The organism is Curtobacterium sp. MCBA15_016, assembly GCF_001865105.1.
Taxonomy (GTDB): Bacteria; Actinomycetota; Actinomycetes; order Actinomycetales; family Microbacteriaceae; genus Curtobacterium.
In genome coordinates, this window is the sequence record NZ_MJGR01000034.1 from 324,813 (window position 1) to 368,670 (window position 43,858).

Consider the following 43,858-nt stretch of genomic DNA (forward strand, 5'->3'; position numbering starts at 1 on the left):
GCGTCGCGACGGCCACCGCGGCGGCGCTGTTCGGCATGGACTGCGTCGTCTACATGGGCGCCGTCGACACCGAGCGCCAGGCGCTGAACGTCGCCCGGATGCGGCTGCTCGGTGCCGAGGTGATCCCGGTCGAGACCGGCTCCCGCACGCTGAAGGACGCCATCAACGACGCCCTGCGCGACTGGGTCGCCAACGTCGACTCCACGCACTACCTGCTCGGCACCGTCGCCGGCCCGCACCCGTTCCCCGAGATGGTGCGCGAGTTCCACAAGGTCATCGGCGAAGAGGCCCGCCAGCAGGTCCTCGACCGGGTCGGACGCCTGCCCGACGCGGTCGCCGCGTGCGTCGGCGGCGGCTCGAACGCCATGGGCATCTTCGAGGCCTTCCTCGACGACGAGTCCGTCGCGCTGCACGGCTTCGAGGCCGGTGGCGACGGCGTCGAGACCGGTCGGCACGCCGCGAGCATCACGCTCGGTCGCGAGGGCGTCCTCCAGGGCACGAAGTCCTACCTCATGCAGGACGAGGACGGCCAGACGATCGAGAGCCACAGCATCTCCGCCGGGCTCGACTACCCGAGCGTCGGGCCGGAGCACGCCTACCTCGCCTCGATCGGGCGTGCGAAGTACGAGCCGATCACCGACGACGAGGCGATGGAGGCCTTCCGCCTGCTGAGCCGCACCGAGGGCATCCTGCCGGCGATCGAGTCGTCGCACGCCCTCGCCGGGGCGATCAAGCTCGGCAAGGAGCTCGGTCCAGAGGGCGTCATCCTCGTGAACCTGTCCGGCCGGGGTGACAAGGACGTCGCGTCCGCCAGTCGCTACTTCGGCATCCTCGACGAGAACGCGGTGCAGCTGTGACCACGAACCAGACGGTCGCGACGACGATCGACACCGCCAACGCCGAGCGCGCGGGGGCCGTCGTCGGCTACCTGCCCGCCGGCTACCCCGACGTGCAGACGAGCGTCGACGCGGCCGTGGCCCTGGCCGAGAACGGCGTCGACGTCATCGAGCTCGGCCTGCCGTACTCCGACCCGGTGATGGACGGCCCGGTCATCCAGCGGGCGGCAGAGGAGAGCCTGGCGAACGGCTTCCGCGTCGCGCAGGTCTTCGACGCCGTGCACCAGATCACCGAGCGGGCGAACGTGCCCGTGCTCGTGATGACCTACTGGAACCCGGTGCTCCGGTACGGCGTCGAGCGGTTCGCCGACGACCTCGTCGCCGCGGGTGCCGCCGGGCTCATCACGCCGGACCTCATCCCCGACGAGGGCGCCGAGTGGATCCGCGAGTCGGAGCGCACCGGCCTGGACCGGGTGTTCCTCGCGGCCCCGTCCTCGTCGGACACGCGCATGCAGCAGGCGGTCCGGTCCAGCCGCGGGTTCGTCTACGCCGTCTCCACGATGGGCGTCACCGGCGCGCGCGAGGGCGTCGACGTCGCAGCCCGCACCGTCGTGTCGCGGCTCCGCGACGCCGGGGTCGAGCGCACGTGCGTCGGTCTCGGCATCTCGACGGCGGAGCAGGTCGGCGAGGTCCTCGAGTACGCCGACGGCGCGATCATCGGCTCCGCCTTCGTCCGGGCCCTCGCGGACCTCGGCGTGCAGGGCGTGGCGGACCGGGCAGCCGACCTCACCTCGGGCGCGCAGCGCCGCTGACGTCCAGGAGGCGCGGTGCCGGCGACCCCGTCGGCCCACCTGCACCGCGGTGCGGTTGAGCGACGCGTCCCGCCCGCACCGCGCCTGGCGTCGGTCACAGTTTCCACAGGACCGGGCCCTCGGTTCCTGACGCACGCACCTCCCGCGCTACAGTGAGCGGGGCCGACGGCACGTCGGCACCGCGCCCAGCCAGCACCGAAAGGCGACAGCACCTCCATGCCCCTCCTGAGCATCCCGAGCCCGAGCACCGCGTGGCAGTACTTCGACCTGACCGCCTGGCTGCGCGACGCGTTCGGTTGGTCGCTGCCGCTCGACTTCCGCATCCACGCCTACGCGATCTGCATCCTGCTCGGGATCGTCGCCGCCGTCATCCTCGCGAACCGCCGGCTCAACGCGCGCGGCGTCGAGCGCTGGATCATCATCGACATCGCGATCTGGGCCGTCCCCGCCGGGATCATCGGCGGTCGCCTGTTCCACGTGTTCACCCACGTCAGCGACTACTTCGGTCCCGGGCGCGACCCGCTGTCCTTCCTCTACATCTGGGAGGGCGGCCTCGCCATCTTCGGCGCGCTCATCCTCGGTTCGGTCGGCGCCTACATCGGCTGCCGCCAGGTCGGCCTGCGGTTCACCGCGTTCATCGACGCCGTCGTGCCGGGCGTGCTGCTCGCCCAGGCGTTCGGTCGCCTCGGCAACTACTTCAACCACGAGCTCTTCGGCATGCCGACCAGCCTGCCGTGGGGCCTGCAGATCGAGTCGTCGAACGCGGCGTTCCCGAAGGGCCTGCCCGAGGGCACGCTGTTCCACCCGACGTTCCTCTACGAGATCATCTGGAACGTCGTCGGCGTCGTCGTGATCCTGCTGCTCGACAAGAAGTTCCGCCTGCAGTGGGGCAAGGTCCTGTCGCTCTACCTGATCTGGTACGGCATCGGTCGCTCGGTCCTCGAGTCCATCCGCGTCGACACGAGCGAGACGTTCTTCGGCATCCGGACGAACGTGTGGATGTCCTTCGCGGCGATCCTGCTCGGCATCATCATCTTCCTCGTCCAGTCCAAGCGGCACCTCGGCAAGGAGCCGAGCCCGTACCTGCCCGGTCGCGAGCCTCGCTCGAAGTCCGGGGTAGACTCGGACGACACCTGGTCAGAGTCCGACGACGACGCTCCGGCGACCGTCACCGACTCCGATCCGGTCACCAGCAGCACCGCTGGCCGCGCGTAGGAAGCACCCCTCCTGCGTGACCGATCCCGATCGGTCACGAGTGTCAGCAGCACCTCCCGGACCCACCACAAGCGGGTCCGACACCTCGCACGCCGCCAGGGCAACTCACTGACGGCGGGCACGGGCACCAGTCCCGCCCATCTGGGCGGAACGCACCACCGGGCCACCGCTGTCCCTGTTCCACTTCCTCGTGAGGACGGTTCCCCATGGCGCTCCAGCCACCCCAGTCCCCGGCGGCACTCGTGCCGCCGCACCGTCGGTTCTCCGCGATCCCGGACGCCACCGGCATGTACGACCCGGCGAACGAGAAGGACGCGTGCGGCCTGGCGATGGTCGCGACGCTCCGCGGCACGGCCGGGCACGACATCGTCGACGCCGCCCTCGGTGCGCTGCGCAACCTCGAACACCGGGGCGCGGTCGGTTCGGACGCCGGGACTGGCGACGGTGCGGGCATCCTCTGCCAGGTGCCCGACGAGTTCTTCCGCGCCGAGGTGTCCTTCGACCTTCCAGCAGCGGGGGAGTACGCGGTCGGTACCGCGTACCTGCCCGTCGACGAGGACGACCGCCACGCGGTGAAGGGCGCCGTCGAGCGACTCGCGCGTGAAGAGGGCCTGCGGGTCCTCGGCTGGCGCGAGGTCCCCGTCCGACCCGAGGTCCTCGGCACCCTGGCCCGCGCGGCGATGCCCGCGTTCGAGCAGCTCTTCGTCGCCTCGATCCGGCACGACGTGCACGGCGCGTCGTGGAGCGGCGTCGCGCTCGACCGCCAGGCCTTCCGCCTCCGGAAGCGTGCCGAGCACGACACCGAGGTCTACTTCATGTCGCTGTCGAGCCGGACCATGGTCTACAAGGGCATGGTCACGACGCTCCAGCTCGAGCCGTTCTACCCGGACCTCAGCGACGAGCGCTTCGCGTCGAAGCTCGCGATCGTGCACTCCCGCTACTCCACGAACACGTTCCCCTCGTGGCCGCTCGCGCAGCCGTTCCGCACGCTCGCGCACAACGGTGAGATCAACACCGTCCGTGGCAACCGCAACTGGATGCGGGCCCGGCAGTCGCAGCTGCAGAGCGAACTGCTCGGCGACATGGCGCCCCTGCTGCCGATCGTCAGCCCGGGCGCCAGCGACTCGGCGTCCTTCGACGAGGTGCTCGAGCTCCTGACGCTCACCGGCCGGTCGCTGCCGCACGCGGTGTCGATGATGGTCCCTGAAGCGTGGGAGAACCAGGTCGGGATGGACCCCGAGCTCCGGGCGTTCTACGAGTACCACTCGATGCTCATGGAGCCGTGGGACGGCCCGGCAGCCATCACGTTCACCGACGGCACGCTCGTCGGCGCCACCCTCGACCGCAACGGCCTGCGCCCCGGGCGCTTCCTCGTGACCGACGACGGCCTGATCGTCATGGGCTCCGAGACGGGCGTCATCGACGTGCCGGCCGACAAGGTCGTGCGCAAGGGCCGGCTCCGTCCCGGACGGATGTTCCTCGTCGACACCGAGGCCGGTCGCATCATCGAGGACGACGAGGTCAAGCGCGAGCTGGCCACGTCCGGCCCGTGGGGCGAGTGGCTCGACGGCGGCCGGATCAACCTCGGTGACCTGCCGGACCGCGAGCACATCGTGCACACGCCCGCTTCGGTGACCCGTCGGCAGCGCGCCTTCGGCTACACCGAGGAAGAGGTCCGCATCCTGCTGCGTCCGATGGCGCAGACCGGAGCGGAGCCGCTCGGGGCGATGGGCTCGGACACGCCGATCGCGGTGCTGTCCCAGCGTCCCCGGCTGCTCTTCGACTACTTCACCCAGCAGTTCGCCCAGGTGACGAACCCGCCGCTCGACTCGATCCGCGAGCAGGTCATCACCTCGATGGGCATGGGTCTCGGGCCGGAGCGCAACCTCCTGAGCGCCGGTCCCGAGCACGCGAAGCAGATCACGCTCGACTTCCCCGTGATCGACAACGACGAGCTCGCCAAGATCCAGCACTTCGAGACCGAGTCCGGTCGCCACCTGACCGTGACGATCAAGGGCCTGTACCGCGTCGACGCCGGCAAGAAGGCCATGCAGAAGCGCATCGCCGCGGTCTGCGACGAGGTCGACGCGGCGATCGAGGCCGGCAAGCAGTTCATCGTGCTGTCCGACCGCGACGGCAACGCCGAACAGGCACCGGTGCCCAGCCTGCTGCTGCTCGCCGCCGTGCACCACCACCTGATCCGCACCGAGCAGCGCATGAAGGTCGGGCTCATCGTCGAGGCCGGTGACGTGCGCGAGGTCCACCACGTCGCGACCCTCATCGGCTACGGCGCCTCGGCCATCAACCCGTACCTCGCGATGGAGACCTGCGAGATCCTCGTCCGCCAGGGCATGATCAGCGGCATCACGCCGGAGCAGGCCGTCAAGAACGTGATCAAGGCGCTCGGCAAGGGCGTGCTGAAGATCATGTCGAAGATGGGCATCTCGACGGTGTCGAGCTACGCCGGCGCGCAGGCGTTCGAGGCCGTCGGGCTCAGCCAGGAGTTCGTCGACCGGTACTTCACCGGGACCTCGTCGATCCTCGGCGGCGTCGGCATCGAGGTCATCGCGAAGGAGAACGCCGAGCGGCACGCCCAGGCGTACCCGCAGGACGGCGCGGTCCTCTCGCACGAGCGCCTGCAGACCGGCGGCGAGTACCAGTGGCGTCGCGAAGGCCCGCCGCACCTCTTCAACCCGGACACCGTGTTCCGGCTGCAGCACGCGACGCGCTCCCGTCGCTACGACATCTTCCGCGAGTACTCGCAGGCGGTCGACGACCAGTCCGAGCAGCTGATGACGCTCCGCGGCCTCTTCCGCTTCGCGCAGGGTGCCCGCAAGCCGGTCCCGCTGGACGAGGTCGAGCCGATCGAGTCGATCGTCAAGCGGTTCAACACCGGTGCGATGTCCTACGGTTCCATCTCGAAGGAAGCCCACGAGACGCTCGCGATCGCGATGAACCGTCTCGGCGGCCGGTCGAACACGGGCGAGGGCGGCGAGGACGTCGACCGCCTGCTCGACCCCGAGCGTCGGAGCGCGATCAAGCAGGTCGCGTCCGGGCGGTTCGGCGTCACGAGCATGTACCTGACGCACGCGACCGACATCCAGCTGAAGATGGCGCAGGGTGCGAAGCCGGGCGAGGGCGGGCAGCTGCCCCCGACGAAGGTGTACCCGTGGGTGGCCCGCACCCGGCACGCGACCGCGGGTGTCGGCCTGATCTCGCCGCCGCCGCACCACGACATCTACTCGATCGAGGACCTCAAGCAGCTGATCTTCGACGTCAAGCGGGCGAACCCGTCCGCACGCGTCCACGTGAAGCTCGTGAGCCAGTCGGGCATCGGGGCCGTGGCCGCCGGTGTGACGAAGGCCCTCGCCGACGTCGTCCTGGTCTCCGGGCACGATGGCGGGACCGGTGCGTCGCCGCTGAACTCGCTCAAGCACGCGGGCACCCCGTGGGAGATCGGCCTCGCCGAGACGCAGCAGACGCTCATGCTCAACGGCATGCGCGACCGCGTCGTCGTGCAGGTCGACGGGCAGATGAAGACCGGCCGTGACGTCGTCGTGGCCGCGCTGCTCGGCGCCGAGGAGTACGGCTTCGCGACCGCGCCGCTCGTGGTCGAGGGCTGCATCCTCATGCGGGTGTGCCACCTCGACACGTGCCCGGTCGGCGTCGCGACCCAGAACCCCGAGCTCCGCAAGCGATTCAGCGGCAAGCCGGAGTTCGTCGTGAACTTCTTCGAGTTCATCGCGCAAGAGGTCCGCGAGCTCCTCGCCGAGCTCGGCTTCCGGTCCCTCGAAGAGGCGATCGGCCACGCCGACGCCCTCGACGTCGACCGCGCGGTCGAGCACTGGAAGGCGTCCGGCCTCGACCTCGAGCCCGTGCTCAAGGGACCGCGGTTCGACGCCGACGAGCCCCGCCGGCACCAGCGCGACCAGGACCACGAGCTGGAGCAGCACTTCGACGTGCAGCTCATCCAGCAGACGGCCGACGTCCTCGAGCACGGCGGGACGATCGCGCTCGACCTGCCGATCCGGAACACGGAGCGCGCTGTCGGCACGATGCTCGGCCACGAGGTGACGCTCCGCCACGGCGAGAACGGCCTGCCGTCGGGGTCGATCGACGTGACGTTGCGCGGTTCCGCCGGGCAGTCGCTCGGTGCGTTCCTGCCGGCGGGCATCACGCTCCGCCTGGTCGGGGACAGCAACGACTACGTCGGCAAGGGGCTGTCCGGCGGCGAGATCGTCGTGCGGCCCGACGCGGGCAGCGGCTTCGACCCCGCGCAGAACGTCATCGCCGGCAACGTCATCGGCTACGGCGCGACCCAGGGCAGCATGTTCATCCGCGGCATCGTGGGCGAACGCTTCCTGGTGCGCAACTCCGGTGCGACCGCCGTCGTCGAGGGCGTGGGGGACCACGCGCTCGAGTACATGACCGGTGGGCTCGCCCTGATCCTCGGCGAGACGGGTCGGAACCTCGGCGCCGGCATGTCCGGCGGGACCGCGTACGTCCGCGGCCTGCGGGAAGAGCACGTGAACACCGACTCGCTCGCGTCCGGTGAACTCCGGCTCGAGCCGCTCGACAGCGCCGACGTCGAGATCGTGAACGACCTGCTCGCGCGGCACGCTGCCGAGACCGGGTCGACCCTCGCGAGCGAACTGCTCGAGTCCGGTGACCTGAGCGACTTCGTCAAGGTGCTGCCGCGGGACTACGCGGCCGTGCTCGAGACCCGACAGCAGGCCGTCGACGAGGGCCTCGACCCGGACGGCGACGTCGTCTGGAACCGCATTCTGGAGGTGACCGGTGGCTGACCCCAAGGGATTCCTGAAGGTCCAGGAGCGCGAGCTCCCGGCCCGACGACCCGTGCCCGTGCGGCTCATGGACTGGAAAGAGGTCTACGAGCAGCAGGAGTCCGGCGCGCTCAAGCGACAGGCCGGACGCTGCATGGACTGCGGCGTCCCGTTCTGCCACCAGGGGTGCCCGCTCGGCAACCTCATCCCCGAGTGGAACGACCTCACCTGGCGCGGCGAGGGCCGGCAGGCGATCGAGCGGCTCCACGCGACGAACAACTTCCCGGAGTTCACGGGTCGGCTGTGCCCGGCACCGTGCGAGGCGTCCTGCGTGCTGGGCATCAACCAGCCGCCGGTGACGATCAAGCAGGTCGAGGTCTCGATCATCGACGAGGCGTTCCAGAACGGCTGGGTCACGCCCCACCCGCCGGAGCGCCTGACCGGCAAGACCGTCGCGGTCGTCGGGTCCGGTCCCGCCGGGCTCGCCGCCGCACAGCAGCTGACCCGCGCCGGCCACACCGTCGCGGTGTACGAGCGCGACGACCGCATCGGTGGTCTGCTCCGCTACGGCATCCCGGACTTCAAGATGGAGAAGCGTCAGATCGACGCGCGGCTCGCCCAGATGCAGGCGGAGGGCACCCGCTTCCGTGCGGGCGTCGAGATCGGGCGCGACATCACCTGGGACGACCTGAAGTCCCGGTACGACGCGGTCGTCGTCGCCACCGGCGCCACGGTCCCGCGCGACCTGCCGATCCCGGGGCGCGACCTCGCCGGCGTGCACTTCGCGATGGACTACCTCGTGCAGCAGAACAAGGCGAACGCCGGCACGACCGTCGACAACCAGGTCACGGCCGAGGGCAAGCACGTCGTCGTCATCGGCGGCGGCGACACCGGTGCGGACTGCATCGGGACCGCCCACCGGCAGGGTGCGCTCAGCGTGACGAACCTCGCGATCGGCAAGCAGCCGCCGCTGGAGCGTCCGTCCGAGCAGCCGTGGCCGATGTTCCCGACCGTGTTCGAGGTCACGAGCGCCCATGAAGAGGGCGGCGAACGCCACTACCTCGCGTCCACCGTCGAGTTCCTCGCGAACGAGGCCGGCGAGGTCCGGGCGCTCCGCGTCGCCGAGACCGAGTACCTCGACGGCCGCCGGGTCCCGAAGGCCGGCACCGAGCGCGAGATCCCCGCGGACCTCGTCCTCGTCGCCATGGGCTTCACCGGTCCCGAGACCGACACGCTGGCGCCGCAGCTCGGACTGCCCGTGACGGTCTCCGGTGCCGTCGCCCGCCAGGCCGACTACACGACCAACGAGCCGGGCGTCTTCGTCGCGGGCGACGCCGGTCGTGGGCAGTCGCTCATCGTGTGGGCGATCGCCGAGGGTCGGGCCGCCGCCGCGAAGGTCGACGAGTACCTCGAGGGCTCGACGATCCTCCCGGCTCCGGTCAAGGCGACCGACCGGGCGATCTCGGTCTGACGATGGACGTCCACCCGATGCCCACCCAGCAGTGAGCGACAGGCCACCGGCACTCGATAGGGTGCTGGTGGCCTCGCTTCGTTCCGCGCGGCCCCACAGCGCGGAAACCCAAGCACCATCCACCACCACGAAGGAATCCATTGAGACGCGCAAAGATCGTTTCGACGCTCGGACCGGCAACGTCGGAGTACGAGACCGTCAAGGAGATCATCGAGGCAGGCGTCGACGTCGCCCGCCTCAACCTCAGCCACGGTGACTACAGCGTCCACGAGGCCAACTACGAGAACGTCCGTCGCGCCGCCGAGGAGCTCGGCAAGCCCGTCGCGATCCTCGTCGACCTGCAGGGTCCGAAGATCCGCCTCGCGAAGTTCGCCGACGGCCCGCACGACCTCGCGGTCGGCGACGTGTTCACCATCACCACCGAGGACGTCCCCGGCTCGAAGGAGATCTGCGGCACGACCTTCAAGGGCCTCCCGCAGGACGTCAAGCCCGGTGACCCGCTGCTCATCGACGACGGCCGGGTCCGCCTCCGCGTGCTCGACACCGACGGCGTGCGCGTCCGCACCGAGGTCGTCGTCGGCGGCACCGTGTCCAACAACAAGGGCATCAACCTGCCCGGCGTCGCCGTGAACGTCCCCGCGCTCAGCGAGAAGGACGAGGCGGACCTCCGCTGGGGCATCCGCCAGGGTGCCGACCTCATCGCGCTGTCGTTCGTGCGAAACGCCGCCGACGTCGAGCGTGCCCACGAGATCATGGACGAAGAGGGCAAGCGCCTCCCGGTGATCGCAAAGATCGAGAAGCCGCAGGCCGTCGACGCGCTCGAGGAGATCATCGACGCGTTCGACAGCATCATGGTCGCCCGCGGTGACCTCGGTGTGGAGCTCCCGCTCGAGGCCGTCCCGATCGTGCAGAAGCGCGCCGTCGAGCTCGCCCGCCGCATGGCGAAGCCGGTCATCGTCGCGACCCAGATGCTCGAGTCGATGATCTCGTCGCCGATCCCGACCCGCGCCGAGACCTCCGACGTCGCGAACGCCGTGCTCGACGGCGCGGACGCGGTCATGCTCTCGGGCGAGACCAGCGTCGGCGAGTACCCGGTGCAGACGGTCCGCACGATGGCCCGCATCGTCGAGTCCACCGAGGACCACGGCCTCGAGCGCATCGCGCCGCTCGGCACCAAGCCGCGCACCCTCGGCGGGGCGATCACGCTCGCCGCGGTCGAGATCGCGGAGTTCACCGAGGCCTCGTACCTCTGCGTGTTCACCGAGTCCGGCGACTCGGCCCGCCGCATGTCGCGTCTGCGCCACGGCCTGCCGATCATCGCGTTCACCCCGAACGAGGCGACGCGTCGCCGCATGGCCCTCACGTGGGGTGTCCGCTCGTTCCTCGTCGAGCGCAAGACCCACACCGACGAGCTCTTCTCGCAGGTGGACGACGTCCTCCTCGAGAACGGCCTCGCCGCCCCCGGGGACCGCGTCATCGTGACGGCCGGTTCCCCTCCCGGCATCGAGGGGTCGACGAACGACCTGCGCGTGCACCGCGTGGGCGACGCCCACGCCGAGGCCGCTCCGGCCTACGTGCGCGACTGACGTCGCGTCGCGTCGCGTCCCGACAGGGCGCGGACGGGAGGCACGGCGCGGCAACGCGTGCAGCCTCCGGTCCGCGCCCTGTCGCGTTCCGCCCCGCGGCCGCGTGACCACGCGGTCGCGCGAGCGGGCAGGATGGCCGGTGTGAGCCTCCAGTCCCGACCCACCGCCCAGCGCACCGACGTCCGGCGCTGGCGCCGCTACCTGGCGGACGAACGGGCGGAAGCCGCCGTCTACCGGAACCTCGCCGCCCGGCGACACGGTGAGGAACGCGAGATCCTGTCCGCCCTGGCCGAGGCCGAGGGGCGGCACGAACAGCACTGGCTCGACCTGCTCGGCGACGACGTCGGGCGGCCGCAGCGCGGGAGCCTCCGCACCCGGGTGCTCGCGTCGCTGGCGAAGCGGTTCGGGTCGGTGTTCGTCCTCGCGCTCATGCAGCGCGCCGAGGACCGCTCGCCCTACGCCGACGACGCCGACGCGACCGCGAGCATGGCGGCCGACGAACGGATCCACGGCGAGGTCGTCCGGGGGCTCGCCAACCGCGGGCGGATGCGTCTGTCCGGCACCTTCCGTGCCGCGGTGTTCGGCGCGAACGACGGCCTCGTGTCGAACCTGGCGCTCATCATCGGCGTCAGCGCGTCCGGGGCGGACCGGCACTTCGTCCTCCTGAGCGGCATCGCGGGACTCCTCGCCGGCGCGCTGTCGATGGGGGCGGGGGAGTACGTCTCGGTGCGGTCGCAGCGCGAGCTCCTCACGGCATCGGCGCCGCACCCCGAAGCCGGCCGGGCCGTCGCGGACCTCGACGTGGACGCGAACGAGCTCGCCCTCGTGTACCGCGCTCGGGGCATGTCCGAGGCCGAGGCCCAGCAGCACGCCGACGACGTCCTCGGCGGAGCCGCGGTGACGGGCACGGCGCCGGTGGACGACCACGAGGCCATCGGCAACGGCATGAGCGCGGCGGTCTCGAGCTTCTGCTTCTTCGCGTCGGGGGCGATCATCCCGGTGCTCCCGTACCTGTTCGGCCTCGAGGGGTGGGCGGCGATCGCGGTCGCGGCGCTCCTCGTCGGGATCGCCCTGCTCGGCACGGGTGCGGTGGTCGGCGTGCTGAGCGGTGCGTCGCCCCTGCGTCGGGCGCTCCGGCAGCTCGCGATCGGGTTCGGTGCGGCAGCGGTCACCTACGGGCTCGGGCTGCTGTTCGGGACGGGCAGCGCCTAGCCCTCCGACGACCGACGAGGCCGCGTCCGGCCCTCCCGCGCTAGCGACGTACGGCCGCCCGGGGCGGGAGCAGCAGCAGGGCCGCGGCGCCGACGACGATGAGCGCGATGCCCGAGAAGACCATGAACACGGTCAGTGCGAGCCCGGGCGCCACCAGCACGACCACGCCCCCGAGGATCGAGAGCACCCCGCTCACGATCGACGGGACCCGCGACGACCCCGGGTGTCCCACGAAGCCGCCGATCAACGACGCGATCCCCTCGATGATGAAGCCGACGCCGGCGAGCACCGCGTAGACGACGAGCGGTACGGCGGGGTCCAGCAGCGTCACGAGTCCGGCGACCCCGACCAGGCCACCGACGACGCCGGAGGTCCAGCGCCACACCGGCGGCGTGCCGTGGCCCCGCACCGCGGCGAACACCCGCAGTGCGCCGGCCACGACGAGGTACACGCCGAACAGCAGCGCGACGACGACGAGCGACGGCCGCGGCCAGACGATCGCGACGATGCCGAGCGCGATGGCGACGACCGCGGTGACGATGACGAACACGCGGAACGTGCGGACGGCACGAGAGTCCACGAGCACTCCTCCCTGTCAGGTCTGCTCGCTCCGACGCTACCTCGGCCGGCAGCGGTCGGTTCGTCGCGCGGAGGGCGAAGCGCCGCGGAGCGGTGCAACCGGATGCAACCTGCGCCGCCGTAGCGTTCGGGCAGGCGCGGACCCAGCGCCCCGACAGAGTCGTCGAAAGGTGTCCACCATGACCATCGCACCGTCACCATCCACCTACGCCGCACCCGGCGAGGAGGGGTCCCTCGTCTCGTACCGCTCCCGGTACGACCACTACATCGGCGGCGCGTACGTCCCGCCGGCCGGGGGACAGTACTTCGAGAACCCCACACCCGTCACCGGCAAGGTGTTCACCGAGATCGCCCGCGGCGACTCCACCGACGTCGACCGTGCGGTCGAGGCCGCGTGGAAGGCGTTCCCGGCCTGGGGTCGGACGAGCGTCGCCGAACGCGCCGGCATCCTCAACAGGATCGCGGACCGGATGGAGCAGAACCTCGAGGCCCTGGCGGTCGCGGAGACATGGGAGAACGGCAAGCCCATCCGCGAGACCATCGGCGCGGACATCCCGCTGGCGATCGACCACTTCCGCTACTTCGCCGGGGCGATCCGCGCGCAGGAGGGCTCGACGGGGGAGATCGACCACGACACCGTGGCCTACCACTTCCACGAACCGCTCGGCGTCGTCGGGCAGATCATCCCGTGGAACTTCCCCATCCTGATGGCGGTGTGGAAGCTCGCTCCGGCGCTGGCGGCGGGCAACTGCGTCGTCCTGAAGCCGGCCGAGCAGACGCCGGCGTCCATCCACGTGCTCATCGACCTGATCGGGGACCTGCTCCCGGCCGGTGTCCTCAACGTCGTGAACGGCTTCGGCATCGAGGTCGGTGCACCGCTCGCGCAGCACCCGGACATCCGCAAGGTCGCCTTCACGGGGGAGACGACCACGGGCCGGCTCATCATGCAGTACGCGTCGCAGAACCTCATCCCCGTGACGCTCGAACTCGGCGGCAAGAGCCCGAACGTCTTCTTCGCCGACGTCGCCCAGCAGCAGGACGCCTTCTACGACAAGGCACTCGAGGGCTTCGCCTTCTTCAACCTCAACCAGGGCGAGGTCTGCACCTGCCCGTCGCGGGCACTCGTGGCGAGGGAGATCTACGACGGCTTCGTCGCGGACGGCCTCGACCGGGTGCGTGCCGTCAAGCAGGGGCACCCGCTCGACCTGTCGACGATGATCGGCGCGCAGGCGTCGAACGACCAGCTCGAGAAGATCCTGAGCTACATCGACATCGGGAAGCAGGAGGGCGCGAAGCTCCTCACCGGTGGCGAGCGGGCGGACCTCGGCGGGGAGCTGTCCGGCGGGTACTACGTCACGCCGACGGTGTTCGAGGGGGACAACTCGATGCGGATCTTCCAGGAGGAGATCTTCGGCCCGGTCCTCGCGCTGACGAGCTTCAGCGGCTACGACGACGCGATCTCGATCGCCAACGACACGCTGTACGGCCTCGGCGCCGGGGTGTGGAGCCGCGAGGCCACCACGCTCTACCGCGCCGGCCGTGACATCCAGGCCGGGCGCGTGTGGGAGAACACCTACCACCAGTACCCCGCCGGAGCGGCGTTCGGCGGCTACAAGCAGTCCGGCATCGGACGGGAGAACCACAAGATGATGCTGGAGCACTACCAGCAGACGAAGAACCTGCTGGTGTCCTACGCCGAGGGCCCGATGGGCTTCTTCTGATGCCCGACACCGACGACGGGCCGGCCACCGACGACCGGCCCGCCACCGCCCGCGTGGCGGTGACGCCGGCGGCGGCGGAGCTCCTGCGCTCCCTCGCCGCCCGGCACGGCCCGCTCATGTTCCACCAGTCGGGCGGGTGCTGCGACGGCTCCAGCCCGATGTGCTACCCCGTCGGCATGTTCATGACCGGCTCGGGCGACGTGCTCCTCGGCGCGCTCGAGGTCGACGGCATCGCGCCCGTCGAGGTGTACATGTCGCGGTCGCAGTTCGAGTACTGGAAGTACACCCACCTCACGATCGACGTCGTGGACGGTCGTGGCGCGGGCTTCTCCCTCGAGGTGCCGGAGGGCAAGCGGTTCCTCACCCGCTCCCGGATGCTGGACGATGCCGAGCTCGCGGATCTCGGCCTGGTCAGCGCCGGCCCTGGCCCGAGCGGGGTGCCGGACGTAGGCTGACCGCACCGCTCGCGACGACGCGACGGGGACCGGACAGGAGGGCGTATGCGCGAACCGTCCGGTCTCCGCCCGCTCGTCGCTGCGTCCTGGCGTCGCTCCGCCCGCGTCGACCCCGAGACCGTGCCGACGCCCTCGATCGGCGAGGACGAACTCGACTCCCTGCGCCGCGCCGGTCCGCTCGGCACGGCGCTGCCGGTCGTCCGACGACTGCTGCTCGACGACGTCCGGTCGGCGGGGTGCGTCGTCGCCCTCGCGGACGCATCGGGTCGGCTCGTCTGGGTGGACGGCGCACGATCCGCCCGGCGCGCCGCGGAGGGCATGGGGTTCGTCCCCGGTGCCGACTGGGCGGAGGAACGCGCCGGGACGAGTGCTCCGGGGACCGCGCTCCGGCTCGGGCGCGCCGTGCAGATCCACGCCGAGGAGCACTACGCGACGGCCGTGAAGGGGTTCTCCTGCACGGCGGTCCCGCTCCGCGACGCCGCGGGCACGGTGGTCGGCGCGCTCGACATCACGGGCGACGACCGCGCCGTCGAACGCCACACGCTGCCGCTCCTGACGGCGACGGCCGCGGCGGCCGAGGCCGAACTCGCGCTGGCGGCGCTCTCGGCCCGGAGCGCACACCGTCCGGCTGCGGCCCCGTCCGCCGAGCTCACCCTGCTCGGGTCCGACACCGCGACGCTGCACGCCGGGTCGCGGTCGGTCGCGTTGTCGGAGCGGCACTCGGAGATCCTCGCGGTGCTCGCCGCGAACCCGCAGGGACTGGCCGCCGCGGACCTCGCGGTCGCCGTGTACGGCGACCCGCGCGCCGTCCAGACGCTGCGGGCCGAGGTGGTGCGGCTCCGCCGTGTCCTCGCCCACCACGCGCTCGACGCGCGCCTGACGTCCAGGCCGTACCGCCTGGAGGGGATCCGGACCGACGTCGAGACGGTCCTCTCCGCGCTCGACCGCGGGGCGCGCCTCCAGGCCGTCGACCGGTACACCGGACCGGTCCTGCCGGGGTCCGCGTCGCCCGGGGTCGACGACCTGCGTGACCGCGTCCGGTCCCGATTCCGTGAGTCGCTCCTCCAGGACGGCGGGGTGGACGCGCTGCAGGCGTGGGCACGCACCGCGGACGGTGCGGCGGACGAGCAGGTGCTGCGGGCGCTGCTCGCGGCGTTGCCGCGTCGGTCGCCGCGGCGGGCGGGCGTGGTGGCGGCGATCGAGGCGATCGAGCGTCCCTGAGCGGACGGCTCCGCCGGCTCGGGAGGCACGGCACACGTCGGTCCGTCGGCCGACGGCGCGCGCCTCCCGCGGCGGGTGCGGGGTGGTCAGGACCCGGTCGTCGGCTCCGGTGTCGAGGTGGCGCCCGCGTCGGGTGCGGCCGGCGGGGTCGGTGCCTCGCCGTCCTTCGGCGGGGTCGGAACCTTCCCGTCCTTCGGCGGCTTCGGTGCCGTTCCGTCCTTCGGCGGGGTGGGTGCCGTGCCGTCCTTCGGGGGCTTGGGTGCCTTCCCGTCCTTCGGCGGGGTCGGAGCCGTGCCGTCCTTCGGCGGGGTCGGCGCCTTCCCGTCGGCGAGCGGGCCGGCGACGCAGCCGGGGGTGGTGCCGGTGTCGCCCTTCCCGGCGGGCCCGGCGGCGGGTCCGTCCGTGGGCGCGCCGGTCGGTGCGCCGCTCGGTGCTCCGGACGGGGTTCCGGTCGCCGCTGCGCTCGGCGTGGCGGGGGCCGCCACTGCTGCGCTCACCCCGATCCCGCCGAGGACCAGCACGGCCGCCGCTGCGGATCCGATCCCGACCGCGCGGAGGGTCCGGCGACGCTTCGTGCCCTGTTCGTTCTCCATGGTGTTCTCCTGTTCGTCCGTCGGTCGACCGGGTCGGTCCGCCGACGAGGACGACGCTCGGGTTCGAATCTGAAGCAGGACTGAAGCATTCGTGGCGCACAGGGTTTCTCCAGGCCGTTCCATGCTCCGTGCTGGCGGAGCAGACCTACGGTGTCCGCCGTGACCGCACCCGCCCGCATCCTGGTCGTCGAGGACGACGACTCCCTCCGCACCGCCGTCGTGACGACCCTCCGCGCCGAGGGGTTCTCCGTCGCCGAGGTCGCGGACGGCCGTTCCATCGCCGCCGACCTCGACCGCACCGCCCCGGACCTCGTCCTGCTCGACTGGATGCTCCCCGGGCCGAGCGGGATCCTGCTCGCCGCCCGCATCCGGGCCCGGTCGGACGCCGCTGTCGTGATGACCACCGCGCGGGACGAGCTCGACGACCGTCTGCGCGGGTTCGCCGAGGGGGCGGACGACTACGTCGTGAAGCCGTTCGCGATGGCCGAACTCGTCGCCCGGGTGACGGCGGTGCTCCGGCGCCGAGGACGGGTGCCGTCCGTGATCGAGGTGGGCGACCTCGTGCTCGACCCCGACGGCTCCACGGTCCGCCGCGCCGGCGTGCTGCTCGACCTGACCGCGACCGAGTTCCGACTCCTCCGGTTCCTCGCCGAGAGCCGCGGACGGACGGTGTCGAAGGGGCAGATCACGACCCAGGTCTGGGGCTACGAGGACATTGCACCCAACCTGGTCGAGGTGCACCTCAGCGCACTGCGGCGGAAGATGGAGGCGCACGGGCCGCGGCTCGTGCACACCGTCCGGGGCCTCGGGTACCGGCTCGCGGTGGACCGGGGTGCGGCGTGATGCGCGACGGACGCCTGCGGACCACCTCGCTCCGGCTGCGGACCGTGGTCGCGATCCTCGTGCTCCTCGCGGTCCTGCTGACGGCCCTCGTCGTCGCGGTCGAGGCCGTCCTCGGCGCCCGACTGACCGCGCAGGTCGAGGACCGCCTGCGTGACCGGGCGTCCGCTGCGGCCGCGCTCGTCGGGGTGCTCGACGCGAGCGACCTCGCCGACCGGTTGTCGGCGCAGGGGCTCTCCGTGCGGATCGTCGAACCCGACGGCGCCGCGGTCGAGGCCGGCCCCAGCCCCGAGCAGTTGCGGAAGGGGCCACCCGACCCGACGGGCCTGCCCGGACCGGCGGCCCGGTCCTCGGCGGCTCCGTCGACCACCGGCTCGTCCGAAAGTACCGGCGCCACCATCACGTCGTCGTCGGTGCACGAGGACGACGGCGTGCTGACCCTCCGCTCGGACCTCGAGGACGGCACCCGCATCACGCTGACCGCCGGCACGCGCGACGTGCAGGAGACCCTGGCGCAGCTCGGCTGGGTGATGGGCGGTGCGTCCGCCGCCTTCCTCGGCGTCGCCGTCGTGGGTGTCGTGCTCGTCGTCCGACGCTCGCTGCGCCCGCTCGACGAGATGACCGCCGCCGCCCGGTCCATCACCGCGGGGGACCGCGGACGCCGACTCCGGCCGTCCCGCACCGACACGGAGATCGGCCGGGTGGCGCTCGCCCTCGACGAGATGCTCGACGCGGTCGAGGGCGCGGAAGCGCAGGCCGTCGCCGCCGAGGAACGTGTCCGCGCGTTCCTGTCGGACGCCGCCCACGAGCTGCGGACCCCGGTCGCCGGTGTCCGGGCCGCGGCGGACACCCTCGTGCGCAACGGTCCGGACGACCCGGAGACGAACGAGCTGCTCGCGGTGCACGTCGTGCGGCAGGCCGACCGGGCGGCTCGGCTCGTCGACGACATGCTGACGATGGCGCGGCTGGACCGGGGGATCGCCCTCGACCGGCGCCGGACGGACCTCGTCGACTGGCTCCCTGCCGAGGCCGAGCGGCTCCGCATCCGGCTGCCCGGTGTGGACGTCCGCATCGAGGTCCCCGAGCACCCGGTCGACGCCGATGTGGACCCGGACCGGCTCGCCCAGGTGCTCGGCAACCTGGTCGACAACGCCGCGAGGGCCACCGGGGGCACCGGCACGGTCCGGCTCGCGCTCAGCAACGGACCGGGCGGCATGCTGCTCCGTGTCGAGGACGACGGCCCCGGGATCCCGGCAGCCGACCGCGAGCGCGTGTTCGACCGACTCGTCCGGCTCGAGGACGCTCGGGACACCCGCTCCGGCGGCGCCGGCCTCGGGCTGCCGATCGCGCGCGGCATCGCCGTCGCGCACGGCGGTTCGCTCGCGCACGGCGCCGACGGCGAGCTCGGCGGCGCGGTGTTCGACGTGCGCCTGCCCGCGAGCGTCACGGTGCCGGCCGGTGCACGTCCGCGAGCGGGCGTCCTGCTAGCCTGATGCCCTACGCGAGTGTGGTGGAATGGTAGACACGGGGCACTCAAAATGCTCTGCTTCACGGCGTGCGGGTTCGAGTCCCGCCACTCGTACAACGCGGCTCACGGCGTGCGGGACAGTCCCGGTACCGCAGTCCCGCCACTCGTACAACTGCGCAACTGCGACTTCCGACGTCTAGTAGGCTTCTGGGTGTGAGTGACACAGAAGCAACTGCAACAGCACCCCGTCGCGTCGTCGTCGCCGAGGACGAGTCGCTCATCCGCCTCGACATCGTCGAGATCCTCCGCGACAACGGGTTCGACGTCGTCGGCGAAGCGGGTGACGGCGAGACCGCCGTGCAGCTCGCGACCGACCTCCGTCCCGACCTCGTCGTGATGGACGTCAAGATGCCGCAGCTCGACGGCATCTCCGCCGCCGAGAAGCTCTCGAAGAACCACATCGCCCCCGTGGTCCTCCTCACCGCGTTCAGCCAGAAGGACCTCGTCGAGCGTGCGACCGAGGCCGGCGCCCTCGCCTACGTCGTCAAGCCGTTCACCCCGAACGACCTCCTGCCCGCGATCGAGATCGCCCTCTCGCGGCACCAGCAGATCATCACGCTCGAGGCCGAGGTCGCCGACCTCGTCGAGCGCTTCGAGACCCGCAAGCTCGTCGACCGCGCCAAGGGCCTGCTCAACGAGAAGATGGGCCTCACCGAGCCCGAGGCCTTCCGCTGGATCCAGAAGGCCTCGATGGACCGCCGCCTGACCATGCACGACGTCGCCAAGGCGATCATCGAGCAGCTCAGCGCCAAGAAGTAGCGACCCGGGCGCGCACCAGGCCGACCACCTGGCAGGGTGGAGCCATGGACGACGTGGTGATCCGTGCCTCCAGGCCCGACGACATGCCGGCGGTGGCCGACCTGCGATGGCGGTGGAGCGTCGACGAAGGCGGAGCGACGCCGGGTGTGACCACGGACGAGTACCGCGAGGCGATGTCGGCGTTCGCCGCCGCCCACCCCGACACGCACCGCTGCGTCGTGGCCGAACGCGACGGCCGGGTGCTCGGCATGGCGTGGCTCGGGCTCGTCGCACGGCCCCCGACGCCGGACCGACCCGGGCGACGGCTGACCGCGGACGTGCAGACCGTCTACGTCCACCCCGACCTGCGGGGCGCCGGCGTCGCGAAGCGCCTCGTGACCGCGTTGCTCGACGCCGCCGACGAGCTCGGTGCGGAGCGGACGTCGGTGCACTCGAGCGTCGAGGGCGAGACGCTCTACCGCCGCCTCGGGTTCGGCGACGCCCGACTGCTGCTGCAGCGCCCGCCCGAGGACTGACCGGTCATCCGCGCGCCGGGAGCTGCTGCAGCGTCCACGCGTTCTGGTCGGGATCGGTGAAGAAGACGAAGCGTCCCCACGCCATCTCGTCCACCCCGATCGCGTCGACGCCGAGCCCCTGCAGGTGCGCGAGGGCCTCATCGGCGTCCGGAACGACGACCTGGATCGACTTGAGCGAACCGGGGACGACGTCCGGGGACATGATGCCCTCGCCGAACGCGATGGAGCAGGCGGACCCGGGCGGGGTGGCCTGCACGAAGCGGAGCTCGTCGGAGACGCGCTGGTCGTGGTCGATCGAGAAGCCGATCCGTTCGTAGAACTCGCGGGATCGGTCGACGTCGCTGACGGGGACGAGGATCAGTTCGATCCTCCAGTCGGTGGCGGGCACGGGTCACTCCTTCGTGACGCCCGCCGGGGTCAGCGGGCTTCGCGGATCATGTTGGTGATGCGCACGGTGGAGCAGCGCCGCCCCTGGTCGTCGGTGAGGACGATCTCGTGCGTGGTGAGCGTGTTGCCCAGGTGCAGTGCCGTGCAGGTACCGGTGACCAGGCCGCTCGTGGCGCTCCGGGAGTGCGAGGCGTTCAGCTCGATGCCGACCGCGTACCGGCCGGGACCGGCGTGCACGTTCGCGGCCATCGACCCGAGGCTCTCGGCCAGGACGACGTAGGCGCCGCCGTGCAGGAGTCCGACGGGCTGACGGTTGCCCTCGACCGGGATCGTGCCCACCGCGCGCTCGGCCGTGAGCTCCGTGATGACCATGCCCATCTTCTCGGCGAGCTCGCCCATCCCACGGTCGGCGAGGCGCTCGTCGACGGTCCCGGTGGTGGCAGCTTGGTCGGTCACGCTGGCGGACTCCCGTGTCGGATGGCGTCGGTAGGCTGTCCGGGTGTCGGACTCCGCAAAGCCTACCCTCATGGTCATCGACGGCCACTCGCTCGCCTTCCGGGCCTTCTACGCGCTGCCGGTCGACAGTTTCGTGAACCGCGACGGGCAGCACACGAACGCCATCCACGGCTTCATCTCGATGCTGCTGATGCTCCTCCAGCGCGAGAAGCCGACCCACCTCGCGGTCGCGTTCGACATCTCGCGCTTCTCGTTCCGCACGCGTGAGTACGAGGACTACAAGGGCACCCGCTCCGAGACCCCGGCCGAGTTCAAGGGCCAGATCCCGCTCCTCCAGCAGGCGCTCGAGGCGATGGGCATCACCACCGTCACGAAGGAGGACTACGAGGCCGACGACATCCTCGCCACCTTCGCCCGCCAGGGCTCCGAACAGGGCTACCAGGTCTACGTGGTGTCCGGCGACCGTGACTCGATCCAGCTCGTGAACGACGACGTCACGCTGCTGTACCCGTCGGTCCGTGGCGTCTCCGAGCTCACCCGGTACGACCGCGACAAGGTGTACGAGCGGTACGGCATCGAGCCGCACCAGTACCCCGACATCGCTGCCCTCGTCGGCGAGACCAGCGACAACCTCATCGGCATCGACAAGGTCGGCGAGAAGACCGCGGTGAAGTGGATCACGGCGTACGGCTCCCTCGACGGCGTCCTCGAGCACGCCGACGAGATCAAGGGCGTCGTCGGCAACAACCTGCGCGAGCAGAAGGACCGGGCGATCCGCAACCGGAAGCTCAACCGGCTCGTGAACGACGTGGAACTGCCCGTCGGGCCTGCTGACGTCGCACTCCGTCCCCTCGACGAGGCCGCGGTGCGCGAGCTCTTCGCGAAGCTGCAGTTCCGCACGCTGCTCGACCGCGTGTTCAAGATCGCGGGCTCCGGCGAGCCGTCGGAGTCCAGCGCGGTCGAGGGCTCGGTCGACAGCGGTGCGCCGACGCCGCCCGCGGTCAAGACCCTCATCGACGAGGAGCTCGGCTACTGGCTCGAGCGGCGCAACGCGGCCGAGGCGGCGAACGGCTACGGCGTCGCGGTCGAGGTCATCGACGGGCGCCTCAGCGCGATCGGCATCGCCACGCACGACGACGCCGTCCTCGTCCCGGGTGGCAGCGGCGCGAAGGACTACGAGCAGCTGTCGGCGTGGTTCGCCTCCGACGCCCCGAAGCACTTCCACGACGCCAAGACCGCGATCAAGGCACTCGCCACGGTCGGCTTCGAGGTGAACGGCATCGCCGGCGACGCCCGCCTGACCGGGTGGCTCGCGCAGCCGGGCAAGCAGGGGCAGCCCCTCGCCGACCTCGTCTACCAGGAACTCGGCGAAGAGCTCCCCACGGCCGACCCGAACCAGCTCGTCCCCGAGACCGACCCGGTGAACGTCGGCGTGCACGCGTGGTTCGTGCTCCGGGTCACCACCGCGCTGCGTGCGCGTCTCGACGAGTCCTCGCTCACCGTCCTCGACGACATCGAGCTCCCGCTCGTCCCGGTCCTCGCCGGCATGGAGACCACGGGTGTCGCGATCGACCGTCCGGTGCTCACCGGGCTGTCGCACGACCTGGGGGAGCGCGCGGCCGAACTCGCGCAGCAGGCCTTCGCCGAGATCGGGCACGAGGTGAACCTCGGGTCGCCGAAGCAGCTGCAGGAGGTCCTCTTCACCGAGCTCGCGATGCCGAAGACCCGCAAGACGAAGACCGGGTTCTCGACCGACGCCGCGAGCCTCGCCGACCTGCAGGAACAGCACCCGCACCCGTTCCTCGGGCTGCTGCTCCAGCACCGCGACGCCACGAAGCTCCGGCAGATCGTGGACACGCTCGACGCCGCGATCGTCGACGGACGCATCCACACCCGGTACGAGCAGACCGGCAGCAGCACCGGCCGCATCTCCTCGACCGACCCGAACCTGCAGAACATCCCGGTGAAGACCGCGGTCGGGCGCCGGGTCCGGTCGGCGTTCGCCGTCGCCGAGCCCTACACGACGCTCATCACGGCCGACTACTCGCAGATCGAGATGCGCATCATGGCGCACCTGTCCGGTGACCCGGGTCTCATCCAGGCCTTCAACGAGGGCGAGGACCTGCACCGGTTCGTCGGCGCCCGGGTGTTCTCGGTCGAGCCGGCCGACGTCACGCCCGAGATGCGCACGAAGGTCAAGGCGATGTCGTACGGCCTCGCCTACGGCCTCAGCCCGTTCGGCCTGTCGAAGCAGCTCCGCATCGAGCAGTCCGAGGCACGCACCCTCATGAACGAGTACTTCGCCCGGTTCGGCGCGGTGCGCGACTACCTGCGCGGTGTCGTCGAGCAGGCGCGCGAGGACGGCTACACCGAGACCATCTTCGGTCGCCGTCGCCCGTTCCCCGACCTGAAGAGCCCGAACCGCGTCCTCCGCGAGAACGCCGAGCGCGCGGCGCTGAACGCGCCGATCCAGGGCTCGGCGGCCGACATCATGAAGATCGCGATGCTCGGCGTCGCCGCCGACCTCCGCGACGGCGAGCTCGCGTCGCACCTGCTGCTGCAGGTGCACGACGAGCTCATCCTCGAGGTCGCGCCCGGCGAGCAGGAGCGGGTCGAGGAGATCCTCCGCACCCGCATGGGCGGCGCGGCCGAGCTGACCGTCCCGCTGGACGTGTCCGTGGGCGTCGGCCCGAACTGGGAAGCCGCTGCGCACTGAGGCGCGACCGCCTGCTGGACAGGAGGCACGGTGCCGGCCCGCACCGTGCCTCCAGTCCCGCGGGTCCCACGTCGTGAGCGGTCGTGGATAGGGTCGTGAGCATGACCGATGACCGTCCTGTCCGCCAGCCCTCCGCCGTCGACCGCGTCGCCGAGGACTGGGTGTCCACCCTCGTCGACCTCGACCCGACCGTCGCCACGTACATCGGCGTCCCGGGGCGCACGGGGGAGTACGGCGACACGTCGCCCGCCGGTGCGGCGGCCATGGCGGACGCGGCGCGCGCCACGAAGCGTGCGCTGGACGCAGCCGACGCGGTGGACGCCGTCGACGAGGTGACGAAGACCGACCTCGGTGCCGAGCTCGACCTCGTCCAGGAGTCCTTCGACCGCAAGCTCCACCTCCGCGACCTCAACGTCATCGCCAGCCCGGCGCAGTCCGTGCGCGACGTTCTCGACCTCATGCCGACCGCGACCGAGTCCGACTGGCGGGACATCGCGAGTCGGCTGCACGCGCTCCCCGACGCGATCGAGGGCATCCGCGAGACCCTGCTCGAGGGAACGCGCGAGGACGTCACGCCCGCTCGTCGCCAGGTCGCGCTCATCGCCGAGCAGGCCACCCGCACCGGCGCGGCGGACGGCGTCTTCCGGCAGCTGGTCGACGGCGCCGCGTTCGACGACGGTGGTCCGGTGCCTGAGCCGCTCCGGGCCGAGCTCGCCCGCGGGGCCGAGGTCGCCGCTGCTGCGTACCGGTCGTTCGGGCAGTTCCTCGAGCACGAGCTGATGCCGCTCGCGACGCCGGTCGACGCCGTCGGGCGCGAGGCGTACGAGCTGCACTCCCGGCGGTTCCTCGGTGCGGTCGTCGACCTCGACGAGACGTACCAGTGGGGGATCGAGGAACTCGCGCGGATGCGTGACGAGCAGGAGCGCATCGCCGACCGCATCGAGTCCGGTGCGAGCGTCGCCCGGGCGATCGAGGTCCTCGACGCCGACCCGGCGCGGGTGCTGCACGGCACCGACGCCCTGCAGCGGTGGATGCAGGAGACGAGCGACGAGTCGATCCGGGCGATGGACGGCAAGTACTTCGACATCGCCGACCCGATCAAGCGCCTCGAGTGCCGGATCGCCCCCACACAAGAGGGCGGGATCTACTACACCGGCCCGTCCGACGACTTCTCGCGCGCCGGCCGCATGTGGTGGTCCGTGCCGCAGGGCGTCACCGAGTTCGGCACCTGGCGCGAGAAGACGACGGTCTACCACGAGGGTGTCCCCGGCCACCACCTCCAGATCAGCCAGGGCGTCTACAACCGCGGCGAGCTGAACACCTGGCGTCGGCAGCTGTCCGGGTCCTCGGGGCACGTCGAGGGCTGGGCGCTCTACGCCGAGCGCCTCATGGAGCAGCTCGGCTTCCTCGACGACGACGGGGACCGGCTCGGCATGCTCGACGGGCAGCGCATGCGTGCAGCCCGGGTGGTGCTCGACATCGGCGTCCACCTGCAGAAGACGAACCCCGACGGTGGCGCCTGGACGTGGGAGTACGCCCTCGACTTCATGCGCCAGAACGTGAACATGTCCGACGAGTTCGTGCAGTTCGAGGTGGCCCGGTACTTCGGCTGGCCCGGGCAGGCGCCGTCGTACAAGGTCGGTCAGCGCGTCTGGGAGTCCATCCGCGACGAGGTGGCCGCCCGCGAGGGTGCGTCGTTCGACCTCAAGGCGTTCCACCACCGGGCCCTCGCGCTCGGCAGCATCGGTCTGGACACGCTCCGCAGCGCCCTGCTCGACTGATCGATCGGGGCCGACACGATCCGACACGCCCGGTTGTGGGCGCTCGCTCGCTGCGGTTAGACTTGTGCGGCGCAATCCGCGCTCACCAAACACATCGCCAGGACGGCTCGAACCGGCATCCGGTTCGGACCAGGGGGTCGCTCCCTCGCCGTCTCGGCCCGACTCATGTCCGTTCGGAGCAATCTCTACATGACAACCACCACGACCAAGGCTCCCAAGCAGGTCGCCATCAACGACATCGGCTCGGCTGATGACTTCCTGGCCGAGGTCGAGAAGACCCTGAAGTTCTTCAACGACGGAGACCTCATCTCCGGCACCGTCGTGAAGATCGACCGCGACGAGGTCCTCCTCGACGTCGGTTACAAGACCGAGGGTGTCATCCCCTCGCGCGAACTCTCCATCAAGCACGACGTCGACCCCAACGAGGTCGTCGAGGTCGGTGACGAGGTCGAGGCCCTGGTTCTCCAGAAGGAGGACAAGGAAGGTCGCCTCATCCTGTCGAAGAAGCGTGCGCAGTACGAGCGCGCCTGGGGCGACGTCGAGAAGATCAAGGAGTCCGACGGCGTCGTGACCGGTACGGTCATCGAGGTCGTCAAGGGCGGTCTGATCGTCGACATCGGCCTCCGCGGCTTCCTCCCGGCGTCGCTCATCGAGCTGCGTCGCGTCCGCGACCTCACGCCGTACCTCGGTCAGGAGCTCGAGGCGAAGATCCTCGAGCTCGACAAGAACCGGAACAACGTCGTCCTCTCGCGCCGCGCGCTGCTCGAGCAGACGCAGTCCGAGTCCCGGACCACGTTCCTCAACAACCTCCACAAGGGCCAGGTCCGCAAGGGCATCGTGTCGTCGATCGTCAACTTCGGTGCGTTCGTCGACCTCGGCGGCGTCGACGGTCTCGTCCACGTCTCCGAGCTCAGCTGGAAGCACATCGAGCACGCCAGCGAGGTCGTCGAGGTCGGTCAGGAAGTCACCGTCGAGATCCTCGAGGTGGACCTGGACCGCGAGCGCGTGTCGCTCTCGCTCAAGGCCACGCAGGAAGACCCGTGGCAGGTCTTCGCCCGCACCCACGCGATCGGCCAGATCGCACCGGGCAAGGTCACGAAGCTCGTGCCGTTCGGTGCCTTCGTCCGCGTTGCCGACGGCATCGAGGGCCTCGTGCACATCTCGGAGCTCTCGAACAAGCACGTCGAGCTCGCCGAGCAGGTCGTCTCGGTCAACGACGAGGTCTTCGTCAAGATCATCGACATCGACCTCGACCGTCGTCGCATCTCGCTCAGCCTCAAGCAGGCGAACGAGGGCGTGGACCCGGAAGGCTCCGAGTTCGACCCGGCGCTCTACGGCATGCCGACCGAGTACGACGACAAGGGCGACTACAAGTACCCGGACGGCTTCGACCCGGAGACGAACGAGTGGCTCGAGGGCTTCGACACCCAGCGCGAGGAGTGGGAGCGTCAGTACGCTGCCGCCCAGTCGCGTTGGGAAGCCCACAAGGCGCAGGTCGCGAAGACCATCGCCGACGAGGCGCAGGGTGGCTTCGACCTCCCGGCGACCGCTTCGTCGTCGTCGTCCTCGACGTTCGCGACCGAGTCGAACGGTCAGGGCACCCTGGCCGACGACGCCTCGCTCGCAGCGCTCCGCGAGAAGCTCAGCTCGACCAACTGATCGAGCGGCGCAGCCGTACCGGAAGCCCGGCATCCCTGAGAAGGGGTGCCGGGCTTCCGGCCGTTCCGGAGGTGGCGGGTCGGTAGCCTGTCGGTGTGCGCATCATCGGTCTCACGGGCGGCATCGCCGCGGGCAAGTCCACCGTCTCCGGCCGCTGGGCCGAGCACGGCGCGGTCGTGGTGGACGCCGACCGGCTGGCGCGCGACGCCGTCGCTCCCGGCAGCCCGGGCCTCGCGCAGGTCGCCGAGCGGTTCGGCCCCGGCGTCATCGCCCCCGACGGTTCGCTCGACCGGCCGGCACTCGGCGCGATCGTGTTCGCCGACGCCGCGGCGCGGAAGGACCTCGAGCGGATCACCCACCCCGAGGTCTGGCGTCTCGCCCAGGCGGCGTTCGACGCAGCCGAGGCAGCGGACCCGGACGCCGTCGTGGTCTACGACGTGCCACTGCTCGCCGAAGCCCGGGGGAGCCGGCCGCTGCGGTTCGACGCGGTCGTGGTGGTCGATGCTCCCGCTGCCCAGCGGATCGAGCGGCTCGTGGAGCACCGCGGCATGCCCCGCGACGAAGCCGAGCGCCGCGTCGCCGCCCAGGCGAGCGATGCCGACCGCCTGGCACTGGCCGACCACGTGGTGGACGCCACCGGCACCCTCGCCGACACGATCCGATCCGCCGATAAGGTCTGGGAGCGCATCGGCCGATGAAGCACCGGGCGCTCCTGGTCCTCGCGGCCGTCCTCCTCGTGGCGATCGGCGCCGCGTCGCTCGTCGCGGCGAACGTCCTCGGTGGCGAGCGGGTCGCGGAGCACGGCCGGGTGTCCGCAGCCGACCGACCGCGCGGCGACGAGCACGGTCCGGTCGGGGAGTTCCACCGCTTCCGCCTCGGCACGATCAACGGGCAGCGGCTCGAGCCGAACCGTGACGACTTCGCAGCACGCACCGACTCCGGCGGCCCGCTGCTGCTGTTCCTGCCGGCGACCCGCGCCCGGCCCGCCGACTACCAGCTGTTCCTGTCCGCGGCGCTGCGGGACGGGTACCACGTGCTCGGGCTCGACTACTGGAACCTCGGCAAGACGCTGTCGGGGACGTGCGAGGCGGATCCGCACTGCTACGGGCAGGTGCAGCGGAACCGGTTCGACGGCACTCGGTCGTCACGGTTCAGCTCGGTGCAGCCGGCCGGCTCGATCGTCTCGCGGTTCCGCGACGCGATCGCCTACCTCGACGACCACGACCCGGACGGCGGGTGGGGACGGTTCGTCCAGGGCGACTCGGACATCGCCTGGCAGGACATCGTGGTGGCCGGGCACTCGCAGGGCGGCGGCGAGGCGGCGTACATCGCGCACATCCGGCCGGTGCGGGGCGCGCTGATGTTCTCCTCGCCCGTGGAGTCGTTGGGCAGCGAGCACGCGGCCTGGATGGACCGCCCGGGGCGGACACCGGTCGCCCGGATGTACGCGATCGACGACGTGCGCGACGTCTTCGGCCCGCGGATCCGCGGCTCCTGGAAGGTGCTCGGGCTCGACGGTCCCGACGGGCCGTTCCGGACCGACACCGCGCCGCCCGGACCCGACGAGGACCCGCACGCGATCCTCACCGACATCGCGGTGGGGTCGCCGGCCGAGTCGCACTCGCGCACGATCAAGGACACGACCCCGATCGGCCGCGACGGGCTCCCGCGGATGGAGGCGCTGTGGCAGTGGCTGCTCCACCGCTTCCCCTCGGACCCGTCATAGGATCCCGCAATACTCTGAGTCCGTGCAGCAAGCAGGCGAACGACCCGACCTGCGCTCGACCATCCGTGCCCGCGCGGCGCAGGACGGGGAGCGCAGCTACCTCGAGGACGCGCGCAGTGACCGCGTCCTGACCTACCGCGCGCTCGAGGACGCGGTGTCGGCGTGGTCGTCGACCTTCGACGCGATCGGGGTCGCGCCGTCCGGGGCGGTCCTGGTCGACCTCGCCGATCCGCTCTCGTTCGCGGTCGTGCACCTCGCCGCCCTCGCGACCGGTCGGCGGGCGATCCCCGTCGACACCGGACAGCCGACCTCGGAACCCGGCCGTCTCGCCGACCTGATCGGCGGCGCCTCGCTCGTGGTGTCGGACCGCGCCGTGGACGCGACCGTCCCCGGGGCGCCGGCGAGCGGGATCGACGCGGCCACGTTCCTCCCGGCAGTCGTCCGCGACGGCGACCTGCCGTCGGAGAACCCGGACGCACCCGGCGAGGGGTCCGTCGTGCTCTTCACCTCCGGCTCCACCGGCACCCCGAAGGGCGTCGAACTGCCCGAGTCGCAGCTGCTGTTCGTGGCCCGGGCCGTGGCGCAGCACAACCGCCTCACGCCTGAAGACCGCGGGTTCAACTCCCTCCCGCTCTTCCACGTGAACGCCGAGGTCGTCGGGTTGCTGGCGACCCTCGTGGCCGGCGGGACCCTCGTGCTCGACCGGCGGTTCCGTCGCACCGGCTTCTGGGAGCTGCTCGCCGAGCGCCGGATCACCTGGCTGAACGCCGTCCCGGCGATCCTCGCGGTCCTCGCGAAGACCGGTCCGCTCGACTTCCCTGAGGGGCTCCGGTTCGTCCGCAGCGCGTCCGCTCCGCTGCCCGATCCGGTGCGGCAGGCGCTCGGCGATGTTCCGCTCGTCGTCAGCTGGGGGATGACCGAGGGCGCGTCGCAGATCACCGCCACGCCGCTCGGTGCACCCGCACGCGTCGGGACCGTCGGCGTGCCGGGCGGGTCCGAGGTGCAGGTCCGGGGCGAGGACGGCACGGTGCTGCCCGCCGACGAGGTCGGCGCCCTCTGGATCCGCGGCGAGGGCATCGTCCACCGCTACCTCTTCGGTCGCGCAGCCGAGCGCTTCGACGCGGACGGCTGGTTGAGCACGGGCGACGTCGGATCGGTCTCGGCGGACGGCTGGGTGTCGCTCGCCGGTCGCTCGGACGACGTCATCAACCGGGGCGGCGAGAAGGTGTACCCCTCCGAGGTGGAGGACGTGCTGCTCGGCGACGACCGCGTGCTCGAGGCCGTGGTCGTCGGGCGGCCGCACGAGGTCCTCGGCGCGGTACCGATCGCCTACGTGATCCCGCAGCCGGACGAGGCCGTGGACGCCGAGGCCCTGGTCGCCGACCTCACCGCGCGAGCCGAGGCGCACCTCACACGGTTCCGCCGTCCGGTCGAGATCGTCGTCGTGCCCGACCTGCCGCGCGCGCCGACCGGCAAGGTCCAGCGGGCGAAGGTGCGGACGATGGCCGAACACCCGTGACCGACGCCGCCACGCCCACCGCCGACGCTGCCACGCCCACCGCCGACGCTGCCACGCCCACCGCCGGCGCTGCCGACCGTCGGGTGCAGACGCCGACCCGCACCGCCGAGGGGAAGCCGCGGCACCTCTACGAGGTCGACGTCCTCCGCATCCTGACCTTCGCCTGCGTCATCGGCGTGCACACCACCAGTCACACGGTCGCCGCCGACGACGTCCCGCTGAACGCCCTGCTCGGCCTGCTCCACTTCACCCGCCTGGTCTTCTTCTCGCTGACGGCCTTCGTGCTCGTCTACAGCTACACGCTCCGACCGCGGCCGATGGCGCAGTTCTGGCCGAAGCGCTTCCTGCTCGTCGGCGTGCCCTACCTGGCGTGGTCGTTCGTCTACGTGGCGTCGTCCTGGCTCCTCAGCGCCACTCGCCGGGGCGACGTGCCCGACCTCGTGCGCACGTACGCCGAGGGCATCGTCACCGGCGTCTCCTGGTACCACCTCTACTTCCTGCTCGTGACGATGCAGGTGTACCTGCTCCTGCCGGTCATCGCGTGGCTGGTCCGGAGGACGCGCGGCCACCACGTCGCGGTCCTCGCCGTGACGCTCGTGTTCCAGCTCGTGGTCTTCGCCGGGTACAAGTACTTCCCCGCCAGCGACGCGTGGATGCACGGCTACCAGAAGCAGTTCTTCTTCTCGTACGTGTTCTTCATCGTCTCCGGCGCGATCGCCGCCGACCACGCGGATGCCTTCCTCCGGTTCATCCGGGTGCACCGCCGCGCCGTCCTCTGGGGCTTCGCGGGCGTCGGCGCGCTCACCCTCGGCGTGTGGTGGCTGCAGGTCGGTCTCGGGCAGTCGCTCTACGCCGCCGGCACGCCCCTGCAGCCCGTCCAGGTGCTCTGGAGCAGCGCCGTGTTCGTCGGGTTCCTGGCGATCGGCGCGCGCTGGGCGGATCGGCGCCGGCCCGGGAGCGCGCTCGCCCGCGTCGTCGACTACGGCTCGGACCGGTCGTTCGGCATCTTCCTCAGCCACCCGTTCGCGATCTGGATCCTGCTGTACGGCGACAGCTGGCTCGAACGGGTCGTGCCCCAGCCCTGGCTCACGCTGGTCACCTACGTGCTCGTGCTCGTGCTGTCGGTGGCCGTGACGGAGCTGTTCCGGTGGACGCCGTTGAGCGTGCCGCTCACGGGGCGGCCGTCGTTGTCGTCGCGTGGGCAGCGGGCGGCGCGGGCGCGGAAGCGGGAGGCAGCTGCTCGGGGTGCGGGTGCTGGTGCCGTGCCGGTGGTCGCCCCGGAACCGCGGGTCGAGCCGGTCGAGCCGGACGATGCGCTCGTGGGGGAGACGGACGACGTCGGGCGGCGGTCGACGCGCTGAGCGCCTCCGCCGATGGGGCGTCGCCCGCACCGCGCGGGGACTGGAGGCGCGGGTCGGGCCGGCACCGCGCCTCCCGTCGTGCGCAGTGCCGGACGGGAGGCGCGGGTCGGCCTGGCACCGCGCCTCCCGTCCGCAGCGTGTTCCGGTCGTCGCGACGCGGATCAGCCGGCGTGCTGCTCGGCCTTCGGGACGCCGATCTCGAGGACGCCGTCCGTCATCGTGAGCCGCTTCGGCTTCATGAACCACGCGACCACGGCGGCGGCGGCGAGCAGCGCGCAGGAGAGGGCGAAGGGCAGCTGCCAGCCGGAGGCGTCGATCAGCGCGCCGAACACGATCGGCGAGATCACGCCGGCGATGCCGAAGCCGGTGTTCATGAACCCCGATGCGGTGCCGGACCACTGCGGGGCGACGTCCATCGGGATGGCCCAGAGGTTGGCGTTGCAGAGCTCCAGGAAGAAGAACGAGAGGGCGAGCGAGATCGTCGCGACGACCAGGCCCTGCCCGATCACGAGGGGGACGAGGCAGACGAGGGAGCCGCCGAGGCCGATGACGAGGACGATCCTCCGGGCGTTCCGGCTGTCGCCGCCGCGGTGGATGATCCGGTCGCTGAGCATCCCGCCGACGGTGTCGCCGACGACACCGGCGAGGAGCACGAGCGTGGTGAAGAGGGCGAACTGGCTGATCGGCAGGCCGTAGGTGTCGCTGAGGAACGTCGGGATCCAGGTGAGGAACACCCAGAGCACCCAGCCGTACCCGAAGTCGACGAAGGTCACCGGGGAGATCTGCCGGGCCAGCGTGCGCCACGGGACGGGCGGCCGGGTGGCGCGGGTCTCGACGGGCGGGAGCTCGTCGAGCTCGACCTGCTGGATGCCGGCGGTGTCCTCGGGCTTGTCGCGGAACCAGACGAACCAGACGATCGCCCAGGCGATGGACAGGACGGCCGTCGCGAAGAAGGCCCACCGCCAGCTGCCGGTCGCACCGATGACCCAGGCGACGAGGAGCGGTGCGAGGGCGTTGCCGAGGCGCGCCGCGGAGTGCACGACGCCCTGTGCGAAGCCGTTGCGGTCGCGGGGGATCCAGCGGCTCATGGCCTGGGTGGCGGCGGGGAACGCGGCGGCCTCGCTCAGGCCGAGGAGCGCGCGGGCGGCGAAGAGCGTCCAGAAGCCGACCGAGAACCCGGTCCAGAGGGTGGCGACACCCCAGATCACGGTGATGACGAACAGGGCCTTCCGGGGACCGAACTTCTCGGCGATCGTGCCGCCGAAGACCTGCAGCAGGGCGTAGGGGAGTGCGAAGGCGGAGACGATGAGCCCGGCGGTCGTCTCGTTGAAGCCGAAGTCCTCGGTGATGTGGGGGAGCGCCGTGGAGATGTTGGTGCGGTCGATGTACGAGATCGCGTACATGCAGCACAGCAGGATGAGCACTCGTCCGCGGATGCGTCCGCGGAACGGGGTGCCCTTCGTCGGTGCGGCGGGGGTCGCCGTCGTCATGGGGGCCTCTTCGGGGAGTGAGAGCGAGTCGGGTTGCTGAACGGATCGGAGGCTATGCCGGGTCCCTATCAGCGGTCTCGGAGCGTGCTTGGCGTGGACGATACGCCGAGGGCGAGCAGACGGCTCCGGTGTCAGGGGTGCCGACTACCGTGGTGGGCATGGCAGTGTCAATCGAGCCCACGCGCGCGGTCCGCCCGTTCGAGGTCATCAGCGAGTACTCGCCGAGCGGCGACCAGCCCGCGGCGATCGCCGAACTGGCCGGTCGCATCAACGCCGGTGAGACCGACGTCGTGCTGCTCGGTGCGACCGGTACGGGCAAGTCGGCGACGACCGCGTGGCTCATCGAGCAGGTGCAGCGGCCGACGCTCGTGCTCGCGCACAACAAGACCCTGGCGGCCCAGCTCGCGAACGAGTTCCGGAGCCTGCTGCCGAACAACGCCGTCGAGTACTTCGTCTCGTACTACGACTACTACCAGCCCGAGGCCTACGTCCCGCAGACGGACACCTTCATCGAGAAGGACTCCTCGGTCAACGCCGAGGTCGAGCGGCTCCGGCACTCGACGACGAACTCGCTGCTCAGCCGGCGCGACGTCGTGGTGGTCTCGACGGTGTCCTGCATCTACGGCCTGGGGACGCCGGAGCAGTACATGAACGCGTCGGTCGCGCTGCACGTCGGCCAGACCATCTCCCGCGACCAGCTCGTCCGCAAGTTCGTCGCGATGCAGTACCAGCGGAACGACGTCGACTTCGCACGAGGGACCTTCCGGGTCCGCGGCGACACGCTCGAGATCATCCCGATGTACGAAGAGCACGCGATCCGCATCGAGATGTTCGGCGACGAGGTCGAGGCGCTGTCGTACCTGCACCCGCTCACCGGCAACGTGATCGAGGACATGCCCGCCGTGTCGATCTTCCCGGCGTCGCACTACGTCGCCGACACCGAGGTCATGCACCGGGCGATCGCCACGATCAAGGACGAACTCGCCGAGCGCCTGGCCGAGCTCGAGGGGCAGGGCAAGCTGCTCGAGGCCCAGCGGCTCCGGATGCGCACCACGTTCGACATCGAGATGATGGAGCAGATCGGCTTCTGCTCCGGCATCGAGAACTACTCGCGCCACATGGACGGCCGTGCCGCGGGGGAACCGCCGCACTGCCTGCTCGACTTCTTCCCGGACGATCTCCTCATCGTGATCGACGAGTCGCACGTCACCGTGCCCCAGATCGGCGCGATGTACGAAGGGGACGCCTCCCGCAAGCGCACGCTGGTCGAGCACGGCTTCCGCCTGCCGAGCGCCCTCGACAACCGACCGCTCACCTGGGAAGAGTTCCTCGAGCGCTCCGGCCAGAAGGTCTACCTGTCGGCGACCCCGGGCCGCTACGAACTCGGCGTGACGGACAGTGTCGTCGAGCAGATCATCCGCCCGACGGGCCTGGTCGACCCCGAGATCGTCGTGAAGCCGAGTGACGGCCAGATCGACGACCTGCTCGAGGAGATCAACCAGCGCGTCGAGAAGGACGAGCGCGTCCTCGTCACGACGCTGACCAAGCGCATGGCCGAGGAACTCACCGACTTCCTCGGCAACGCCGGCGTCCGGGTCCGGTACCTGCACTCCGACGTGGACACCCTCAAGCGCGTCGAGCTGCTGACCGAACTGCGCCAGGGCGTCTACGACGTGCTCGTCGGCATCAACCTCCTGCGCGAGGGGCTCGACCTGCCCGAGGTCTCCCTCGTGGCGATCCTCGACGCCGACAAGGAAGGCTTCCTCCGCTCGTCGACGTCGCTCATCCAGACGATCGGTCGTGCCGCCCGCAACGTGTCGGGCCAGGTGCTGATGTACGCCGACAAGATGACCGACTCGATGAAGACCGCGATCGAGGAGACCGACCGTCGCCGCGAGAAGCAGGTGGCCTACAACACCGAGCGCGGCATCGACCCGCAGCCGCTGCGCAAGAAGATCGCCGACATCACCGAGATCCTGGCGCGTGAGAACGACGACACGAAGGCGCTGCTCGAAGGTCGCCCCGGAGCGGACGGCCGACGCTCGCCGACGCCGAACCTCAAGCGCGGCGGGATCGCCGGCGAGGGGGCGATGCAGCTCGAAGCGACCATCGGCGACCTCAACGAGCAGATGCTGCAGGCGGCGGCCGAGCTGAAGTTCGAACTCGCCGCACGGCTCCGCGACGAGGTGCAGGACCTCAAGAAGGCGCTCCGCCAGATGGAGTCGGCGGGCCATGTCAGCTGACGCCGGCGCGCGCGCCGCGCGCGACGGGTCCCGTCGCACGGTCGTCGTCACCGGTGCGAGTGCCGGCCTCGGGTACTTCGCCGCGGAGCAGCTCGCCGCCGCCGGTCACCGCGTCGTCCTCGCGACCCGCAGCCGCGAGCGCGCTGCGGCGGCCGAGCGGAGCATCCGTCGCCACGTGGACGGCGCCGGCCTCGCGCACGTGCACCTCGACCTCGCTGACCTCGACAGCGTGCGGGCAGCCGCCGACGAGCTCGCGGCGCTGCAGCCGGAGGGTGTCGACGCGATCGTGAACAACGCCGGCGTGGTGGGCGCGAGCACGATGCAGCGGACGGCCCAGGGCACCGAGCTGCAGGTGGGCACGAACCACCTCGGGCACTTCGCCTGGACGGCGCTGACGCTCCCACTGCTCGACCGCCGCGCGGGGCGCGTGGTGCACCTCGGGTCGATCGCACACCGGTGGGCACGGCTCGACCCGTCGGACCCGCTCGGCGCGAGCCACTACTCGAGTTACCGCCAGTACGGGCGGAGCAAGCTCGCGGTCATGCTCTTCGGCTTCGAGCTCGCCGAACGCCTCGCCGATGCCGGGTCACCGGTCTCCAGCGTCGTCGCGCATCCCGGGTTCTCGCTCGACCTGCTGTCACCCGAGCGTCCCGACGTCGCATCGTCCCGATCGGAGCCGGCGTGGACCCGTCCGGCGCAGCGGCTGTACGCCCAGGGCAAGGACGCCGGCGCCGACCCGCTCGTGCACGCGGCGATCGCCGTCGGCGTCCGGTCCGGCGAGTACTGGGGGCCGTCGGGCTGGATGCAGCTCCGGGGGCCGGCAGCGGTCGTCCGCGCCGAACCGCGGGCCCACGACCGGGCCGAGGCCGCCCGGCTCTGGGTGGCGAGCGAGCGTGCCGCCGGGGTCGCGTTCGCTCTCGACGCACTCGTCTGACCGTCCATCGCGGCCGAATGTCGGTGCCGCTTCGTAGAATCGACGACGATGACCATCACCTCTGACCGCGGAACCTCGACGTCGGGCCGGAATGCCTTCGGCGAGCCCGTAGACCTCCACATCCCCGGCGGCACGGCACCGCACAGCACCTCCACGCTCAGCGTGCGCGGTGCCCGCGTGCACAACCTGCGCGACGTCGACCTCGAGATCCCACGCGACTCGCTCGTCGTGTTCACGGGTCTGTCCGGATCCGGCAAGTCCTCGCTGGCGTTCGACACGATCTTCGCCGAGGGACAGCGCCGCTACGTCGAGTCGCTGTCCGCGTACGCGCGCCAGTTCCTCGGGCAGGTCGATCGCCCGGACGTCGACTTCATCGAAGGACTCTCGCCCGCGGTCTCGATCGACCAGAAGTCGACGAACCGCAACCCGCGCTCGACGGTCGGCACCATCACCGAGGTCTACGACTACATGCGTCTGCTCTGGGCGCGCATCGGCATCCCGCACTGCCCCGTCTGCGGTGAGGTGATCAGCAAGCAGAGCGTGCAGCAGATCGCCGACCAGCTCATGGAGTTCGAGTCGGGCACGCGGTTCCAGGTGCTCGCGCCCGTCATCTCCAAGAAGAAGGGCGAGTTCGTCGACCTCTTCCAAGAACTGGCGGCGTCCGGCTACGCCCGCGCGATCGTCGACGGGGAGCGCATCCAGCTCAGCGACCCGCCCAAGCTCAAGAAGCAGGTCAAGCACGACATCTCCGTCATCGTCGACCGTCTCGTCGCGAACGAGGACATCCTCGGGCGTCTGACCGACTCGCTCGAGACGGCACTGCGCCTGACCGACGGCACGGTCGCGATCGACCTCGTCGACGCCGAGGGACCCGGTGCGGTCCGGACCTACTCCGAGAACCTCTCCTGCCCGAACAACCACCCGCTGGCGCTCACCGAGATCGAGCCCCGCACGTTCTCGTTCAACGCGCCGTTCGGCGCGTGCCCCGAGTGCTCCGGCCTCGGTACCCGCATGTCGGTCGACCCGGACCTCGTCCTCGGCGACCCCGAGGCGTCCCTGCGCGACGGCGTCCTGCTGCCGTGGACGGGCACGAGCGGGCTCTACTCCTACTTCGAGAAGCTCCTCGCCGGCCTCGGCAAGGACCTCGGGTTCGACCTGGACACCCCGTGGAACCGTCTCGACGCCTCGGTGCAGGCAGCGATCCTCACCGGCAAGGACTTCCAGGTGTCGGTGTCCTGGCGCAACCGGTTCGGCCGCGAGATGCGGTACACGAGCGGGTTCGAGGGCGTCATGCCCTACATCGAGCGCAAGTTCGCCGAGGCCGAGTCGGACTCGCAGCGGCAGCGCTTCCAGGGCTACCTGCGCGAGGTCCCCTGCCCGGTCTGCGACGGCACTCGCCTCAAGCCCGAGGTGCTCGCGGTGACGGTCGACGGCCGCAGCATCGCCGACGTGACGGACATGTCGCTCGACAACGCGTACGGCTTCATGGAGAGCCTCACCCTCACCGAGCGCGAGGCGCACATCGCGGCGGCGGTCTTGCGCGAGATCCGGGCGCGGCTCGAGTTCCTGCTCGAGGTCGGTCTGAACTACCTGACGCTCTCCCGTGGCGCGGGCGGGCTGTCCGGCGGCGAGGCGCAGCGCATCCGTCTGGCCACCCAGATCGGGTCCGGTCTGACCGGCGTGCTCTACGTCCTCGACGAGCCGAGCATCGGGCTGCACCAGCGCGACAACCGGCGGTTGATCGACACCCTGGTGAAGCTCAAGGACCTCGGCAACACGCTCATCGTCGTCGAGCACGACGAGGACACGATCCGCACGGCGGACTGGGTCGTCGACATCGGCCCCGGCGCGGGTGTGAACGGCGGCAACGTCGTCCACTCCGGCTCGTACGAGGGGATCATCGAGAACCGCGAATCGATCACGGGCGACTACCTCGCGGGCCGACGTGCGATCGAGGTCCCGGCCGAGCGTCGCAAGGTCAACCTCAAGCGCACGATCAGCGTGCAGGGTGCGCGGGCGAACAACCTCAAGTCGATCGACGCGGACTTCCCGCTCGGGGTGTTCACCGCGGTCACCGGGGTGAGCGGCTCGGGCAAGTCGACGCTCGTCAACGACATCCTCTACAAGGTGCTCGCCAACCAGCTCAACGGCGCACGGCACATCGCGGGCAAGCACACCCGCGTGAAGGGGCTCGACCAGCTCGACAAGGTCGTGCACGTCGACCAGGCGCCGATCGGTCGGACCCCGCGGTCCAACCCGGCGACCTACACGGGTGTGTTCGACCGGATCCGGCAGCTCTTCGCCGAGACGCCCGAGGCGAAGGCGCGCGGCTACCAGCCCGGTCGCTTCAGCTTCAACGTCAAGGGCGGTCGCTGCGAGAACTGCTCCGGTGACGGCACGATCAAGATCGAGATGAACTTCCTCCCCGACGTCTACGTCGCGTGCGAGGTCTGCGGCGGTGCGCGGTACAACCGCGAGACGCTGCAGGTGCACTACAAGGGCAAGGACATCTCCGAGGTCCTCGACATGCCGATCAGCGAGGCAGCCGAGTTCTTCGAGCCGATCTCCGCGATCCACCGGTACATGGCGACGCTCGTCGACGTCGGGCTGGGCTACGTCCGGCTCGGGCAGAGCGCAACGACGCTCTCCGGGGGCGAGGCGCAGCGCGTCAAGCTCGCCACCGAGCTCCAGCGCCGGTCGAACGGCCGGACGGTCTACGTCCTCGACGAACCGACCACCGGTCTGCACTTCGAAGACGTCCGCAAGCTGCTCCTCGTGCTGCAGAGCCTGGTCGACAAGGGCAACACGGTCATCACGATCGAGCACAACCTCGACGTCATCAAGTCGGCGGACTGGTTGATCGACATGGGACCCGAGGGTGGATCCGGCGGCGGGACGGTCCTCGCGACGGGGACGCCCGAGCACGTGGCGAACGTGCCCGAGAGCCACACCGGGGTCTTCCTCAAGGAGATCTTCGACGCGCAGGACGCGCGGGTCGGCAAGGAACAGGCGGTCGGCGCACGCACGGCGAGCCAGAAGCGGCCGAAGGCGAAGCAGAAGGCGGGTGCTCGGTAGGTGGCGGACACCGTCCCGTGGCGTCCGAAGGCGGGGGAGATCCCCACTGATCCGGGCGTCTACCGCTGGCGTGACGAAGCCGGCCGGGTGCTCTACGTCGGCAAGGCGAAGAACCTCCGTGCCCGGCTGAGCAACTACTTCGCACCGCTGCCGACGCTGCACGAGCGCACCCGGCGCATGGTGCTCACGGCACGGAGCGTCGAGTGGACGACGGTCGGCTCCGAGATCGAGGCGCTGCAGCTCGAGTACACGTGGATCAAGGAGTTCGATCCGCCCTTCAACGTCAAGTTCCGGGACGACAAGTCCTACCCGTACATGGCGATCACCCTGGGCGAGGAGTCGCCCCGGGTGATGGTCACCCGGAACCGGAAGATCAAGGGCGCGAAGTACTTCGGGCCGTACCCGAAGATCTGGGCGGTGCACGACACGATCGACCTGATGATCAAGGTGTTCCCGATCCGCACCTGCTCGGACTCGTCGTACAAGAAGGCGATGCAGACCGGCAAGCCGTGCTTCCCGGGGCAGATCGGCAAGTGCGGCGGTCCGTGCTCCCAGAAGGTCACGATCGCCGAGCACCGTGCGCTGGTCGAGGAGTTCGTGCGCTTCATGGCGAGCTACGACCGCCGGGTGATCACCCAGCTGCGGCAGCGCATGGCCGCTTCGGCCGACGCGATGCAGTACGAGCAGGCCGCGAAGTTCCGCGACCAGGTCGGCGCGCTCGAGGCCGTGCTCGAGAAGTCCGCGGTCGTGCTCCGCGACTCGGTCGACCTCGACCTGTTCGGCATCTCCGAGGACGAGCTCGCCGCGGCCGTGCAGCTGTTCTCGGTGCGCGGCGGGCGCATCCGCGGTGTGCGCGGGTGGGTCGTCGACAAGGAACTCGACATCTCGACGGGCGACCTCATCGAGCAGATCGTGCAGGGACAGTACGCGACGGGCGAGGAGCCCCCGCGCGAGGTCGTCGTGCCGGAACTGCCGGAGGACGCCGACGCGCTGCAGCAGTGGCTCAGCGAACGCCGTGGCGGTCGGGGCACCAAGCTCAGCACCGCGCAGCGGGGTGACCGGGCGGGGCTCGCCCGGACCGCGGCGCAGAACGCTGCCCAGGCGCTCATGCTCTACAAGACGAAGCGCTCCGCCGACTACACGACGCGGTCAGCGGCGTTGGCGGACATCCAGGACGCCCTCGGCATGACCGAGGCACCGCTCCGCATGGAGTGCTACGACATCTCGCACCTGCAGGGGACGAACGTCGTCGCGTCGATGGTCGTGTTCGAGGACGGGTTGCCCCGCAAGGACCAGTACCGGCGGTACTCGATCGCCGAGACCACCGACGACACCGACAGCATGTACCAGGTGCTGTCCCGCCGGCTCGCGCGCCTCGACGAGGACGCCGAGCTGCCGGACGTTCCCGACGTCACCAGTGACGAGGTCGTCGAGGGCTCGAAGCCCACCAAGCGGTTCGCGTACCGGCCGCAGCTCCTCATCGTCGACGGCGGGCAGCCACAGGTGCAGGCGGCGAAGCGCGCGATGGACGAGGCCGGGGTGCACGACATCGCGCTCGTGGGGATCGCGAAGCGGCTCGAGGAACTCTGGTTGCCGGACGACGACTTCCCGGTGATCCTGCCGCGCAACTCCGAGGCACTGTTCCTCATCCAGCGCATCCGCGACGAGGCGCACCGGTTCGCGATCACGCACCAGCGGACCCGGCGGAAGCGGGACGTCCGGTCGCGGCTGTCCGAGATCCCGGGTCTCGGGCCCACCCGGGTGAACGCGCTGCTGAAGCACTTCGGGTCGGTGGCGCGCCTGCGCGAGGCGACGGCGGATGAGATCGCCGAGGTGAACGGCGTCGGGCCGGCGACGGCGGCGGCCGTGGTCACGAAGCTCGCGCAGACGCCGACGAGCGCGCCGGAGGCCGCGGGCGCCCCGACGCCGACGAGCGCTCCCGACGGGGTCGGTGCGCCGGACACGGCGATCGAACCCGGCACCGCCAGCGCGGCCGACGCAACCGGCGAACCGGGCACCGCCAGCGCGCCCGGCCCAGCCAGCGCGCCCGACCTGGCAGCCGCCACGCAGTCAGCAGCCACCCGCTCCGGAGGGCCGGCCCGGCTCCCCGAGGTGACCGACGACGGCCCGCACCTGCCCGCATGACGCACACCGCACCTCCCGTGCGGCCGACGGACGGACCGCACCCGACCGACGGACCGCACCCGACCGACGGACCGCACTCGACCGACGGACCGCACCCGACCGACGGGCCAGGGCCGACGGACGGACCGCACCCGACCGGATGACGGGCCCCGAGCCCGGCGTCCGGGCGATACCCTTGTCCCGCAGCCGAGACCTCCCCGGGCGACGCGCCCGGGCCGCCACGACGGAGCCCACTCCCAGATGACCGACAGCGTCCCAGCGCCGACACGATCGCCGCAGCAGCACGACATCCTCATCGTCACCGGCATGTCCGGAGCCGGTCGTTCGACGGTGGGGAAGGCGCTCGAGGACCTCGGCTGGTACGTCGTCGACAACCTCCCGACGCAGATGCTCGCGCCGCTCACCGAGCTCGCGGACCGTGCCGGTGAGAAGATCCCGAAGATCGCCACGGTGGTCGACGTCCGCGGCGGCCGGTTCTTCACCGACCCCGAGCAGGCGGTCGAGCAGGTGCGCAAGAGCGCCTCGGCCCGCGTCCGGGTGCTGTTCCTCGAGGCGACGGACGCGGTCCTCGTGCGGCGCTTCGAGCAGGTGCGGCGGCCCCACCCGCTCCAGGGCGAGGACACGCTGCTCGACGGCATCGGCCGCGAACGCAGCCGGCTCGCTGCCCTGCGCGAGGCATCGGACCTCGTCATCGACACCTCCGACCTGAACATCCACCAACTCGCGAACGCCGTGACCGAGCAGTTCGCCGACGACCACTTCACGGGTGTCCAGGTGACCCTGATGAGCTTCGGGTTCAAGTACGGATTGCCCGCCGACGCCGACATGGTGGCCGACGTGCGGTTCCTGCCGAACCCCTACTGGGTCCCGGAACTCCGCCCGCACACGGGCCTCGACCGACCCGTCTCGGACTACGTCCTGGCCCAGCCCGGAGCCCGCACGTTCGTCGAGCGCTACGCCGACGTCCTCGAGCCGGTGTTCGAGGGGTACCAGCGCGAGAACAAAAGACACGCTACGATCGCCATCGGCTGTACCGGCGGCAAGCACCGTTCGGTCGCCATCGTCGCCGAGCTGGCGAACCTCCTCCGCGGGATGCCCGACGTCGCCGTGCGTGTGAAGAACCGAGACCTCGGCCGAGAGTGACCGTCCCTCCGGCCGCTCCACACGACGTGCGCCGGGCACGCGGACCCCACCAGAAGAAACGTTAGGAATGATGCTGTGCCGTTGACTGCCGAGGTCAAGGACGAACTGGCCCGGGTCGTCGTGAACCGCAACACGGTCCGCGCTGCCGAGCTCGCGACCATCCTGCGGTTCGCGGGTGGCCTGCACGTCATCTCGGGCCGGATCGCCGTCGAGGTCGAACTCGACACCCGGATCATCGTGCACCGTGTGCGCAAGGACCTCGCCGAGCTGTACGGCGTGCGGAGCGAGGCGTCGGTGGGGTCGTCCGCGTCAGCCCGTCGTGGCACCCGGTACCTCGTGCGCGTGCTCGAGGCGGGGGAGACCCTCGCCCGGCAGACGGGCCTCATGGACGCCCGCCGCCGCCCGGTGCGCGGTCTGCCGAACCGGCTCACCACCGGCAACCGCGAGGACCTCGCCGCGATCTGGCGTGGAGCGTTCCTCGCCGCCGGCACCCTGACCGACCCGGGTCGTGCCGCCGCGCTCGAGGTCACCTGCCCCGGCAACGAGGCCGCGATGGCCCTCGTCGGTGCCGCCTCGCGGCTCGGCATCGCGGCGAAGGGCCGTGAGGTCCGCGGTGTGCACCGCGTGGTCATCCGCGACGGCGAGGCCATCGGCCAGATGCTGACCGTGATGGGCGCCGCCCGCACCACCGCCGACTGGGAGGAGATGCGCCAGCGCCGCGAGGTCCGTGCCACCGCCAACCGTCTCGTCAACTTCGACGACGCGAACCTCCGCCGCTCCGCGCAGGCCGCCGTCGCCGCGTGCGCGCGGGTCGAGCGTGCGCTCGAGATCCTCGGCGACGAGGTCCCCGACCACCTCCAGTACGCCGGCTCGCTGCGGCTGCAGCACCGCGACGCGTCCCTCGACGAGCTCGGCCAGCACGCGGACCCGCCGATGACGAAGGACGCCATCGCCGGGCGCATCCGCCGCCTCCTCGCGATGGCCGACAAGCGCGCGTCCGACCTCGGGATCCCGGGGACCGAAGCGAGCGTTCCCGAGGAGCTCGAAGGGGCCTGATCGACGGGCGTGACGACGTTCCGGACGGGAGGCGCGGTGC

The 43,858-nt window shown here is 71.0% G+C and carries 32 protein-coding genes and 1 tRNA gene (1 of these 33 running past the window's edge); 28 read left to right on the forward strand and 5 right to left on the reverse strand.

What is annotated here, in order from left to right:
- The 7 genes from trpB to BIV03_RS15340 form a co-directional block, all read left to right on the forward strand.
- A protein-coding gene (gene trpB / locus BIV03_RS15310) for a tryptophan synthase subunit beta (protein ID WP_070416234.1) crosses the window boundary here: on the forward strand, positions 1-857 show its 3' portion. 358 nt of this gene lie to the left of the window's left edge; 857 of the gene's 1,215 nt are visible here — the last part of the coding sequence; its start codon lies beyond the left edge, outside the window; its stop codon occupies positions 855-857.
- Positions 854-1,648 (forward strand): tryptophan synthase subunit alpha, encoded by a 795-nt coding sequence (trpA, locus tag BIV03_RS15315; RefSeq protein ID WP_070416233.1) that lies wholly within the window; start codon positions 854-856, stop codon positions 1,646-1,648. The genes trpB and trpA overlap by 4 nt, the downstream gene beginning before the upstream one ends.
- Positions 1,649-1,864: 216 nt before the next feature.
- On the forward strand, positions 1,865-2,863 hold the full coding sequence (lgt, locus tag BIV03_RS15320) for a prolipoprotein diacylglyceryl transferase (RefSeq protein WP_083403471.1): 999 nt from the start codon (positions 1,865-1,867) through the stop codon (positions 2,861-2,863).
- Between the two features lie 287 nt (positions 2,864-3,150).
- Positions 3,151-7,668 carry a glutamate synthase large subunit gene (gene gltB, locus BIV03_RS15325; protein WP_071296364.1) on the forward strand — a complete coding sequence of 1,506 codons (4,518 nt, stop codon included), beginning with the start codon at positions 3,151-3,153 and terminating at the stop codon, positions 7,666-7,668.
- Entirely contained in the window at positions 7,661-9,118 is a 1,458-nt protein-coding gene (locus BIV03_RS15330) for a glutamate synthase subunit beta (protein ID WP_071296286.1), read from the forward strand. Before gltB ends, BIV03_RS15330 begins: the two co-directional genes overlap by 8 nt.
- A 140-nt stretch (positions 9,119-9,258) precedes the next feature.
- Positions 9,259-10,704, forward strand: coding sequence for a pyruvate kinase (gene pyk, locus BIV03_RS15335; RefSeq protein WP_070416231.1), 1,446 nt, complete (start codon positions 9,259-9,261; stop codon positions 10,702-10,704).
- A 132-nt stretch (positions 10,705-10,836) separates the two neighbouring features.
- A complete protein-coding gene (locus BIV03_RS15340; protein ID WP_071296287.1) occupies positions 10,837-11,916 on the forward strand; it encodes a VIT1/CCC1 transporter family protein in 1,080 nt (359 codons plus the stop codon).
- Positions 11,917-11,956: 40 nt separating this feature from the next.
- Here BIV03_RS15340 and BIV03_RS15345 read toward each other — a convergent pair whose 3' ends face one another.
- A complete protein-coding gene (locus tag BIV03_RS15345) occupies positions 11,957-12,496 on the reverse strand; it encodes an HdeD family acid-resistance protein (RefSeq protein WP_175475893.1) in 540 nt (179 codons plus the stop codon).
- Between the two features lie 178 nt (positions 12,497-12,674).
- Here BIV03_RS15345 and BIV03_RS15350 point away from each other — a divergent pair, with 178 nt between their 5' ends.
- The 3 genes from BIV03_RS15350 to BIV03_RS15360 are packed head-to-tail and all read left to right on the forward strand — an operon-like array spanning position 12,675 to position 15,892.
- Positions 12,675-14,216: an aldehyde dehydrogenase family protein gene (locus BIV03_RS15350; RefSeq protein ID WP_071296289.1), complete on the forward strand. Its 1,542-nt coding sequence runs from the start codon at positions 12,675-12,677 to the stop codon at positions 14,214-14,216.
- Positions 14,216-14,671, forward strand: a complete 456-nt coding sequence (locus BIV03_RS15355; RefSeq protein ID WP_071296290.1) for a DUF779 domain-containing protein — start codon at positions 14,216-14,218, stop codon at positions 14,669-14,671. The genes BIV03_RS15350 and BIV03_RS15355 overlap by 1 nt, the downstream gene beginning before the upstream one ends.
- Positions 14,672-14,716: 45 nt before the next feature.
- Positions 14,717-15,892: a GAF domain-containing protein gene (locus BIV03_RS15360; RefSeq protein WP_071296291.1), complete on the forward strand. Its 1,176-nt coding sequence runs from the start codon at positions 14,717-14,719 to the stop codon at positions 15,890-15,892.
- 86 nt (positions 15,893-15,978) lie between these two features.
- On the opposite strand, the gene BIV03_RS15365 is transcribed toward BIV03_RS15360, so the two are convergent.
- Positions 15,979-16,485 carry a hypothetical protein gene (locus BIV03_RS15365; RefSeq protein ID WP_071296292.1) on the reverse strand — a complete coding sequence of 169 codons (507 nt, stop codon included), beginning with the start codon at positions 16,483-16,485 and terminating at the stop codon, positions 15,979-15,981.
- Positions 16,486-16,644: 159 nt separating this feature from the next.
- Between BIV03_RS15365 and BIV03_RS15370 the strand changes: the two genes are divergently transcribed.
- The 5 genes from BIV03_RS15370 (at position 16,645) to BIV03_RS15390 (ending at position 20,127) form a co-directional block, all read left to right on the forward strand.
- On the forward strand, positions 16,645-17,328 hold the full coding sequence (locus BIV03_RS15370; protein WP_071296365.1) for a response regulator transcription factor: 684 nt from the start codon (positions 16,645-16,647) through the stop codon (positions 17,326-17,328).
- Positions 17,328-18,818, forward strand: coding sequence for a HAMP domain-containing sensor histidine kinase (locus BIV03_RS15375; protein WP_071296293.1), 1,491 nt, complete (start codon positions 17,328-17,330; stop codon positions 18,816-18,818). Before BIV03_RS15370 ends, BIV03_RS15375 begins: the two co-directional genes overlap by 1 nt.
- Before the next feature lie 8 nt (positions 18,819-18,826).
- Positions 18,827-18,907, forward strand: a tRNA-Leu gene (locus BIV03_RS15380).
- Positions 18,908-19,006: 99 nt separating this feature from the next.
- The gene (locus tag BIV03_RS15385) at positions 19,007-19,612 is read left to right on the forward strand and encodes an ANTAR domain-containing response regulator (protein WP_022905562.1); all 606 of its coding nucleotides are present in this window, start codon (positions 19,007-19,009) and stop codon (positions 19,610-19,612) included.
- Positions 19,613-19,656: 44 nt separating this feature from the next.
- Positions 19,657-20,127 carry a GNAT family N-acetyltransferase gene (locus BIV03_RS15390; RefSeq protein WP_071296294.1) on the forward strand — a complete coding sequence of 157 codons (471 nt, stop codon included), beginning with the start codon at positions 19,657-19,659 and terminating at the stop codon, positions 20,125-20,127.
- 4 nt (positions 20,128-20,131) lie between these two features.
- Here BIV03_RS15390 and BIV03_RS15395 read toward each other — a convergent pair whose 3' ends face one another.
- Both BIV03_RS15395 and BIV03_RS15400 read right to left on the reverse strand, forming a co-directional pair.
- Positions 20,132-20,515: a VOC family protein gene (locus BIV03_RS15395; protein WP_071296295.1), complete on the reverse strand. Its 384-nt coding sequence runs from the start codon at positions 20,513-20,515 to the stop codon at positions 20,132-20,134.
- Between the two features lie 29 nt (positions 20,516-20,544).
- Positions 20,545-20,913 (reverse strand): PaaI family thioesterase, encoded by a 369-nt coding sequence (locus BIV03_RS15400; RefSeq protein ID WP_071296366.1) that lies wholly within the window; start codon positions 20,911-20,913, stop codon positions 20,545-20,547.
- Positions 20,914-21,013: 100 nt separating this feature from the next.
- Between BIV03_RS15400 and polA the strand changes: the two genes are divergently transcribed.
- The 7 genes from polA to BIV03_RS15435 all read left to right on the forward strand — a co-directional run bounded on the left by polA (position 21,014) and on the right by BIV03_RS15435 (position 31,732).
- Positions 21,014-23,686, forward strand: coding sequence for a DNA polymerase I (polA, locus tag BIV03_RS15405; protein ID WP_071296296.1), 2,673 nt, complete (start codon positions 21,014-21,016; stop codon positions 23,684-23,686).
- 101 nt (positions 23,687-23,787) lie between these two features.
- Positions 23,788-25,467, forward strand: a complete 1,680-nt coding sequence (locus BIV03_RS15410; RefSeq protein ID WP_071296367.1) for a DUF885 domain-containing protein — start codon at positions 23,788-23,790, stop codon at positions 25,465-25,467.
- Positions 25,468-25,656: 189 nt separating this feature from the next.
- Positions 25,657-27,126, forward strand: a complete 1,470-nt coding sequence (gene rpsA / locus BIV03_RS15415; RefSeq protein WP_070416219.1) for a 30S ribosomal protein S1 — start codon at positions 25,657-25,659, stop codon at positions 27,124-27,126.
- Positions 27,127-27,221: 95 nt separating this feature from the next.
- A complete protein-coding gene (gene coaE, locus BIV03_RS15420) occupies positions 27,222-27,824 on the forward strand; it encodes a dephospho-CoA kinase (RefSeq protein ID WP_071296297.1) in 603 nt (200 codons plus the stop codon).
- Positions 27,821-28,852: a hypothetical protein gene (locus tag BIV03_RS15425; protein ID WP_071296298.1), complete on the forward strand. Its 1,032-nt coding sequence runs from the start codon at positions 27,821-27,823 to the stop codon at positions 28,850-28,852. Before coaE ends, BIV03_RS15425 begins: the two co-directional genes overlap by 4 nt.
- Positions 28,853-28,874: 22 nt before the next feature.
- Positions 28,875-30,371: a class I adenylate-forming enzyme family protein gene (locus BIV03_RS15430; RefSeq protein ID WP_071296299.1), complete on the forward strand. Its 1,497-nt coding sequence runs from the start codon at positions 28,875-28,877 to the stop codon at positions 30,369-30,371.
- On the forward strand, positions 30,368-31,732 hold the full coding sequence (locus BIV03_RS15435) for an acyltransferase (RefSeq protein WP_071296300.1): 1,365 nt from the start codon (positions 30,368-30,370) through the stop codon (positions 31,730-31,732). Before BIV03_RS15430 ends, BIV03_RS15435 begins: the two co-directional genes overlap by 4 nt.
- A gap of 161 nt (positions 31,733-31,893) precedes the next feature.
- On the opposite strand, the gene BIV03_RS15440 is transcribed toward BIV03_RS15435, so the two are convergent.
- Entirely contained in the window at positions 31,894-33,222 is a 1,329-nt protein-coding gene (locus BIV03_RS15440) for an MFS transporter (protein WP_070416214.1), read from the reverse strand.
- A 170-nt stretch (positions 33,223-33,392) separates the two neighbouring features.
- On the opposite strand from BIV03_RS15440, the gene uvrB reads away from it, so the two are divergent.
- The 6 genes from uvrB to whiA all read left to right on the forward strand — a co-directional run bounded on the left by uvrB (position 33,393) and on the right by whiA (position 43,818).
- Complete coding sequence (uvrB, locus tag BIV03_RS15445) at positions 33,393-35,465, forward strand: excinuclease ABC subunit UvrB (protein ID WP_070419051.1); 2,073 nt, start codon at positions 33,393-33,395, stop codon at positions 35,463-35,465.
- On the forward strand, positions 35,455-36,399 hold the full coding sequence (locus BIV03_RS15450) for an SDR family NAD(P)-dependent oxidoreductase (RefSeq protein WP_071296301.1): 945 nt from the start codon (positions 35,455-35,457) through the stop codon (positions 36,397-36,399). The genes uvrB and BIV03_RS15450 overlap by 11 nt, the downstream gene beginning before the upstream one ends.
- A gap of 48 nt (positions 36,400-36,447) precedes the next feature.
- Positions 36,448-39,474 carry an excinuclease ABC subunit UvrA gene (gene uvrA, locus BIV03_RS15455; protein ID WP_139199561.1) on the forward strand — a complete coding sequence of 1,009 codons (3,027 nt, stop codon included), beginning with the start codon at positions 36,448-36,450 and terminating at the stop codon, positions 39,472-39,474.
- On the forward strand, positions 39,475-41,619 hold the full coding sequence (uvrC, locus tag BIV03_RS15460) for an excinuclease ABC subunit UvrC (RefSeq protein WP_071296302.1): 2,145 nt from the start codon (positions 39,475-39,477) through the stop codon (positions 41,617-41,619).
- A gap of 240 nt (positions 41,620-41,859) precedes the next feature.
- The gene (gene rapZ / locus BIV03_RS15465) at positions 41,860-42,762 is read left to right on the forward strand and encodes an RNase adapter RapZ (protein WP_070416211.1); all 903 of its coding nucleotides are present in this window, start codon (positions 41,860-41,862) and stop codon (positions 42,760-42,762) included.
- 75 nt (positions 42,763-42,837) lie between these two features.
- Complete coding sequence (whiA, locus tag BIV03_RS15470) at positions 42,838-43,818, forward strand: DNA-binding protein WhiA (RefSeq protein ID WP_070416210.1); 981 nt, start codon at positions 42,838-42,840, stop codon at positions 43,816-43,818.
- Positions 43,819-43,858 lie beyond the last annotated feature (40 nt).

Coding starts and splice junctions, on each gene's coding strand:
- lgt (WP_083403471.1), top strand. CDS start 1,865: ATGCCCCTCCTGAGCATCCCGAGCCCGAGCACCGCGTGGCAGTACTTC.
- gltB (WP_071296364.1), top strand. CDS start 3,151: ATGTACGACCCGGCGAACGAGAAGGACGCGTGCGGCCTGGCGATGGTC.
- BIV03_RS15340 (WP_071296287.1), top strand. CDS start 10,837: ATGGCCGGTGTGAGCCTCCAGTCCCGACCCACCGCCCAGCGCACCGAC.
- BIV03_RS15350 (WP_071296289.1), top strand. CDS start 12,675: ATGACCATCGCACCGTCACCATCCACCTACGCCGCACCCGGCGAGGAG.
- BIV03_RS15355 (WP_071296290.1), top strand. CDS start 14,216: ATGCCCGACACCGACGACGGGCCGGCCACCGACGACCGGCCCGCCACC.
- BIV03_RS15360 (WP_071296291.1), top strand. CDS start 14,717: ATGCGCGAACCGTCCGGTCTCCGCCCGCTCGTCGCTGCGTCCTGGCGT.
- BIV03_RS15365 (WP_071296292.1), bottom strand. CDS start 16,485: ATGGAGAACGAACAGGGCACGAAGCGTCGCCGGACCCTCCGCGCGGTC.
- BIV03_RS15375 (WP_071296293.1), top strand. CDS start 17,328: ATGCGCGACGGACGCCTGCGGACCACCTCGCTCCGGCTGCGGACCGTG.
- BIV03_RS15390 (WP_071296294.1), top strand. CDS start 19,657: ATGGACGACGTGGTGATCCGTGCCTCCAGGCCCGACGACATGCCGGCG.
- BIV03_RS15400 (WP_071296366.1), bottom strand. CDS start 20,913: ATGGGCGAGCTCGCCGAGAAGATGGGCATGGTCATCACGGAGCTCACG.
- BIV03_RS15410 (WP_071296367.1), top strand. CDS start 23,788: ATGACCGATGACCGTCCTGTCCGCCAGCCCTCCGCCGTCGACCGCGTC.
- rpsA (WP_070416219.1), top strand. CDS start 25,657: ATGACAACCACCACGACCAAGGCTCCCAAGCAGGTCGCCATCAACGAC.
- BIV03_RS15425 (WP_071296298.1), top strand. CDS start 27,821: ATGAAGCACCGGGCGCTCCTGGTCCTCGCGGCCGTCCTCCTCGTGGCG.
- BIV03_RS15440 (WP_070416214.1), bottom strand. CDS start 33,222: ATGACGACGGCGACCCCCGCCGCACCGACGAAGGGCACCCCGTTCCGC.
- BIV03_RS15450 (WP_071296301.1), top strand. CDS start 35,455: ATGTCAGCTGACGCCGGCGCGCGCGCCGCGCGCGACGGGTCCCGTCGC.
- uvrA (WP_139199561.1), top strand. CDS start 36,448: ATGACCATCACCTCTGACCGCGGAACCTCGACGTCGGGCCGGAATGCC.
- rapZ (WP_070416211.1), top strand. CDS start 41,860: ATGACCGACAGCGTCCCAGCGCCGACACGATCGCCGCAGCAGCACGAC.